Consider the following 53,313-nt stretch of genomic DNA (forward strand, 5'->3'; position numbering starts at 1 on the left):
ACAAAAAAGAAAGGTTGCTTAGGCATAATGAAATTATAAGATTGATCAATAATTCTAGGTAAATTATGTCTATTCGTAAGAATGGTAATAAATGGTTATTTGAAAAATACCTTGAAGGTGGTAGACGTATTCGTAAGACGTTTGCCACCAAAGGCGAAGCGTTAGCTTACGAAAATTATTTAGAAGAGCAAACTAACCAAAAGCCTTGGTTGGGTGAAAAGATAGATCGCAGACGTTTATCAGATTTGATTAATACTTGGTATTCATTACACGGGCAAACGCTTAAAGACGGTGAAAAACGCCTAAAAGCCATGTTATTTGCTGATGATTGTATAGGTCATCCACTTGCTACCGATTTCACGGCCAAACAGTTTACTAATTATCGTCAAAAGCGTATTGATGGTGAAATATTTAGAACAGATCGAATTAAAAATGTTGCCCCTCGAACCATGAACCTTGAGTTAACTTATTTTAAAGCAATGTTTAATGAGTTGATTAGGTTAGGGGAGTGGCAACATAACAATCCACTTGAACGAATACGTCCATTTAAAACCGATGAGCAAGAAATGGCTTATCTAACAAAAGAACAAATTAATGACTTACTCCTATCATGTGAGCAAAGTACGGCTAAAGACTTAGTTATTATCGTTAAAATCTGTTTAGCAACAGGAGCAAGGTGGAGCGAAGCCGAAAGCCTAAAAGGCACACAAGTTAAAGATGGGAAAATCACCTATATCAACACAAAAGGTAAACGCAATCGAACCATTCCAATTAGCGACAAACTCTTTAACGAAATTCCCAAAAAGAATGGTAACCTATTTACACCATGTTATTCAGCGTTCCGCTCAGCAATCGATCGTGCAGCAATAGAACTACCCGAACGACAATTAACCCACGTATTACGCCATACCTTCGCCAGCCATTTTATGATGAATGGTGGTAACATTTTAGTTTTACAAAAAATACTCGGCCACACAGATATCAAAATGACCATGCGATATGCACACTTTGCGCCTGATCACTTTGAAGATGCGGTAAGGTTGAATCCGTTGAACAATTAAAAGGAAAATTTTATTTTGTAATATCGGCTGGATGAAGAAGTATGAAGGACAAACACAAGATAAGACTAAGACATATTTACAATGGCATAGAGATAACGTATTTAAACGATAATTTAGTGGCGATAAAATGGCTGTTGACTATATCCTTATATAGCTAAATGTGTTTATATAGGTATTGTTAACCGTTTGATTTAATTATAAGTTATTGATTTTAAATGCTACTTTAAAGAATTGTATTTCGCCTATAACAAATAAGTGGTTGTATCATAGACCTGTCATCTATCATTGTTATCATCATCACAATGATAGATGGTTTTGGTCTTTAATTTAACTTAGATATATTGGATTGATTAAGTAAAGTCTTTTTTAGTGCTAATTTAATCTTGCTCTTTAATCCAAGCATTAATTAATTTATAAGATAAAGCTAGCACAACAGGCCCTATAAATAATCCCATAATGCCAAATGCTAATATTCCGCCAATGACACCACAGAGAATGAGTAAAAATGGTAAATCAGCCCCTTTTTTAATTAAAGCGGCACGCATAAAACTATCAATAGTCGTTAAAGCAATGGTAACAATAATTAAAAATGCACCTGACCACATATTCTCACAATAAAATTGCCAAATAATTGAGGGAACCATAATCAGTAGCGGCCCAATCTGAACGACACAGCAGAGAAACATTAATAATGTGAGTAAACTGGTATAGGGGACATTAGTTAAAGCTAAACTCATACCGCCAATTAAAGCCTGAGTTAATGCAGTAATAACGACACCTAAAGCAACAGCACGGATGGCTTGTCCCGCAAGTTTTATGGAATAGATCCCATGTTGTGGAGATACTCTTGCCGCAAAAACAAATAAATATTTTGTGACCTGTTCGCCGTAATAAAAGAGTAATCCACTGAAAATAATCATTACACCGAAATGGAAAATAAGAATACTAAAGTTGGCTAATTGGGTAATACCCCATGAAATGATAGTACCTATGTAAGGTTGTATTTCATTAATGATATCCAAACTCTCATCATTCACGATGGATATCCATTTTTGGTGCACTTGTTGACCAATAGCTGGGATAGAATTTAACCAGTTTAGCTCAGGTAAATGGTGTGGTGAAAGATTCTTAGTCCACTCAATTAAATAAGCACTGTTTTTAGTAATACTATAAATAATAATAGTAAATGGAATGACTAATACTAAGGCAAGTAATAACGTCATAATGATCACAGCAGGAAAACGGCCTAGAGAAAATTTTTGTTGTATTTTAAGCATTAGTGACCAAGTGGCAATAACGACCATGACTGCCCAGAAAATACCAAATAGAAAAGGCTCAATAATATTGAGTGTAACAATAATTAACATTCCGATAACTAGAATATTAAAAATTAATTTAAGGAGATCGTAGGTTTGTTTATCTTGTGACATAAATTTTAATAATATTAATTAGCGTCGATGAACGGAATTATAGCATATAAAAAAGTGATTATATTTATTGTAGTGATTTTATTATTTATTCATTGATGCTTTAAGACGCTATAATTACAATTTAGTAATAAAAAAGGTATAAATCATTAAAAATTAAACAAAAGCACACAATTTGTCATAGATTGATTTATATAAAATGGTTAGAATTAGTTTCTCTCAGAATGGAGATTTTATTCGAGGTTTATAATGAAAAAAATACTTGTTGTAGCATTATCTTGTTGTGTTTTAGCGGCATGTCATCATGCGCCTTCTACTACACCAGAGGTGAAAGAAGTGAATCAAATTGCACCATATCCAGAAGCAAAACCTGGTTTTACACGTTCAGTTATTTATTTACCAAAATTAGCTAATGAAGCTAACAGCAAAATTGAGCTCGTGATCGGTAAAGAATTAACAACGGATTGTAATGCTCGTAGTCTCAGTGGAAAAATAAAACAGCTGACCCTTGATGGTTGGGGATATGACTATTATGTAGTTGAAAGTAGTAATACGACTATTTCGACGCTAATGGCTTGTCCAGCAAGTACAGAAAAACCAAAATTTGTTGCTATCAATTCTGATTTAGGTTTAATTAACTATAATAGCCGTTTACCAATCGTGATATATGCACCAAGCGATATGCAAGTGAAATATCGAGTTTGGTCAACAACAAATGGTGAATTGAAAGCTGTAAATCAGTAAAAAGCGATTCACAATTAAAAGCTATGTAGAATGAATCTCATAGCTTTTATTATAACTCATCTCTTCAAAAATCTTCTTAATCTTAATATATCGATGATTAGATCATTTATAAATAGTGGTCGTATTACCCAAATAAGTACTGTAAATATATTAAACTCACAGTAAGTATGATGGGATTATTGTCTCTTAAAGAATTCTTTTTAATTAAGAGACAGTCAACTTCTATCAATTAATCTATCGCAATAATCGTATTGGTATTCGCACCCAGCATATTGTTTAGGTAGTTTAAATCAGTAATATTTAGCGTACCAATAGCAAATTTCAGTTTTAATAAACTGATCAAATAATTATATTTCGCATTAGATAATTGTTGTTTAGCATTATAAAGTGTCGTCGTTGCAGATAACACATCAACGATGGTACGTGTTCCAACTTTATAGCCTGATTCAGTCGCATCTAATGAAGTCTTTGCAGAGACAACGGTTTGTTGATAAGCTTTAATTGAACTAATTGCTGCCGAAATATCATTATAAGAAGAACGGACTAAATTAACTGTGCTACGATTTGCACTTTCTAATTTTTGGCTGTAATCCACGTAATTATATTGTGCCTGTTTTACTTGTGAATGTGTCGCACCACCAGCAAAGATAGGTAATTCCAAGTTTAACGAAATTGAATTGGAGCCATTAATTCTATCATTATTAGGCATACTAGCAGGATTAACATTGTCACCGTAATATTTATTGCGGTTTAAACCCGATGAAGCTTTAACGGATAATGTCGGCATATGACCTGACTCCGCTAAACGTATTTGCTCTTTGGCCATATCTTGCGCTAATTTTGCCGTTAATAAAGTTAAATTGGTCGACTCAGCTTGCTGTAATAATTTATCGATATGTGCTGGCTGTGTTGTTTTAAATGTACTGGTATCAATGGTGGCTAAATTGGCATAAAAACGCCCCGTCACCTGCCGTAAGTTTTCTAAGTTATTGTTTAACATATTATGCGCAGAAATTAACTGAGCAATAGTTTGATCGTAATTAGCTTTTACATTTTGCACATCGGTAATAGCGACTAATCCAACCCGATGTTTTTGTTGGGTTTGATCCAATTGGCGATAAAAAGCTTTTTTCTGAGCTTGTAAAAAACCTAAAGCATCTATTGATTTTAAAACTTCGAAATAAGCCGTAGCACTATTTAAAATAAGTTGCTGTTCTTGTGCTTGATAAGCAATATCTTGTATAGAGGCTTGCTTTTTGGTGATATCAAGCTGTTTCCAGGAAGCAAAATTAAATAACGTTTGTGATAAAACAACATTTAAATTGCCTGTTTTGGCATTTTGATCTTTACTTAATCTTTCACCATAATTAATACCGTATGAACCAGCTAGACCAAGTTGTGGTAAGAGACTTGCCCGTGAACCAGAAATTGCGGCATAAGCTTTGTCTCGTTGTGCTGCGGCACTAAATAGGTCAGGATTGTTTGATTTTGCTTGTTCATAAACCTCAATTAAATTTTCTGCGGCGGCATATTGGCAGAAACATAATCCGATAAGAAGGGGTAATAATTTTTTCATGAATCTTTCCTTTGATATTATCAAACTGTTACAATTCAATTAGCGAATTTTCCGATTTTATCAGATTATTGGCATATATACAGCTTGCTTTAAAACTATCAGCACTTTTTATTCAATTTTAATACTTTATTTAGGAAAAAATATGAAAATAAAAAATGAATTGCCAATCACATTCGCAAAGAAAGATGTTATCGATTTAACTAAAAAAACGGTCTACAAAGGTTTCTTCTCATTGCTTGAGTACCGTTTCCGATATCGTAAATTTGATGGTTCAATTAGCCAAGAAGTTTCACGTGAAATTCTTGAACGGGGGCAAGCGGTGGTATTGCTTGCTTATGACATTAAACGTGATGCGGTCGTGATGATTGAGCAACTACGTATTGCCGCTATAGAAACTGAACAATCACCATGGTTATTAGAATTAGTCGCCGGCATGGTTGATCACCAAGGTGAAAGTTTAGAACAGGTCGCGCGCCGTGAAGCGATGGAAGAGGCAGGCGTTACCATTGGACGTATTAAGCCTATTATGAGTTATTTAGCCAGCCCAGGCGGATTAACAGAAAAATTGCATGTTTTTGTCGGTGAAGTGGATGCAAGTAGTGCTAAAGGGATCCATGGTCTTGCTGAAGAGAATGAAGATATCAAAGTACATGTCATTAGCCGTGAACAAGCTTATTATTGGGTTGAAAATGGAATAATCAATAATGCAGCCTCGATCATTGCTATACAATGGTTACAATTGCATTATCAACAATTGCAACACGAATGGGATAATGGTTAACTATTCGCAGTTTGGAGTAATCTTATCTTTACTGTTTTAACAGCGACAAAATAGAATCATGAAAATTTAACTCGTTTGTCGCTAAATATACATCGTGACAACTTTCTTGTGAAATGTCATTGCATTATTAGTCTTTCCAAATAATATGGCACAGTTTCTGTGACTTATCGCGACTTAGCAAAACTCGTGCGAATACATTATTGATATGATCGCTATTATCCGCTAAACCAATAAGAACTTCGGCGTATAATTCTTGATTCGTTAGATCTATATCAGGTTGATGTTGTTGCCAAATTTCAAGATCGGGGGTATATAATTCAGCCGCGCCAATATCTTCAAACTGTAGATTAAATAATATAATATCAGCGCTATCAAGATTATCTGAAGCTAACTCTAAAAAAATATCATAAGCAGTATCAATGATTTCATCATCAGTTAATGTTGCCATCGTAGTTAAATCAAGGGTAGTCATAATGGATCCAGTATTTATAATAAAGGTGAAAAAAAGTAAAATAGCCGTTCGGCAATATGTTGCCAAAAAGGGCGTTGCAACCAGAAATCTTTATTGATTTCTACCGATTGCGTTAAATATTCATTTAATAGTTTTTTTATTTGTTGGCCAAAATGGTTATTATCAATCACGGTAGTAATTTCAAAATTAAGCCATAAACTTCTCATATCAAGATTCACAGTACCAATCAAAGTCAGTTGCTCATCAATCAGTACACTTTTAGTGTGTAATAGATTATGTTGAAATTCAAAAATCTTGACCCCAGCTTCTAAAAGTTCCGTAAAAAAAGCTCGGCTAGCCCATTTTACCATCAGTGAATCATTATGTTGCGGCACAATGATCACGACCTCCACGCCGCGTAAGGCGGCAGTGCATAGCGCTTGTAATATCATATCACTGGGTACAAAGTAGGGGGTAGTAATAATAATTTGTTGTTGAGCTGCGTATATGGCGGTCAATAATACTTGATGTATCATATCATCGGTATAGCCAGGACCCGATGCAATAACTTGCAAAATATGATCTTTTTCTTGAGGTAAGGTAGAAAAGTCGGGAATGTTAGGTAATGCTATGCGTTTTCCCGTTTCTAGTTGCCAGTCGCTGGCAAAAATAATATCCATGAGGGTAGTGATTGGTCCATTCATTCGAATCATTACATCTATCCATATGCCAACATCTTTATCTTGCTTAAAATAGCGAGGATCAACGATATTCATACTGCCAGTATAAGAAATATGATTATCAATCATGATCATTTTTCTATGTTGTCTTAAATCTAAACGTCGAAAAATAAATCGTAAAAGATGGACTTTTAGTACTTCAATAATTTCAATATTAGCGGCCTTCATCGCTAAACAGTGAGGACTATGGAAAAAACGCCGGCTACCCGCAGAATCAAGCATGATGCGACATTGCACACCGCGATTCGCTGCGCGAATGAGTGCTAAAGCTAATTGATCAGCTTTACCCCCTTCATTCCAAATATAAAATACCATTTCGATATTAGATGTCGCGGCGTCTACATCCGCGATAAGGCGATCAAATACTTGCTCGGCAGAAGTTAATAATTCAATTTGATTGCCGCAAAAACCATCGAGCGTCGTTTGACTCTTGCATAAATTAAAAATGGGCTTAGCAACTTGGCTTACATGGTGGGTAAAAATTTTTGAATAATTTCGAAGCTGTTGTATAAACTGTTTGATATCTAAGCGTAAAGATTGAGCACGATGAGTTCGCATTTTTCCTAGATGAACTTCGCCGATCAGAAGATATAAAATGGTTCCAAGAATAGGGACAATATAGATGATAAGTAACCACGACACGACATAAGTCGCTGGTCGACGTCGAGTAACAATACGTAAAGTCGTGCTAACGACCATCAACCAATAAAGAAAAAAGATTAACGAACTAAGTAATGTATACAATGAACCGAGCGATATATTCATTATAAGTAACAATCATCTGTTTTACATTGAGCAATTTCATCAGCATTAAGATTTTGATATTGTGCAGGTAATGGCTTTGGGGTGAAATGCTTATCAACGGCAACATATGTAAACACGGCTTGGGTTATGCAGTACTTTTCGCCGATATTAGAGTAATCGGTCACTTTTTTGACCCAGACTTCAATTTCAATAGTTAATGATGTTCTACCTGTTTTTAAACAACGCGCATAACAACAAACAACATCACCAACCATGGCTGGTTTTAAGAATGTAATACTACTGACATTAACGGTGACAACGCGCCCTTTGGCGATCTCTTTGGCTAAGATAGCGCCACCTAAATCCATTTGCGACATAATCCAGCCACCAAAAATATGACCATAAGCATTCGTATCTGCTGGCATGGCTAAGGTTCTTAATACCAGTTCACCGCTTGGTTGCTGTTTTTCTATCTTTTTCATATGAGATCCTTATGACTCTAATTTTTCTACCTTATTGATATTTTTATACATATAAATACCTGATATAACACTAATCGCTAAGGTTAAACTAGGTAAAATAAATACTTTAAATGTTACCCAAAATTGTTCTGACATAAAATAAGTAATATAAAGATTAGCCATCGCACAGGCTAAAAAGAAGATAGCCCAAACAATATTGAGTCTATGCCATACTAAATTATCGAGTTCAACACTTTTAGCTAATATATTTTGTAAAAGTGGCTTTTTAAATACCAGTTGACTAGTGAATAATACGACAGAAAAAAGGAGATAAATAATGGTGACTTTCCACTTAATAAAAGCGGCGTTATGGAAATAGAGCGTCATGGCACCAAAAATGATAATCATCAAATAAGTAAATAAAGCCATTTTTTCTATTTTTTTATATATCATCCAATTAATGATAAATGCAACAGTTGATGTCATCATTAATGCGCTGATACCTACATAAATATCATACATCTTAAATAAAATAAAAAAGATAATTAAAGGAATAAATTCAAGGAGTTGTTTCATAAATATCCAATCCTAATTGAGCTAACTAAACCTAATCTTAGTGTTTCGTATCATATTGCCTTATTAATACCAAAGACGGCCACTATTTTTTCGTATGTAAGTTCAAATTATTTTTACAATCCCCGCCAGAACAATGGCCATAAAGATATAAACTATGATTGGTTAGATTTATGCCGTGTTTTTCAGCAATTTCTCTTTGCCGCTGCTCAATGATTTCATCTCGGAATTCAAACACCTCTCCACAGTCTAAACAAATTAAATGATCATGATGTTTTTGATGAGAAAGTTCAAAAACGGCTTTGCCACCTTCAAAGTTATGTCGAGTAACAATACCAGCATCATCGAATTGATTAAGTACACGATAAACTGTCGCTAATCCGATCTCCTCCCCCATCTCTAATAACTTTTTGTAGAGATCTTCAGCAGTGATGTGTTGATATTTAGGATCTTGCAATAACTCTAAGATTCTTAATCTAGGTAAAGTGATTTTTAATCCCGCTTTTTTTAGGGCTAAGTTATTGTCAGTCATAAATATTCTCTATTTTCAAATGGTAAATTTAGCCCATTATAAGATTATTATGATAAAAAATAAATCGATTATTATGATGGAAAAAATCAATATTAGAATAAGCTTGAATGCGATAAAAAGGGAAATTTGCTATAAATTAAGCTGAATTAAATTATATGTTACGATAATACATAAAGTAAAATCGTAACATTATAAAAGATGGGCTAAAGATTAAAGCCCCATCTCACCAGAAACTTGTTCAACCCAAAGTTTAACTCGCTCATTAGTTAGTTCAGGTTGACGATCTTCATCAATGGCTAAACCCACAAAATGGTTATCATCTACTAAGCTTTTTGACGCTTCAAATTGGTAACCTTCGGTAGACCAGTGCCCAACTATATTTGCATCTTTTGCTAATAATAGATCACGTAAAGTACCCATTGCATCACAAAAGTATTCGCTATAATCTTCTTGATCTCCACAACCAAAAATAGCCACCATTTTATTAGAAAAATCAATATTTTCTAATGAAGGATAAAAATCTTCCCAATCGCACTGAGATTCGCCATAGTACCAAGTTGGAATACCAAAAAATAGATATTGATACTGTTGTATATCTTGTTCTGTACTTTTTGCAATATCGTGGACTTGAGCTACGTCATTACCTAAATGCTGATGAATGAGTTTTGCTACATTTTCCGTATTCCCAGTGTCGCTGCCAAAAAAAATGCCGATTTTAGCCATCATTATGCGTCCTATTTTAATTACTTATTAAAAATAAAGTTAAGTATAACATTGCTTTTTATTATGCTTCAATAATTCTCATTTATCTGCTACACAATTAGTAAATATTCAATTAAACTGAGATGGTCTTTCACACAAAAGATGTGTACTTTACCGACTTAAAAAACAATGAAAAATGGACCTTTAAATTATGAATTTGCACGAATATCAATCTAAACAATTATTTAAACAGTATGGATTACCTGTTCCTGCAGGGTATGTTTGCCATTCTATTGATGAAGTTAATGAAACAATTAAACGTATCGCGTCTTGCTCTAGCTCCTCGAATTGGGTAGCAAAGTGTCAGGTTCATGCCGGTGGTCGTGGCAAAGCAGGTGGCGTCATTTGTACTAATAATAACCAACAGATCGTGGATTTTGCAGAGAAATGGTTAGGGCAATATCTAGTTACTTATCAAACAAACAGGTCTGGTCAACGTGTTAATCAAATTTTGATTGAACAAGCTTATGAAATAAAAAAAGAGTTGTATATTGGTGCTGTCGTCGATAGAGCCTCACAACGCGTGGTGATTATGGCTTCAACCGAAGGGGGAATGGATATTGAAACAGTTGCCAATAAAACACCTGAACGAATTTATAAGGTGGCGCTTGATCCATTAACCGGTCCAAGTGCATATCAAGGTCGTGAACTTGCATTTAAATTAGGTTTATCAGGAAAACAGATCAATACTTTTACCCAGCTATTTCTTGGATTTGCAAAGTTATTTTTAGATAAAGATATCGCCTTAGCGGAAATCAATCCACTAGTGATCACTACCGATAATAAGTTAGTCTGTTTAGATGCGAAAATAGTACTCGATGATAATGCACTTTTTAGACACCCTGATTTAGTGGCTTTACGTGATCCAACACAGGAAGATAAACTTGAATCATTAGCCGCTGACCAAGGTCTTAGTTATGTATCACTTGATGGTAATATCGGTTGTATGGTAAATGGCGCTGGATTGGCTATGGCAACCATGGACATGATTAAATTATATGGTGCTGAACCCGCTAACTTTTTGGATGTTGGTGGTGGAACCACTAAACAGCGAGTAACGGAAGCATTTAAATTGATCATTTCCCATAATAAAGTTAAAGCGATATTAGTTAATATCTTTGGTGGTATTGTAAGATGTGATTTAATTGCTGAAGGTATTATCGCTGCGGTTAAAGAAATCGGTCTAACTATTCCTGTTGTAGTTCGTTTGGAAGGAAATAACGCCGAGCTTGCGCGACAAATATTGTCTGACAGTCAATTGCAAATTATCACTGCGACAAGTTTAGATGATGCCGCACAAAAAATAGCTAAAGCGGCTAATTAGTATAATAAGTAAGGAAAGATAATCATGGCCATTTTGATAGATAAAAATACTAAAGTCATTTGTCAAGGTTTTACTGGCAGCCAAGGTACCTTCCATTCAGAACAAGCGCTTGCTTATGGAACTAAATTGGTAGGTGGTGTGACACCAGGTAAGGGCGGGACAACCCATCTAGGGCTACCTGTTTTTAATACCGTTAAAGAAGCCATTGACGCAACGGGTGCTACCGCAACGGTCATTTACGTTCCCGCTGCTTTTGGTAAAGATGCTATTTTAGAAGCGATTGATGCGGGAATTCAATTAATTATATGTATAACTGAAGGAATTCCAACGCTTGATATGTTAATCGTTAAGGAAAAATTATCATTAACCGATACAATTATGATTGGACCTAATTGTCCCGGTATTATCGTACCTGAACAATGTAAAATAGGTATTATGCCTGGTAATATTCATCTAGCGGGGAAAGTCGGTATCGTTTCTCGATCTGGGACGTTAACCTATGAAGCCGTGAAACAAACAACGGATGCTGGTTTAGGGCAATCAACATGCATTGGTATTGGCGGTGATGCGATTACAGGATCCGATTTTATCACTATGTTACAACTGTTTGAACATGATCCCGATACCGAAGCGATTGTCATGATTGGCGAAATTGGCGGAAATGCCGAAGAGCAAGCGGCAAATTATATCAAACAATTTGTGACGAAACCTGTTATTGGTTACATTGCCGGAGTTACCGCTCCGACCGGCAAAAGAATGGGCCATGCAGGTGCTATTATTGCTGGTGGTAAAGGAACGGCAGATGAAAAACGTAAAGTGTTAGAGGCCGCGGGTGTTATTGTTGTTTCCAGTTTAAGCAATATTGGTGATATGGTTAGAAAACAACTTGGCTATTAATCATTTGAATTTTTGACAAACTTTACAAAATTGTAATTCTGTACAATACTATTGTTAATTTTTTTAGTAATTAAACTATATTTTTTAAATAATAAAACGAATTAATTTACCTTGCAAAATAACTGATTCTAGCCTTTTGAAGGGAAATTAATAGCGTGAATTTGATTCCTAGAATAGGAATGGGGAGTTAAAATGTTGGATGTCATTGAATTGTCGAGGTTACAATTTGCTCTAACAGCTATGTATCATTTTATCTTTGTCCCATTAACGCTGGGTTTAGCGTTTTTGTTAGCAATTATGGAAACGGTATACGTTGTTAGTGGTAAACAAATTTATAAAGATATGGTTAAATTCTGGAGCAAGTTATTTGCGGTTAATTTTGCTCTAGGTATTGCTACCGGTCTTACAATGGAGTTTCAGTTTGGTACAAATTGGTCATATTATTCCCATTATGTGGGGGACATTTTTGGTGCGCCACTTGCTATCGAAGCATTAATGGCGTTCTTCCTTGAATCCACTTTCGTGGGGATGTTCTTTTTTGGATGGGATAGGCTCAGCAAAGGCAAACACTTAATGGTAACTTGGTTAGTTGCTTTCGGTTCTAACTTATCGGCTTTATGGATCTTAGTTGCCAATGGTTGGATGCAATTTCCGATCGGATCTGAGTTTAATTATATAACCATGCGTATGGAAATGACCAACTTTTTCGATCTGATTTTAAATTCAGTCGCCCAATATAAGTTTGTGCATACCGTAACCGCAGGTTATGTGACTGGTTCAATATTTGTACTTGGTATTAGTTCTTATTATTTATTAAAAGGACGAGATATCGAATTTGCTAAACGATCTTTTGCTGTTGCATCGGTCTTTGGCTTATGCTCTTGTATTACCTTAATTTTTATGGGAGATGAGGCCGGTCACGAAATGACAACCGTGCAACCTGTAAAATTAGCGGCGATTGAAGCTGAATGGGAAACCCATCCTGCGCCAGCGCCATTTGTGGCAGTCAGTATTCCAGATCAAAAAGAGATGCGTAATAAATATGCTGTGGAAATTCCTTATCTTATGGGAATTATTACCACGCGTTCATTAGATACACAGGTGATGGGTATCAAGGATATTATGAAATTAAATGAGCGCCGTATACGTAGTGGTATGATTGCTTATGAAAATCTGGAAAAAATCAAAAAAGGCGATACAGATCCAAACGTTGTCCAACTATTTGAAAAACATAAAAGTGATCTAGGTTATGGTTTATTACTTGATCGTTTTGTTCGTCAAGATAATTTATCTATTGAACAAGCGCAAGAGTCCCATATCCAATCCGCAGTAAACGACTCTATTCCTGAAGTCTTTCCTCTATATTGGTCTTTCCGTATTATGGTCGGTTTAGGATTCTTAATGTTGATCGGTATAACGGCCGCAGTATGGGCGACATTCAAAGAGAAAATAATAAAATTACGTTGGTTACAAGGTCTATTATTAATCAGTATTCCATTCCCTTGGATTGCTTGCGAATGTGGATGGTTTGTCGCTGAATATGGTCGTCAACCATGGGCAATTCAGGATATTTTGCCAACTGGCGTTGCTAATTCTTCATTAACGACTGGCGATATATTGTTCTCCATGATTTTGATCTGTGGATTATATACACTATTTTTAATCGCTGAACTGTTCTTGATGTTTAAATTTGCCCGTCTGGGGCCGAGCAGCCTAAGAACGGGTCGTTATCATTTTGAACAAAATCGAGCAACAAATTAATAAGGCAAAAAGGAGTATATACAATGTTTGATTATGAAGTTTTACGCTTTATATGGTGGGTATTGATTAGTGTCTTATTAATTGGTTTTACAATTACTGATGGTTTTGATATGGGGGTAGGTATTCTATCTCCATTTATTGGTAAAACTGACAATGAACACCGCATAATGATTAATACTGTTGCACCGCATTGGGATGGAAACCAAGTATGGTTAATTACGGCAGGTGGGGCATTATTTGCAGCATGGCCTAGAGTCTATTCTGCTGCTTTTTCAGGATTCTACATCGCCATGATTTTGGTACTTTGTGCTTTGTTTTTTAGACCATTAGCATTTGATTATCGTTCAAAATTAGAAGGAAAATGGCGTACAATGTGGGATTGGGGACTATTTGTTGGTAGTTTTGTGCCTGCTTTAGTCTTTGGTGTCGCGTTTGGTAATTTACTGCAAGGTGTTCCTCTACATGTTGACCATTTATCAAGAGTTAGCTATCAAGGTAATTTCTTTGGGTTACTTAATCCATTTGCTCTGTTAACAGGTATTGTCAGCCTAACTCTAATTATTAGTCAAGGTGGGGCATGGCTGCAAATGAAAACCAGAGATGAATTATATTTCCGAGCACGTAAAGCAACACAAATCTCCGCATTCATCATGATGATCGCCTTTATTATCGCAGGAGTATGGGTGATTTTTGGTCTGGATGGTTATGCAATTAAAGGAACCATTGATCATTTTGGACCCTCTATTTCATTCAATAAAACGGTTGAAGTAGGTACGTCTTGGTTAACAAATTTCCATCAAATGCCAATTTTATGGGGCATTCCGTTACTAGGTACTGTTTTCCCACTATTTACCATCTTATTCTCAGCAAAAGATAAAAGTGGTTTAGTTTTTTTAAGTTCTTCACTAACTATCGTTTGTGTACTATTAACATTTGCAGTAACAACCTTTCCGTTTATTATGCCTTCAAGTATTATGCCTGATGCAAGCCTCACTATTTGGGATGCAACAGCAAGCTATAATACGTTAACGGTGATGACTTGGGTGGCGATGATTTTCGTTCCAATTGTACTCTCTTACACGATTTGGTGTTATGTGAAAATGTTTGGTCGCTTAGACAAAAGCTATATTGAAGATAACAAACATTCAGTATACTAATTAATTGAAGAGGAAGAGTTGTTATGTGGTATTTACTTTGGTTTGTTGGTGTATTATTAGCTTGTAGTCTAGCGGTTTTAACTGGACTTTGGATTGATAAAAAAAGCGATGATAAGCCATCACAATAATATTTTAAACTAACATAATATAAATACGCACTTAGTTTAGTGCGTATTTTTTTAATTAAATAAAGATTAATTTAATAGGTCATTTAACCTTTTTACTAGCGTAGATAACGTAAATAGCGTATTTTGGAATGGTCATTAGCTTGTTTTATATCCATTTATTTGGTTTGGAACAATTTATCATCGAATTCTTGATATTTTTCTTAACGAATCTAACTTTGTTAAGTTAAAATAAAATTATTGAAAAATAGTTGGATAATAGTGTGAAAGAGTTTAATTGGCAGGTAAGAGTATACTATGAAGATACCGATGCTGGAGGCGTCGTATATCACGCTCGTTATTTAGCTTTTTATGAACGGGCAAGAACAGAAATGTTAAGGCAAATAGGAATATCACAAGATCAATTATTAAAGCAAAATATTGCTTTTGTGGTTAAACATATGGATATTAATTATATTTCTGCTGCAAGATTGGACGACTTGCTTACCGTTAAGTGTGAAATCGTATCAGTAAAAAAAGCTTCTATAATGTTTAAGCAGACTTTAATTAATCAAGATAATAAAATGGTTGGGCAGGCAAATGTATTAATTGCTTGCGTCAATATGTTGAAAATGAAGCCGATAGCGCTTCCAGAAATGATAACTATGGAGTTTATGTAAGTGGAAATAAATATTATTGATCTGTTTTTAAAAGCTGGGGTATTAGTTCAAGCTGTTATGGTGATATTATTGATTTTTTCCATCATTTCTTGGGCAATTATTATTCAAAAAACATGTTTGCTAAAACAAACGGAAAAGCAAATTACTGCGTTTGATGAAAAATTCTGGGGGGCTGAAGAGCTAGGCCAATTATATGAAGAGTGTGCTCAAAATAAAGATACGATTTCAGGTACTGAACAAATCTTCTATTCTGGATTTAACGAATTTACACGGCTATATAAAATTAACACAGATATGCCTGATGCTGCACTTGAAGGTGCTACTAGAGCAATGCGTTTAGCTTCTAATCGCGAGTTAGATGCGATTGAAACGCATATCCCTTTTTTAGGTACAGTAGGATCGATAAGCCCTTATATCGGATTATTTGGAACCGTATGGGGAATTATGCATGCTTTTATTGCATTAGGATCGGCAAAACAAGCAACTTTACAAATGGTTGCTCCAGGTATTGCTGAAGCGCTAATTACTACCGCCATCGGTCTGTTTGCTGCTATTCCTGCGGTGATGGCTTATAGCCGTTTAAATGTTAAGTTAGGTCGAATTGATCAGAATTATCAAAACTTCATTGATGAATTTACCGCAATTCTTCAACGTCAAGCTATGACTGTAAGGAAATGATTTTATGAGCCGTCGCAATCAACGTTACTCAACTAAAGCAGAGATTAATATTGTTCCCTTATTGGATGTATTATTGGTGTTAGTATTGATCTTTATGGCAACGGCACCGATTATTAGCCAAAGTGTTGAAGTTGATCTGCCTGAAACTGCCCAATCTAAATCTGTATCCGTTTCTGAGCATAAACCGATCATTGTTGAAGTCTCCAATATTGGGGTATATACGTTGGTGATAGAACAACATCGTCAAACTGATTTACCACAAGAATTAATGGTTGAAGAAATAAAAGAACAATTAATGAAAAATGAAAATGCGATATTTCTCGTTGGTGGGGCAAAAACGGTGCCTTATGAAGAAATTATTAAAGCATTAAATCTATTACAAAGTGCGGGTGTAAAATCTGTAGGATTAATGACACAACCAATATAGCCTCCTATTGTGCTTAGAAGCAGTAAGGGGCTTCATCTATTTTATAGATGTTTTTGGGATTTCATCGTAATTAGATTATAGCATTTCATCCATAACGGGATGATATATCGGTTTCAATTTAAATCAACGTGACTAGAGTATATGTCAATTAAAAATAATTTAAACTTAAGATTATCGGTCATTCTTTCACTCATTTTGCATATCATTCTTTTGGTTGTTATCTGTGCGAGCGCAGTTACTAATATGATATTAAATTCAGGTGATAATGGTAATACTGTCGATGCAATAATGGTTGATCCAAAAGTGATTTCTGAGCAATATCTTAGACAGCAATCACAACAAAAAGCAATTCAAGAGCTTGAAACTCAACGAGAACAGCAAGCACAACAACGTGATCGTGAATTACGCCAAAAACAAGCTGAAGAACAACAACGCCTAAAAGAGCTTGAACGAGAAAGGTTAGCATCTTTAAAAACAAAACAGAAAGAAACCGAAGCGGCAAAACAGGCAGAACAAGCTAAATTACGAGCCGAACAAGAAGCAGCGAAAACAAAAGCGCGTTTAGAAGAAGAAAAAAATCAAGCGCTATTAGCCAAACAAAAAGCGATTGAAGAAGCTGAAAAAGCAAAGCTTGAGGCGAAACAACTCCAAGAAAAAGCCGAGAAAGCGGCAAAATTAGAAGCAGAGAAGCAAAAACAACGTGAAGAAGCGGCAAAATTAGAAGCAGAGAAGCAAAAACAGCGTGAAGAAGCAGCTAAAATAGAAGCAGAAAAACAGAAACAGCGCGAAGAAGCTGAACGTTTGAAAGCAGAACAAGAAAAGCAAAAACAGTTAGCTGAGAAGAAAAAACAAGAAGAGCAATTAAAAGAGCAACAGAGCCTTGATGATATTCTTGGTGATCTGACGTCATCCAAACCAAAAATACAAAAAGGTGCCTCAAGTGAGGAAATTGATAAATTTAAGACCTTGGTACATAATGCCATAGCCAGTAAATTTATTAATTCTAAAACTTATCGTGGTAAAAACTGTATAATAAAAATTATGATTGCACGTGATGGCTTAATACTTGATGTCTCAACAGGTAAAGGTGATCCTGTATTGTGTCGCGAAGCCATGGCAGTAACCAAAAAAGCCACGATGCCAAAACCGTCTAGTGATGCACTTTATCAGCAAGTTAAAAACGTTACTATCGACTTCAGACCAAAATAATTATTAGTGTTGATAATAAAAAATTATAATTAATAAAATAAAAATAGATTAACTACTTGAGTATAAACGATTTTTATTAGTGATAAGTAAAATTTCAGTAAAAACAAATTTATCTTATTTTAGGTAGCATTCGGACTAATAAAATAAGTTATAATAGTTGGTAATTTAATCAAAGATAACCTGTTTCTATTTTGAGTCTAGAAATATGCAACAGATGATAAAGGTGTATTACAATGTTTAAATTTATATATCGGCTATTTATTGGCTATATATTATTTTCAATGAGTTTATGTCATGCTGATGTACAGATAGTAATTACAGATGGTATAGATTCTGCCAAACCAATTGCTGTGGTACCATTCACATGGAATGGTACTGGTAAGATGCCACAAAAAATTGAAAATATTATAGCTTCTGATTTACGTAACAGTGGTAAATTCAATCCTATTAGTGTAGATAGAATGCCCGAGCGCCCAGAAAATGCATCGGCTATCAATGCTAAAAGTTGGACTGCATTGGGTATTGATGCGGTCGTTATCGGTAAAGTTCAACCAGGCAATGATGGTCAATATTTAATTAGCTATCAATTAGTTGATACCATAAATACCCCAGGGGCTATTTTGGCTGAAAATCAATATTCGGTCACTGAACGTTGGTTACGTTATGCTGGTCATACGGCAAGTGATGAGATATTTGAATCGTTAACTGGTATTAAGGGCGCTTTTCGCACTCGTATAGCCTATGTAGTAAAAACAAACAGTGGCAATTTTTCACATGAATTGAGAGTATCTGATTATGATGGTTATGATCAGATAATTATTCACCGCTCGACAGAACCATTAATGTCACCCACATGGTCACCAGATGGCAAAAAAATTGTTTATGTCACCTTTGAAGGTGGACGATCATCTTTAGTCATGAAAACATTAGAAACAGGCGAGAGAGAAACGTTGACGGCGTTTCCACAGCATAACGGCGCCCCCGCATTTTCACCTGATGGTTCAAAACTAGCTTTTGTGCTTTCCAAAGATGGAAGTTTAAATCTCTATGTTATGGATCTTAAAACAAGAAAAATTAATAAAGTTACCTCTGGGCGTAGTAATGATACTGAGCCTTCTTGGATGCCAGATAATGAAACATTAGTCTTTACATCTGATCAGGCAGGTCGTCCACAATTGTACACAGTAAATATTAATAGTGGCATTACCCAACGTTTAACTTGGGATGGTAAACAAAATCAAAACCCGAGTGTTTCACCAGATGGTAAATTTGTTACTATGATCACTACATTGCCTAATGGGCAATTTATCAATCGATATAATTTTGATACAGGTAGCTACCAAATTCTGACAGATACATTTTTAGATGAAACCCCTAGTATTTCACCAAATAGTACTATGATTATTTATAGCTCGACGGAGGGCTTAGGTTCTATTTTAAATTTAGTTTCTGCTGATGGCCGATTTAAAGCAAAATTACCTGCAACGGATGGACAAGTTAAATTTCCTGCTTGGTCTCCCTATTTGTAAGTAATTTTTCATATTAAATTTTAAAATCATTAACAAAAGGAGTAAATTATGCAACTTTCTAAGTTAGCAAAAGGATTAATGTTATCATTACCTATAATAGCAATAACAGCATGTTCATCAACAAAAAATGATCATTATAACGATACAGCGACAACAACAACCTCTACGTCAGTAACAACAGCTCAGACAAGTGCACAGTTGCAACAGTTACAACAGCAAAATACCGTTTATTTTGATTTTGATAAATACAATATTAAAGCCGATTATGCGACTCAGTTAGATGGTCATGCGGCCTTTTTACGTGCAAATCCATCATTTACTATAGTAATTGAAGGTCATGCTGATGAAAGAGGGACGCCTGAATATAATATTGCTTTAGGTGAGCGTCGCGCAAATGCAGTTAAAGCTTATTTACAAGGACGTGGTGTAGCATCATCACAAATTTCAATCGTATCTTATGGCAAAGAAAAACCACTTGTTCTAGGTCATAATGAAGCGGCTTATTCTAAAAACCGCCGTGCAGTGATTGTTTATTAATTTTTTATCGTTGATCAGCTACTATTATTAAAAGATAGTAGCTGATATCTACGCTATTTTACCACTAAAATTCTTGATCTTATTGTAAGCACGGTTTTTCTTACAAGCAGAGATATTCGTTATGTATAAAAAGTTAAGTATTATTTGCATTCTTCTTTCTAGCTCATTTCTAGCCAATGCCGCATCATCATCTGAGTTAGAGCAAATCGTCACCGCTCAAGGTCAATTACTCACTCAATATCAACAACAACTTATCGATTTACAAAATGAGGTTGATGTTCTAAGAGGACAGTTGCAAGAGACCAGCTATAAGTTAGAGCAGACGATTGAACGTCAAAAAAGTATCCTAAAACAGTCACAAACTGAGCTAACCAGTCAAAAATCAACTAGTTCGAAAACAACGTCATCACTAACTAATAATAAATCATCACAAAATGTAGCCACCCAAAATAATTCCGATACTTTAGTCGATTGGAGTCCTTCTGGTACGGATAAAGTTGATTATAATTATATTATAGGATTTGTATTAAAAGGTAAGGAACCTAAAAATGCGATCATTGCCTTTCAACAATTTATAAAACAGTATCCTAAGTCAAATTATCAGGCAAATGCTAATTATTGGTTAGGTCAGCTTAATTATAACCAGAATAAAAAGGATGATGCCTCTTACTATTTTGCTTATGTGGTTAAAAACTATCCTAATGACTCAAGAGCAGCCGAATCTATGTATAAAATCGGACTCATCTTATTAGAAACGGGTAAAAAAGATAAAGCGAAAACAGTATTTAATCAAGTCATATCAAAATATCCTACTAATGCGAATATTGTTGAACAAGCTAAACAAAAATTAGCCGGATTGTAGTATTTTTGATTTAATTGCTTAAACATCAATCGCTTGACTTTAATTTTTAAAAAAAAGGGTTGCACTAAAAAAAAATTCCAGTATTATAGCAACCCATAGTCACTTGTGATTAACTCTTCGTCGGGTCGTTAGCTCAGTCGGTAGAGCAGCGGACTTTTAATCCGTTGGTCGAAGGTTCGAATCCTTCACGACCCACCATCCTTGTTATCAATTTCTTTTTTTAATTTCTTTTTATTACATACTTTTATAGTTATAATAAACTAAATTTAACATATACTTATAAGATTTTTTATCTTTTCTATATACATAATAAACGCTATAAATATTGCTTTTATTTTGTATTTTTGAGCGTTCTTACTACATGCTGTGTTACATAGATAATATAAATGAAAGATTAGTTCAATTAGCCCATTTACGTCGACAAAGGGCTTTAGTTGGTATGCCTAATAATTATCAACAGGTATTTAAATTGTTACCCCTGCTATTTCATTACAATTATCCAAGTTTACCTGGTTATATAGAAGATAATGAAATATACGGTATTGATGATTTTGAACCCGATCAGGCGCTAGTCAAATTTGCTGAGCAATATTACCAAATCGCTTTATGTCAGCCGAATTCCTCTCCTAGGATTGCCGCACTCTATTCGATGGGAAGTACATGCTCATTGGGACAAACTATCAATTCTGATCTCGATATTTGGGTTTGTATACAGAATCCATTATCTAAAGCTGAAAAAGCAACATTACAATCTAAATGTTCACTCATTGAAAATTGGGCTAGGCAACTTGGCGTTGCACTCTCGTTATTTATTGTTGACGTTAATCGTTTTCGAAATAATTATCATGATTGTTTAATGGGTGATAATTGTGGTTCGACACAGCATATGCTATTGCTTGAAGAGTTTTATCGCACTTCAAATGTTATAGCGGGTAAATTACTTTTATGGTTTCGTATTCCATTAGATTTAACAATTAATGGTATTCAATATGCATCTTATGAGCAATGTATTGATGCTTTAGTTAATGAGAAGGTGATTGATCGTAATGATTGGCTTGATTTTGGTCCATTACAGTCCCTGTCTGCAGAAGAATATTTTGGTGCTAGCTTATGGCAATTATATAAAAGTATTGATTCACCTTATAAAGCGGTCTTAAAATCAATTTTACTGGAAGCCTATTTTTGGGAATATCCAAATAGTTATTTTATTGCCTCTGAAATCAAACAGCTGATTCATCAAAATAAAACAGACTATTTTGATTTCGATCCTTATTACATGTTATTAGAAAAAGTCACCCACTATTTGATAGCGATTGGTGATGAAGAGCGCTTAGAACTTGCAAGGCAATGTTTTTATATAAAAATTGAGGCAAAACTTTCGGTTAAGACCGCCAATCCGACTTGGCGACATGATATTTTACATAAATTAGTGAAATCGTGGGGATGGAATAGTGAAAAACTTATTCATCTTGATCATTGTCATTCTTGGAAGATTACTGACGTTTGTCAGGCAAATGATCAATTACTAAATACCATGATGACAAGTTATCGCAATTTATTAAACGTTGGGCGACGAAATAACCTTGAAGCGCAAATTAGCCCACGTGATTTAGCCATTTTGACTCGTAAGTTATACGCTACTTATGAAGTCTTACCGGGTAAGGTATCGATTATCAATCCAAATATATCGATTGAACGGGGAGAGCAAGCATTAACTTTTATTCATGTAAGCCAAGATAGAGTAAATCGAGCTGGATGGTATATTTATAACAAAGAGTTAACAACTAAATATAATTCAGGTGGTAAATATCTTGAGTTTAGTCCAAACTTATTAAAATTAGTAGCTTGGAGTTATTTTAATAAGTTAATCACCAATAAGACAAAATTATATTTTTGGGATCAAGGTAAACAAAATAATCATAAATTATTGCAATTGGTTACTGATCTAAAATCTTATTTTCCAATACAGGGAATTTCACCTACTGAAGAGGCATTTTATAGTCCATGTGAAATTAGGCATTTGGCCATTATCATTAATTTGGAAAATGATCCAACTAAACTGTTGGAAGATAGTGATATTGCAGCGGCAAGTGATTCTATTGATGTATTAAATTATGGTGACGCAGAGATGAGTTTAGTTGGTTCAATTGACTTCCTTTATCGTAATTCTTGGAATGAAATTCGCCTTTTACATTTTGATGGTGAATCCTCAATTTTGGATGCGTTAAAAAATATCTTAAATCGTATGCATAAAGATGCAGATGTTCCTCACTCTATTGAAATATTTTGTTATAGCGAACGTTTAAAATCGATAATTATCGAACAAATTAAAACGTTATTTCATAAATGTATTGGATTACGGCTTAGCTCAACCCAAACTAATTTAGTGAAATTTAAACCAGTACGTTTTGCGGGTAAATCTTGGACACTATTTTTTGAACGCTTAGGCGTTTCGATCCATTGTTTTAATAACACAATAGACTTTTATGGTGCAATAACTAATAACAAATTGCATGGGCGAGCACTAAGTATTTATGACGAAGCAAATGAGTTACCTAAGGAGATTGATAGCATTGCTTGTGAAGGCATTATTCAGTTCTTCTTTGAAGATACCGATAAAGGCTTTGACTTATATATACTTAATGAACATAATCAAATAGAAATATATAAAAATTGTAATGGAAGTAAATATAATATGATTCGCTATGTTAATGAATATTACACATTAGCTGATGATCGTTTTACTTTTGCTTCAAGTTCATCAATTAATTTCAATTTACCACAGTTTTATCAAATAACAGTAACGTCTCAGGGTGAACGTCAAATTATGCCATTTGCCTAGTTTACGATTTACATGATATATAAATAAATATTCCCATTAATATGTAATTTTGATTAAAATGTAAGGAACTTTTTGAGTTTATCAAACTCTAATTACATAGTGACTAACTTACAAAAAACGCCATTTTTGATATTGGAATATTGAAGTTAGTTTATTAAGAGGTATAGCCTAAGCATGAGCGAACAAATAACCGACCAAATATTGGTTGAGCAAGTTTTACAAGGAGATAAGAATGCATTTAATCTTCTGGTGTTACGTTATCAGAATCGAATTGCGCATTTAGTTTCTCGCTATGTATTACAAGCTGAAGTTCCTGATGTGGTGCAAGAAACATTTATAAAAGCCTATCGTTCTTTAAATAGTTTTAAAGGTGAAAGTGTATTTTATACTTGGCTATATCGTATTGCAGTAAATACAGCAAAAAATCATTTGACAGCTCAAGGACGTAGACCACCATCTTTCGATATTGATGCAAATGATGCAGAGAATTATGAAGGTAGTGAAATATTACATGATATAGATAGCCCTGAGCATTTGATGCTATCTGATGAAATAAAGAATATTGTTTTTAATACTATTGAAAGTTTACCTGAAGAGTTAAAGCTGGCAATAACATTGCGTGAGATGGAAGGATTAAGCTATGAAGAGATTGCCAAAATAATGGATACGCCCGTTGGAACGGTACGTTCTAGAATTTTTAGAGCGCGTGAAGCCATCGATGAAAAAATCAAGGAATTAATATAAATAAATTTTTCATGATAGCGTTTGCTTAAGACATTGAATGTTAAAAGGTCATAGGATAAAGGTATTTGATATGCAAAAAGAAAAGCTTTCCGCATTGATGGACGGTGAATTAGTTGAAGATAAAGCATTTATTTCTTCTTTATCCACAGATAAAGAATTACAATCCCAATGGTATCGTTATCATTTGGCAAAAGATGCGCTAAATAATAGGCTAAATGATCAGATGCTATCGATAAATATTTGTGACAACGTGTCACGGATGATTATGAATGAAAATATTGATCCGGTTTATGTAGATCAAGACGAACTTAATGGTACAAATCCAGCTAAAATTGGTCATTTATTTTGGCCAAAATTTAAAGATATATTTTCACGTATAGGTCAAGTAGGCCTAGCTGCTTGTGTAACATTATCCATTATTGCGGGTGTTCAATTTTATAATAATCAGAGTGATACCGATTCGGAAACGCTTAGATTGAATACGACACCTATTGGGATAAAATTATCTCCAGTCGGTGGTATGGATAAGACGAACGAGATGATAAATAGTAACGTCGATAGTAATAAACTTAGCGCCGAAGAGTATGAAAAAATTCACCTTTTGCTACAAGATTATGAATTACAAAAACGTTTAAATGCGACACACTAATTCAATTTTATCAAAAATGACCTATATGATTACTGCCTCATTGAGAAATAGAGTGGTAGGCATACTATCTATATTTTTACTTTTTTTTAGCTATGCTATTCCCGTTTTTGCTGAAGCGGAACATGGCTCAAATTTAGATAGTATTAAACGATTAAATAGTATGTCTAAGGCGGTTAAACAAAAGAATTACGAGATTATTTTTGTCAACACTAGTACTGACAGTAGTGCTAATCCTTCCTTCCAATATATTCATGTTAATCAAAATGGAAAAATTTATGCGCAACTGCTTTCGCTTGAAGGCATAGTCAGAGAAATAATTTTAAAAGATAATCAGGTCAGTTATAAACAGCAAGATCGTGCCTCTTTTACTATGAACAGTTCTCGAATCGTTGAAGTTTTTCCGGATATCGTCTTTAACGATTTCAAATTATTAAGTCAATATTATGATTATTATCCTGTTGGTAAAGCAAGAATCGCTAATAGAAGTGCCCAATTAATTCGCATTTTAGCCAAAGATAGGGATCGTAATAGTTATGTACTATGGCTAGATGACGATACTTCTATCCCTTTACGTATAGATCTTTATAATGATAAAAATATCTTATTACAACAATTTAAAGTTATTAAACTCACTCCATTGACGCATACACAATCTTTTTTAAACGACTTACAACAACAAGATAACTATCCAGTATTAGTAAGTCAGGACAAGATAACCGATGCGAGTGATTTTGAGTTAAGTTATATCCCCGCTGGTTTTGTTCAGCAATCCCAATCGCATATAGACTATAGGCACGCTGAAATAAGCAGTCAATTATATTCAGATGGTGTGTTCTCTTTTTCGGTAAATGTATCTAAAGCACATAAAAAAGTAAAAACATATAGTTTACAAAAAGGTAGCCAAATTATTTTTACTACTGGTATAAATAATAACGAAGTGACAATCATTGGTGATTTACCTTTAGAAACGATAAAACGGATAGTAAAGAATATTCATATCAAGAAGCAGCGTTAAATTGTTTCTAAAACTATCCTTAATAGTGTTTAATGTGTAGAATGCACAGCATAAAATATTATTCTAATCTTGATCTATTTAGATATAAATAATAAATAGGTTATAGCAACGTCATAATTAGGTATTCGTAAATAGACTAACATGAACAAAAATATCCGAAATTTTTCAATTATTGCACACATCGATCATGGTAAATCAACATTATCAGATCGTATTATTCAAATTTGCGGCGGGCTTTCTGATCGAGAGATGGAAGCACAAGTTTTAGATTCGATGGATTTAGAACGTGAACGCGGTATCACGATTAAAGCTCAAAGTGTTACGCTCAATTATCTGGCTAAAAATGGTGAAACTTATCAACTCAACTTTATTGATACGCCAGGACACGTCGACTTTTCTTATGAAGTTTCACGCTCTTTAGCGGCTTGTGAAGGTGCGTTATTAGTGGTTGATGCAGGGCAAGGTGTTGAAGCACAAACGCTAGCAAATTGCTATACCGCAATAGAAATGGATTTAGAAGTGGTTCCTGTACTGAATAAAATTGATTTACCAGCGGCAGAGCCTGAGCGAGTATCGCAAGAAATTGAAGATATTGTTGGTATTGATGCTAGTGATGCGGTACGTTGTTCTGCGAAAACCGGTCAAGGAGTTGTAGATGTATTAGAACGACTAGTACAAGATATTCCACCGCCAGAAGGCGATCCTAATGCGCCATTGCAAGCACTTATTATTGACTCATGGTTTGATAACTATCTTGGTGTGGTATCCCTTATCCGGATCAAAAATGGGGTTTTGCGTAAAGGGGATAAAATCAAAGTAATGAGTTCTGGTATGGTATACGGTGCTGATCGGCTAGGTATTTTCACGCCAAAACAAATAGATAAAGACATTTTACAATGTGGCGAAGTGGGCTGGTTAGTATGTGCTATTAAAGATATTCATGGCGCACCTGTTGGGGATACATTAACACTCGCACGCCAACCAGCAGAAACAGTATTGCCTGGATTTAAAAAAGTAAAACCACAAGTCTATGCTGGACTATTCCCAACCAGTTCTGATGATTATGAGGCGTTTCGTGATGCATTAGCTAAATTAAGTTTAAATGATGCTTCACTATTTTATGAGCCAGAAACATCATCGGCATTAGGCTTTGGGTTCCGTTGCGGTTTCCTCGGTTTACTGCATATGGAAATTATACAAGAACGCTTAGAAAGAGAATACAATCTTGATTTAATTACTACAGCACCTACCGTTATTTATGAAATATTAACAACGGATAATGAAACGATATATGTTGATAGTCCTGCAAAATTACCGCCACTTAATAATATTTTAGAATTGCGAGAACCCATTGCTGAATGTAATATTTTAGTACCACAAAATTACTTAGGAAATGTGATTACCCTATGTGTTGAAAAACGCGGCGTACAGACCAATATGGTATATCATGGAAATCAAGTCGCTTTAACATATGAAATCCCAATGGCGGAAGTGGTTCTTGATTTCTTTGATAAATTAAAATCAACATCGCGCGGTTATGCTTCACTCGATTATGGATTTAAACGTTTCCAAACTTCCGATATGGTAAGATTAGATGTCTTAATTAACAGTGATCGCGTTGATGCGCTTGCGATCATTACTCATCGTACTAATGCTCAATATCGTGGACGAGAATTAGTGGAAAAAATGAAAGATCTCATTCCTCGTCAACAGTTTGATATCGCAATTCAAGCGGCGATTGGTAATCATATTATTGCTCGTTCAACGGTAAAACAATTGCGTAAAAATGTACTAGCAAAATGTTATGGTGGCGACGTTAGCCGTAAGAAAAAGCTATTACAGAAACAAAAAGAGGGTAAGAAACGCATGAAGCAGATAGGTAATGTAGAATTGCCTCAGGAAGCGTTCTTAGCTATTCTCCATGTTGGTAAAGAATGATTACAAATTTTGGTTTATTTATTAAAAAATAGAGGATAAACAATGGCCGGAATGTTTGCCATTTTATTAACGAGTGCCGTTTTTTTGACGGGAATTCTGTGGGTGCTTGATAAACTCGTATGGGCGCCAGCCAGATTGCGTAAAGTTGAAGCACTACGTCAACAGACAGACGGGAAAATTGATGGTAATGTGCTTGCTGAGGTGGCCAAACCTAAAGCTTGGATTGAAGCGCTAACGTCATTATTCCCTGTATTGTTTGTGGTATTTTTTGTACGATCATTTATTTATGAACCGTTTCAAATTCCGTCTGGTTCCATGATGCCGACGTTATTAGTTGGTGATTTTATTGTGGTTGAAAAATACGCTTATGGGCTTAAAAATCCCATTACGAATTCAACGATAATTCCTATTAGTAAACCGGCTCGTGGTGATGTGGTGGTATTTAAATATCCGAAGAATACAAGACTTGATTTTATAAAACGAGTGGTAGGCTTACCTGGTGATAAAATCATTTATAGTTCACAAGCAAAGACATTAACTATTTATCCAGCCTGTAAGGATGAGCCATCTAAATGTAAAACAGAGCAACTCACCGCGATAGATTTACATTATTCACCTATAAGAACCAGCGAATGGAAACAAGTTTTCACGAGAGATAAAAGTGGCTTTTATACACAGCAACAGTATCAGGAAAAAAAAGCTGAATTTGGTCCTGATGCGGAAGTTTTTGATATAAATACGCGTGAAGAAATATTAGGTAATGAAAAACATAACATATTAACATTACCAATGACACTTTATACTGGTGAAGATTTTTATAAACAAAAAGATCAACCTGCGGGACAATGGGTTGTACCTGAAGGCTATTATTTTGTTATGGGAGATAATCGTGATAATAGTGAAGATAGCCGTTTTTGGGGATTTGTTCCAGAAAAAAACATAGTAGGTCGAGCGGTAGCAATTTGGTTAAGTTTTGAAAAACAACCGAATGAGTGGCCAACTGGGATCCGTTTTAGCCATATAGGTCGTATTGATTAAGAGTATTATAAAGAGGAATTATGGTAACAGCAGTAACAATGCCACGTTTACAAAAGCAGTTGGGGTATACATTTTCTGATGCGGCATTGTTAAAACAAGCCCTAACACACCGTAGTGCAGATAAAATGCATAATGAACGGTTAGAATTTTTAGGCGATTCTATTTTAAGCTTTGTTATAGCAAAAGAGTTATATAAACGTTTTCCTAACGTTGCAGAAGGTGATTTAAGCCAAATGCGTTCAACATTAGTTTGTGGTCAAACTTTAGCAGAAATAGGTAAAGCGTTTCAACTAAGTGATAATTTAATCTTAGGTCAAGGTGAACTTAAAAGCGGTGGTTATCGGCGAGATACGACCATTTCAGATGCAGTTGAAGCGGTGATTGGTGCCATTTATTTAGATAGTCAATGTTTTGCTACCATTGAACAATTAATTTTATCATGGTATCACTCTCGTTTGACACTTATTCAGCCTGGCAATAAACAAAAAGATCCAAAAACTCGTCTGCAAGAATATTTACAAGGTAAACATCTGGCACGACCTACTTACATTATTCTCGAAGTTAAAGGGAATGATCATGAACAAATTTTTATTGTGCAATGTAAATTAGATCATGTGGATGCGGAATTTATTGGTGAAGGTGCTAGTCGACGTAAGGCAGAACAAGCAGCAGCAGAACAAGCAATTACAATGCTAGGAATAAAATAATCATGGATAAAAATCAGGAACAGTACTGTGGCTTTGTTGCCATTGTTGGTAGACCTAATGTTGGTAAATCTACCCTGCTCAACCAATTACTCGGTCAAAAGGTTTCAATTACATCGAGAAAACCGCAAACAACTCGCCATCGTATTATGGGGATAGATACGGTAGATAACTACCAAATTATTTATGTCGATACACCTGGATTACATATAGAGGAAAAGCGCGCCATTAACCGTTTAATGAATCGGGCAGCGAGTAGTTCAATTGGTGATGTTGAATTAATTATCTTTGTAATTGAAGGAACACATTGGAATGATGACGATGAAATGGTATTAAATAAACTTAAATCAGTTAATATTCCAGTACTATTGGCAATCAATAAAATTGATAATGTAACCGATAAATCCATTTTATTACCGCATATTGCGCAGTTGAGTCAAAAAATGAATTTTATTGATGTTGTACCAATTTGTGCCGAAACGGGAGAAGGGGTAAATACGATTGCGAATATTGTAAAAAAATATATTCCAAAAGGGCAGCACCATTTTCCTGAAGAATATATTACTGATCGATCACAACGCTTTATGGCATCAGAAATTATTCGTGAAAAATTAATGCGTTTCTTAGGAGAGGAATTACCTTACTCAGTTACCGTTGAAATTGAACAATTTGTTAGGAATGAGCGCGGCGGTCTTAATATTAATGGCTTAATCTTGGTCGAACGTGAAGGTCAGAAAAAGATGGTTATTGGTAATCAAGGTCAAAAAATCAAGCAAATTGGTATTGAAGCGCGTAGAGATATGCAAGATTTATTTGAAAGTAAGGTACACCTAGAATTATGGGTGAAAGTAAAAGCTGGTTGGGCTGATGATGAGCGAGCGTTACGCAGTTTAGGTTATATCGATGATCTTTAACCATAACGAAAAGTAGATGCCGATATGGGAAGTAATTGGCAACGTGCATTTGTTTTACATAGCCGTCCGTATAGTGAAACAAGTCTACTCATTGATTTTTTTGTTGAAACTAAAGGGCGAGTCACCATTATTGCTAAAGGTGCTCGCCGTAAACGTTCGGCTCAAAAAGGAATACTGCAACCTTTTACTCCCCTTATCATCCAGTATAGTGGCAATAGTCACATAAAAACATTAAAACATGTAGAGGCAATTTCACTCACTTTACCATTAAGCCGTTATTATCTGTATAGCGCTTTTTATGTGAATGAATTGATTCAACGAGTTGTGATGGCTGAATCTGATACCATTCAGTTATTTAGGGCATATCTAGACTGTTTACAACACCTAGCTTGTCAACATCATTCCCCTGAATATGCACTACGACATTTTGAACTTTGTCTATTGGAATATTTAGGTTATCAAATTGATTTTGAACATTGCTACGCGACAGGTGATGCTATTATCAGTTCAATGACTTATCAATTTCACCCTGAAAAAGGCTTTATCGCTAGTGTATTAAATAACAGTAATACTTTCAAAGGGCAAGAGATTCAAGCGTTAGCCAAACGTCATTTTGCAAATATACCGATATTAAACATGGCGAAACGATTTACACGTATGGCACTTAAGCCTTATGTTGGCTCTCAACCGTTTAAGAGTCGAGAGCTATTTAGGACTAAATAGAACGCATACTATTCGTCATCAATATCATCAAGATAGTTATCAATCGCTTTTGAACGTTGTTGTTCTCTTGACGTATCGATATTACCATCAGTTGCAAGAAAGTCTTTACGTTGAAAATAAGCCGCGCGCATAAAAGTATAAGGGTCATCGCTATTTTTTAACATATTATCGACATCAAGCAGTTGTGATCTTGCTTCTAAACCATCAAATAACCAACGGGCAATATTAAGTTCAGTGGTCAGTAAACTGAGAGGAGGATAAATATGATCGATAAGATCGCCGCCATCTTCTCGTAGTGTCGCTGGCCCGTAAAAAGGTAATACGACATAAGGACCATAACCAACATCATAATGTCCAAGAACATTACCAAAACTGCGATTAGTTGTCTTTTGCAATTGTGGATCAGACAGACTAGCCACGTCAAAAATACCACCTATGCCAAATAGGGTATTTAAAAAGAAACGTGTAAAATGAATGGCCGCTTTTTTTCCTTCACCTTGTAATAAATAATTGACCATTGACGCTGGCTCACTAATATTTGTTGATACATTCACTAAAGTTTGACGAATTGGTTTCGGTACATAGTCACGCCAAAAAACAGCAGTAGGTCTTACAATATAGGGATCTAATACATGATAGTTGAAATTAAACATAGCACGATTAAAGCCTTCAGCTGGATCCGTATAGGTATTGGTTTCAGGATTATAGCTTGCGCATCCAGTTAATACGGTTAAGGATAGCAACAAACAAAAAATCAACTTTTTCATAGATGAATTAAATTATAATTGTATATGATTTGTTCAAAAAGGTGGTTAATTGTATCAGATATTTTGAAAAAAATATTAAAACGATTTACAATTTGTTTATTAAAGTTTGGTCTCCATAGTTAAATGGATATAACGAGCCCCTCCTAAGGGCTAGTTACAGGTTCGATTCCTGTTGGGGACGCCATTATAATCACGATCAAAAACAATGTTCAATGATTAAACTGTCGCAATCGCTGGCATTTATAAAATTTTGTCATGCGTTAATACGATTTTAAATGATTAATAATAGCAAACTTGTAACGGTATATTTACAATATAGTTTAGAACCGACGCCTAAAATACCGTAGCACCATACTATCTATAAATGCTATTGACTAATCTAAATCTAAAATTAAATCTTACACAAGCACCCCGATTTTCAATCGTTTGTATTTATATATTAACCATCCAGTTACTATTACAAAATTCAAATATCGAGACATATTCCATCTTTATTTTAATGGCATTGATCATAATCAAACACTTTTTTGATTTATTCTTATCGTTCTTCAAAAATTTTTGTATTAATTTTAATAGTTACTCTTTAATATTATTTATTTTTTGCTCCTTTTTGGGAATTATTCATTTTGTTTACCTTCTATTATTGATTAAAGTACACATTATTAATGTCATGAAGTCATGAATGAATTATAGTAAATATTTATTTAGATAAAATATCGAATACACGCTTTGCAATGTTATTATCAATTGATAAGGTTATTCATCGCTTGAAAATTAACTAAATTAATTCACCATTTAATTAACAGTGATAATTTAAGCAACTAACCATTTATTATTTTTTATTATAAACTTTCATTCATAATAGTTGCTTTTAAATTAATTATTTAGCATACTTAGAATAGGTTTATCGCGATATTAATAGTTAGCTATTTATTGAAATAACCACAAAATAGGATCGTATAGAACGAATCAATTATAATTGAGTTTAAAGGAGATAAAATGTCTATTTTCAAAAATATTATGTCAAAAATTTTCCCATCTGCATTTGCATCTGAAACCGATCATAAAGAACAAGCGGATAAAATAAATGATAAAAACGTTACTTCAGATACAACGCATGAAGAAAATTCAGCTTCTCAACCACAAGAGACGACCCAAGCGACAACAGCCCCGGCTACTAATAAAGTTGATGTCGTCGCTATCTTAGAAGAAATGCAGAAGAAATATCCTGAAAAATTGAACTGGCATACTTCTATTGTTGATTTAATGAAATTATTAGGCTTAGATAGCAGCCTTAATGCGCGTAAACAACTTGCTCAAGAATTGAGTTATACTGGCGATATGAATGATAGTGCAGCGATGAATATTTGGTTACACAAAGAAATTATGCGTAAAATTGCTGAAAATGGTGGTGTCCTGCCAGAAAGCATTAAACATTAATTCTTGTCCCATTTTTAACGGATAATTAAAACAACTTGCTTCAATATTAAAGCAAGTTGTTTTTTTATATTCACTATAAAACGACACCAAGTTTTACAGTACTTAAACATTAATATCTATTTATACCAATATGTTTGTAGATATTAATATCCTACGGTTATTACCATAATAAAGATTGAGAATAGTTTTTCTATTAGTGTAAGTAAAAATGAAAATTGATGATTTAGAATTAACTCATGCTGAACAGCAGAAAGCAGTAGAAGAGATACAAAAACTCATGGCAAAAGGGATAAGTTGTCCTGAAGCGATTATTCAAGTTTCTGAGATGATTAGACAACAACATCAGGAAAATATTCTTGCCGATTAACTTTTTCATTACATATTTTAAGGTTATTTTTAATAAATGTGATTTATATCGTAAAATTTTGTAATAATTCCTTGCTTTAATCGGCATTATATGAGCTAATAGAAGTCGGACATAAATCCAGTTTTACTTTTTATAGCATTAGAGTATAAGTAGTATCTTGTTTATTTAGAATCTTTGATTTTAGCTTTAACAAATTCTCTTCTTGGATGTTTGTATAAGATGTACAGCTGATATTATGGCCAAGAGAGCCTTTGGGCTAACATTAATTTTTGTAGGATATTTTGTAATGACTAAAAAAACTGGCCATGTTAAATGGTTCAATGAGAGCAAGGGTTTTGGATTTATCACTCCAGTAGATGGAAGCAAAGATGTATTCGTACATTTTTCTGCGATTTCAGGAGATGGATTTAAAACTTTAGCAGAAGGTCAGCAAGTTGAGTTCGCTATCCAAGATAGTCCTCGCGGTCCAGCTGCTGCGGAAGTTGTTGTCATTTAAGTGTCAACCGAATTGTTTAGAAACCCGCTTAGTGCGGGTTTTTTTATACCCGATCGTTAACTAAATTTATTATGTAAACTATTTTATTTTTATTTGATTAACATATAATAAGATCTTTTTATTTAATGGAATAGTATGCATGCCTTATTTAGTTATTGTGACATTAATTTGGTCTTTTTCTTTTAGTTTTATTGGTCATTATCTTAGTCATCAAATAGACAATTGGTTTGCCGTTTTTTTTCGTATTTTACTCGCTTTTATTGTTTTTCTGCCATTTTTGCACAAAAAAAACATGACAATGAAGCCAATATTATTATTAATGGGAGTGGGAACCCTACAATTAGGCATAATGTACATATTTTATTACCAATCTTTCCTTTACATCTCTATTCCAGAAATCCTACTTTTTACAACAATAACGCCAATTTATGTGACGCTATTTTATGATTTATTAAAAAAACAACCGTTAAAATTAACCTATTTATTGACAGCAGTATTATCAGTAATTGGAACGGTCGTTATCCGTTATAATAAAATTGAATCACAATTTATTATTGGATTTTTACTTATTCAAGGTGCGAACATTTGCTTTGCGTTAGGGCAAGTTGGTTATAAACGGTTTATGGAAATCTATCCAATGCCTCAAATCAATGCTTTTGCTTGGGTCTATGCGGGAGCAGCAGTAACCGCTGCTATTTGTTATTTATTATTTGGTAATGTTAATAAGTTACCTACAACCAATCTGCAATGGATAGTGCTTGTTTGGTTAGGTATTATTGCGTCAGGATTATGTTATTTCTTATGGAATTATGGTGCAACCAAAGTTGACTCGGGAACGTTAGCCATTATGAATAACGTTGTGATACCTTTAGGAATATTGGTTAATGTTATTTTTTGGAAACAAAATGTTGATTGGCTACGCTTTATTTCAGGTTCAGCCATTATTATCTTAGCATTATGGGTGCATCATCGTTGGATTGTTAGTCAAGATAAGCTATAATTACGCGCTATTTTTTACAGTCATAAAAAAGGTCATATTTTATTAAAATATGACCAATAAAAGGTTAAAATGAAAAAATAATGCAGTGGCATTAATTAAGACACAATTAAATCGAATAAGTTCCATAACGATGTAAAAGATAGCAAAAAAATTAAAATTATTTTTTAACTCTCTGAATGCAATATAAGGTTTTCTTGATGTACTGCGATTATTTTTCATCCCAAAAGTGTTTATCATGTAATTGGTTGAATAAACCATATTCACAACAATTAATGGATAAGCAACAAACATTCAGCCAACTATTGCAACCTTTTCAGCCAATAGCTATTTTACCACCTATTGCAAGTCATGAAGTAGATTTTAGAAATAAAGCTAAAATGGCGGTATTAGGTACCGTTGAGAAGCCGATTTTAGGTATTTTGAACCATAACCAGCAACCAATTGATCTTAGTCATTGTCCTTTATATCCAACACAATTACAGCAAGCTTTAACCAAATTAAAGCATTTTATTTCATCAATTGGACTCGTCCCATATAATATTAAAAAGAGACGTGGAGAGTTAAAATTTATTATTTTAACTTTACATGATAATCAACTTATGTTGCGATTTGTACTACGATCGAAGGCAATGATAGATCGACTTCGCGTATCGTTAAATAAACTTTATGCCTCTCTTCCAAACTTAGCCATTATTTCGGTTAATATTCAACCACTCCATGCCGCCATTCTTGAAGGTGAAGAAGAAATCGTTTTATCTGATAATGACGTGTTAGCGGTTAACCTTAATCATGTGCCACTGTTTATTCGTCCACAAAGTTTCTTTCAAACTAATACCGAGATAGCTAGACAGCTCTATCAAACTGCCACTGATTGGGTTAATCAGTTAACTAAAAATAAGCAAAAAGCAATTAATCATATCTGGGATCTATTTTGTGGTGTAGGTGGATTTGGTTTACATTGTACTAATCATTCAATTAGGCTTACAGGTATTGAAATTAATGAACAGGCTATCGCTTGTGCCAAACAATCTGCTGACTTAATGCAATTACCTAAACCGGATTTCAGGGCGTATGATTCAACGCAATTTGCTTTAGCTCAAGCAGACATTCCTGACTTAGTATTAGTTAATCCCCCAAGGAGAGGGCTTGGCAAATGTTTAGCTAACTATTTACATACATTAAAACCCCATTATATTTTATATTCAAGTTGTAACTTATCTACACAATTAAGTGATTTAGCTCTATTACCAAATTACCAGATAGTTAAAGCACAATTATTTGACATGTTTCCGCATACCGCCCATATGGAAACGATGTTGTTATTACAGCATATAGAAAATTAGGTAAAGTATTAAGCTATTCTTAGGGTCGTATAACAGGTAATTGTTTAAACAAGCGAAGTGACATTTTTATTTAAGCATTGTTTTTGAAAAATACGTGCAATGTCATTACCGATTTAATTAAGCTTATCTGTAGCAAGCTAACATTATTTTATGAATAAATTAAATATTGATGATTTATAGAATATGTTATTATTTAGTTATAAAAATGTTGGTTTTTTTTGGAGGGTATCTTGATCCCTAATATGTCAGAAGCACTTTCATGGTTAGAAAAGCACCATACTATCTTACACGGTATAGTACGAGGAATTGAGCGAGAAACGTTACGTATTGATACTCATGGCAATTTGGTTAACACGCCATTTCCTTCTTCTATCGGTTCCTCTTTAACGCATCCATGGATAACAACTGATTTTGCTGAATCAATGTTAGAGTTTATCACGCCAGCAAATGCCAGCATTGATTATACACTGACCTTCTTAAGTGATTTACATCGCTACGCCAGTGGACAAATTGGTGATGAACTTATGTGGCCGTTGAGTATGCCCTGCTTCGTTAATCATGAACAAGATATCCAGTTAGCACAATATGGAACGTCTAATGAAGGACGTCTAAAAACCGTCTATCGACAAGGTTTAAAAAACCGTTATGGCGCCATGATGCAAACTATTTCGGGGGTGCACTATAATTTTTCTTTACCCCTCGCTTTTTGGCAAGCTAGAGATGGCATAAGAAATGCCGAAGAAGGTAAGGATGTCATTTCTGAAGGTTATTTTAGACTGATACGCAATTATTATCGTTTTGGTTGGGTGATTCCTTACTTATTCGGTGCCTCCCCTTCGATGTGTTCTTGTTTTATAAAAAATCCAGAAAAGTTACAATCGTTTTTAGAATTGACGGAAAATACCGGTTATTTGCCTTATGCTACGTCGCTTAGATTGAGCGATTTAGGTTATACCAATGATGCGCAACGTAGCTTAGGTATTACTTTTAATCGATTAGATACTTATGTTGAAGGGATTAAGCGTGCAACCAAAACCAAATCTGAGACATTTAGCCAACTAGGTATTAAGCAAAAGGGTATTTATCAGCAACTTAATGATAATATTCTACAAATAGAAAATGAATTTTATGCGCCGATTCGTCCTAAACGCGTCGCTCATGCGAATGAAACACCGACAGATGCGTTATTAAGAGGAGGAATTGAGTATATTGAGGTAAGAGCCTTAGATGTTAATCCATTTTCTCCGATTGGCATTACCGAAGAACAAGTGCGTTTTATCGATCTCTTCTTAATTTGGTGTACACTAGCACAAGCACCAGAAATGAGCGCACCTGAACTAGAATGTTTAAAACGTAACTGGAATCGTGTTGTTATGGAAGGACGTAAACCTAATCAGGTGATCGGTTTTGGATGTGATAGCCATTTTGAACCGCTATCAAAAGTAGGTCATGCTCTGTTTAAAGATTTATTAAGAGTTGCTGATGTCCTTGACCGTAATAACCATAATCATGCATATCGTGAGGTCTGTTTACGCTTAGATACGCTTTTTGATCATCCAGAGTTAACGCTATCAGGAAAAATGTTAAAAGCGATTAAAGAATTAGGGACAGAAGGTTTTGGTTTATCGTTAGCTAAACAGTATAAGCAGCAGTTATTAGCTGAACCGTTACAGTTACTTACGACAACGGACTTTAATAAACAGCGAATACGCTCTTTAAATAAGCTTGAAATGATCGAGTCGCAAAATAATATGGACTTTGATGAATTTCTCAAACAATTAAATGCTTAACCACTAAAAATCATAAGATCTAGATGATAAATAGCGGCAAACTAAAATAAAGAGATGATTAAATGGCAACTACAAATTATGTATTACGTTATTCGTCTGATTATAATGGTGTAGAATTAATCTTGCCAACTCATCGTGTGGTTGTTGATCAACCCCTTACAGTTAGTAATACCATTAATATTTTAGTATGGAATATCTTTAAGCAAAAGCGTAAAGACTGGTTATCTATACTAAAAAATTGTGCTATGTCTAATCAACTGATTTTGTTGCAAGAAGCACACACAACACCAGCATTAATTAATTATATTAATCGTTATTACAAAGTTGCAGATCAAGTACCGGCATTTCCTTACAATAATAGCTTTTCTGGTGTAATGACATTAGCGAAAGCTTATCCGCTTTCTGTCTGGTGCTATAAAGAGAAGGAACCATTAATTAGGATCCCCAAATCAGCATTAGTCACCGTGTATGCTCTCGCTAATACGACCAAAACATTGATGGTAGCCAACATTCATGCTGTTAATTTTAGCTTTGGGATTAAAACCTATCAGCAGCAGCTAAAACAGCTTTTGCAACAAATGGATCGCCATGAAGGACCAATTATTTTGGGTGGTGATTTCAATACGTGGAGTCGTCAGCGCTTAGAATTACTTTATCAATTAACACGCAATATCAATTTATTACCAGTAAATTTTAATCTTGATCTACGTAAAACTTTTTTGGGAAGACCGCTAGATTTTATTTTCTATCGCGATTTAACATTGACCAATGCAAGTATTATGCAAACGGTAGCATCGGACCATAATCCACTATTTGTAACATTTCAGTACTGATTGCAATTGTTTAATGGATTCAAAATAAGAAAATTATCGTTTTCTATTTTTAGCCTGGGCAATTTTAAGATTTTTAGCCTAAAGTCTATTTAATATGAATAATCAGTTTTGACCCAATCTTTAAACTATTCGCATTTTTAATGTTATTCCAATCCATTAGCTCTTTGGTTGTAACTCGGTGCGCTTTAGCAATAGTACTCAGACTATCACCTGATTTAATCATATAATTTATTTTTTTATATTTTAAATGCGATCTAGTATAAAACTGTAGATCTTTATCGGTTATCGTTGAATACTTGCGATTCGTTTTTAATAAGCTTGGTACGATATGAGTCCTTTTATTATTTAAGTCTGACGTTAAATCAACGATTTTAACTTGGGTATAATTATTCTTTAGCAGCTTTTGGTGAAGGACATTTAATTTCTTTCTAGGCACTAAAAGATGATAAGGACCATTTAATTTTTTATCTAAATAAGCCGCATTATAGGTAATTAAATCCTTATAAGGGATATGGCTATATTTAGAAATAGTGTCTAAACTCGCTGCTTTACCAAGATTAATTTTTATTAATGTATTATCAAAATTAGTGGTTGGTAATAAAATATCATACCGTTCATTATGACGGATAATGTCAATCATAGCCAAAAATTTAGGGACATATTGCATTGTTTCTTTGGATAACTGTAATGCCCAGTAATTTGTTGGTAAATGATGTTCAATATTCGACTGTATTGCCTTACTAATTCGCCCCTCACCAGCATTGTAGGCGGCTAAAGTTAATAGCCAATCACCATCAAAGTTTTTATTTAAATATTGTAAATGATTTAAGGCAATATCGGTGGAAGCAATAAGATCAAGACGACCATCATACCAAGAGTTGAACACCAGTCCATAATTTCTGGCGGTAATAGGGGCTATTTGCCATAAACCTGCTGCTTTAGAATAGGAGATTGCCAAAGGATTACAAGCACTTTCAATAAGCGGAATAAGCAACAATTCTATTGGCATTTTACGTAGTTGAAGTTGAGTAATAAAGTAATGGATATAAGGTTCTGAACGTTCCAATAAATTTTCAAAGCTACGCTTATTTTTTACTAATTTATTTCGTTCATTTATAATACGTGCATTATCAGGTATATCAACTAGTTGTGTTTTTTGTATATATTGCCATGGATTTATTTTTAGGCTATCTAAATAGGTAACTTTGTGAATATGAAAAGCTTTGTTATGTGCTTTCGGCGCTCGAGATAAATTTTGACAACCAATCAGGCTGGGAATAATCATGAGGATTACAAATTTTTTCATAAAGTTCTTAAAATTGAGATTAAATAAGGTAGGAAAATATTCCTACTATTAAATTAATTTATTGGAAATTATCTTTAAGTTTTCTTAAGGTAGTAAACAGTGATAATGTATCATAAATATTCAATTTACTCTGTAAGATTTCATCAGTACAACGTAAAAATATGTTTATTTTTTTCTCTAGGCTTAGTTGACTAGGTAATGTCATCTGCTTATTCAATCTAATTTGTTTTGCTTCTTCTAATTTTTTAGCAATTAAGTTATCTTCTGGCAACACATGGTGTGCAAATCTTAAATTATTTACGGTGTATTCATGAGCACAACAGATCTGTGTGCTATCATCCAAACTGGCTAAAAGTGTTAATGACTCTAACATTTGTTTTGATGTACCTTCGAAAATTCTTCCACAACCAGCTGAAAATAACGTATCACCACAAAATAGATAAGGTTTACTGTAATAGCTTACATGACCCAAAGTATGACCAGGTGTAGCGATAACCTGAAAGGTTAAATTATTGTCAATAGCGATAGATTGATTATGATGAACAGGTGTAATGGGAATACCATTCAATTTATGACAAACTTCTAAAGGACCATATATACGCAACGATGGATAGTGTTTAAACAAATGACTAACCCCACCAATATGATCTTGATGGTGGTGTGTTAATAAGATAACTTGTGGACGAATATGATGTTGTTGTAAACAGTCTATTACCGGCTCTGAATCGCCAGGATCAATAATAATAGTCTGTTTTGAATAATCAGATAACATCCATATATAATTATCAACAAAAGCGTTTAATGCGGTTAAGTGATATCGCTTATTCATTTTCTTTTTTAAAACCTTCATCATATTTTTTAGGATTATTTGCCGCTTCGCGAGCTAACTGATCGCACCGTTCATTTTCCAAATGCCCTGAATGTCCTTTTACCCATATCCATTCCACTTGCTGTTTTTGTAGCACGCGATCTAAACGTTGCCAAAGGTCGATATTTTTTACCGGTTTTTTATTCGCGGTCAGCCAACCATTTTTTTTCCAATTAAAGATCCATTGACTTATTCCATGCCGAACATATTGACTATCTGTGTAAAGTTTACAATCACAACGCTGGGTTAACCGCTCTAGACCAACGATAGCCGCCATTAATTCCATACGATTGTTAGTTGTTAACATATACCCATCAGATAAAGTTAATTCATTGGTTTTATAACGTAATATAACACCATACCCCCCGGGACCGGGATTACCTAGACATGAACCATCGGTAAATATTTCTATTTTCTTTAACAACATCACTTTTAAATCTCTGATAGAATAGATATGAATTGGTGACTATATAACATTAGTTTGAAAAACTCAAAAATGTTAAATTTTAAATGGTTTAGTAATGAAGAAAACAACTTTAAGTAATCCTGAACGACAAATTGTCCTTGATACTGAAACTACGGGGATGAACATGGATGGTGGTATCCATTATCTAGGTCATAAAATTATTGAAATTGGCGCTGTTGAAATAATTAATCGCCGACTTACCGGTAAACACTTTCATGTTTATATTAATCCAGAACGGATGGTCGATGAAGAAGCCTATAAGGTTCATGGTATTAGTAACCAATCGCTACAAGATAAGCCTCTCTTTGCCGAAGTGGCGGAAAAATTTATCCAATTTATAGATGGGGCTGAATTGGTGATTCATAATGCCGCGTTTGACGTAGGATTCATTGATTATGAGTTTAGTTTAATCGCTCATCCTTTTAAGGTTGCTGAACACTGTTTAGTTACCGATACACTTGCAATGGCAAGACGATTATTTCCAGGTAAAAGAAATAACTTAGATGCACTTTGTGATCGCTATCAGATAGATAACTCCCATCGAACCCTACATGGTGCTTTACTGGATGCGGAAATTTTAGCTGAAGTTTATTTAGCTATGACGGGAGGACAAACCTCTTTATCTTTTTCCTCCGATGATATAGCTCATGCTCAGCAACAAACGGCAATAGAGGTACAAAAATTAGATCGTCAGGAACATAAATTAACTATTATTCAAGCTAACCAGCAAGAATTAAAAGAACATGAATTATTTTTAGATATGATTATTAAGAAAAGTGGTAATGCGATGTGGCGTAAAAATGAGTAATAAATAATAGAAACGTCCAATTTATAAACAAATGAGAAGTAATTCTATAAAAAGTGATTGACGATCATCAGATAAATCTTTAATATTCAACTCAATTCGAGAGTGATACAAAACTTGAGAAAACATTAACGCGGAGCGGTAGTTCAGTTGGTTAGAATACCTGCCTGTCACGCAGGGGGTCGCGGGTTCGAGCCCCGTCCGTTCCGCCACTTAATCATCTTATTATAATACTTACCTTTTTGTTATCTCTTTATATAAAAATATATTATTAAGTAATAATTCATTTTATCTTTATCTTATTGCATGAATAACGTTATCTACTAACGTATCGAGTTTCCGTAAGTAGCTGGAGATAAGTTGTTTTTTATCTGTGAATTATCTTTTATTAGAATAACAAATTCTGTCCACCTTATGGAGTTTTCCTCGTTTTTACTATCGTAATCTTTATCAGCTATTAAAAATAACTATTAGCAAAACTCTATTTAGGATGTTTTTGGGAACAAATAAGTCGGATTGTGATATACCAATATAAATACCCACTGTAATTACAGTACAGTTATATTTTGAGTATGGTGGTAATAATTTTTTATTTATAGCATTGTTATCAATGATAGCAAATTTCAGATTTATCGTATTTCTTATGAATTGATAGGATTTATTACCGTTGTTGATAGCGAGGTTGGTGACAGTGATAAATATTTAAAGCAACCACATCGTCAACGCGACGGTTTTTATTATATAGTTATCGCCTATCACCATAAAGAAAACAAAGTGGGCCCATAAAATAGCTTAGACTAATAATTATTGATAACTTTTATCGTATATAACTTTGTGTTATTGTCGATACCTTACTTGAAATAAATGTATCGCTATAAAAACTTTAAATTTCATTTATTATTTTAACGTATTTATTATCCCTGTTTTCTATTCGAAAACGATATATTAATGTCATCTTCATATAAAAAAGTGTCAATATTGGTTTGTTATTTGTGAATAATATCGAAATATTTTCTAATCTGATTTCAGGTTAGTTAATCTGTCTACAATGCCCTAATTAACTCGAATTAAATCACCACTCATCGTTGATTATCGAAATAATGTAAATTAACTGTTATTGTGTATATAATTTATGTGATAAACTTAAACAATTGTTTTTAAGTTAAGAATAGTATGAATCATTTACAAATTGATCATTTCGCTATCGGACAACGGTTAAAAGCTTATCGTTTTGCGGCTTCACTCAAAGCTGAAGATGTGGCTAAACATTTAAAAATTTCTCGTGCAGCTGTTTATCGATTAGAAAAAGGTGAAATTATAAAAATTGAGACCTTAAATCGGTTAGCGAATTTGCTTAATACGTCGTTAAGTAGCTTACTGGGTATTGATACAGAATATTATTCATCAAGCAATGGGTTCTTCGAGCGGATGCGGCAACTTGAAGAACAATCTACCCACATATATGCGCATTTTGAACCTTTTTCTTTTTTATTAATGTCTCCTGATTATTTTGATCATTTACAGATGATGTTGTATGAAACCGCAGAACACAATATAAAAGAGTTGGAAAAAATCGATGCGGCGTTAGTCATCTTAAAGGAACGGAAAAACGATTTATCTCATTCTTTATCTAAAGTAAATAATTTAATTGGTTTACGATCCATTGAACGTTTTTTACATATTGGTTTGGTTGGTAAGTTAAATCTATCACCAAGCAAAAAAATGACGCGGACATTATTAGCGCATAAAGAAATAGAGTATTTGATTCGCCTTATCGAAGAAAAAAACACCTTATTTGAAATAGCTATTACACAAGAAATGGTACCTTCTTCAACATTTCAAATTTTTTATAATGACGATACTCCGCTATCTTTAGCGGTTAGCGCGTTTCGCTTAGGTGAATTACCAAATGTAACCACTGGTATTGCGTCAATAACATCATCAGTGGAGGCTATTAGTCATTATCAAGGATTATTTGATAAACTATGGACTAATGGTATAAAAGACGGGCAAGCAATAGATTTATTACGTTCTACGCTTGAACGTTGTTAATGATACTATCGAACCATCCTACTATAGTATTAACTTACAATATTAAGCCGATAATAGATAATAAAAGCGCAAAGAAACGCTACTTTTTTAAAATAAACTGTTATAGACAGTAGCAGCTATCCAAAAACTGTTTTTTTATTCACTAATATTTATTTAATTAAATAGAAAACAGTTTTACTGTTATATTTAACCATATGATTAATAAAAATATTTTATTCTTTTATCAAGTTGTTTAGATAAGCTAACACTATATGTTATAAATATAGTGTCACATAGCTATTGTTTATTTATTGAGTTGTTGCTTTATTCCTTTTAAAATGCCTATATGTCATTATAAATCTAAAGAAAATACCTTATGTCTAAACCTACTTGCTCTTTGCAATTAGCACCGGTCGATTATTTTTCTGGTGTCATTCATTTACCTGGTTCAAAAAGTGTCTCTAATCGCGCGCTATTATTAGCGGCTTTAGCCTCTGGTAAAACCCGCCTTACTAATTTATTAGATAGTGACGATGTACGCTATATGTTAGATGCATTAAAGAAACTAGGCGTTAATTATCAATTATCTGCTGATCGTACTGTTTGTGACGTCGAAGGCATTAATGGAAATTTTAGCGCAGATCAACCTTTGACGCTTTATCTTGGCAATGCGGGAACGGCTATGCGTCCTTTAACTGCGGTGCTGTGTCTAGCTGATCATCAAATCACGTTAACAGGCGAACCTCGTATGAAAGAGAGGCCTATTGGACATCTTGTTGATGCATTAAGGCAAGGTGGTGCGCGTATTAATTATTTAGAAAATGAAAATTATCCTCCTCTTTATATAGAAGGAGGATTTACTGGTGGTCGTATTGAAATTGATGGATCCGTCTCAAGTCAATTCTTAACAGCTTTGCTTATTGCCGCGCCTCTTGCTATTAACGATACTCAAATTACGATTAAAGGTGATTTAGTCTCAAAACCTTATATCGATATTACCATTAAGATGATGGCGGTGTTTGGTATTCAAGTTATTAATGATAATTATCGAACTTTCTTTATTACTGGACAACAACGTTACCAATCACCAACAAATTACTTAGTTGAAGGGGATGCCTCTTCCGCCTCTTATTTTTTAGCGGCGGCGGCAATTAAAGGCGGAACGGTAAGAGTCACAGGTGTCGGCAAAAATAGTCTGCAAGGTGATATTCAATTCGCCAATGTCCTTGCTCGCATGGGTGCTAAAATTACGTGGAGTGATGATTATATTGAATGTACTAGAGGTGAATTAAATGGTATTGATATGGATATGAATCATATTCCCGATGCCGCAATGACGATTGCCACCACCGCGCTCTTTGCCAACGGTAAGACAACCATTCGTAATATCTATAACTGGCGAGTTAAAGAAACCGATCGTTTACATGCTATGGCGACGGAACTAACTAAAGTTGGTGCAACAGTTGAAGAGGGGAACGACTATTTAACGATAATACCACCAGAAAAATTACGTCATGCTGAAATTGAAACATACAATGATCACCGTATGGCAATGTGTTTTTCGCTGGTTTCATTATCAGATGATACGCCAGTAACGATCTTAGATCCAAAATGTACCGCAAAAACATTTCCAGATTATTTTATACAATTTAATAAAATGAGTAAAATAAACAAATAAACAAATAAACAAATAAACAAATAAACAAATAAACAAATAAACAAATAAACAAATAAACAATAAATTATTATTAATAATCGAGTTTATATAATACTTTTTATTAATAATACGTCGAATTAATGAGGATATTAATGCAAACATCTATTCCTGTTATCGCTATTGATGGACCAAGTGGTGTAGGTAAAGGTACATTATGTCAATTATTAGCCAAGCATTTAAACTGGCATTTACTTGACTCTGGGGCGATTTATCGTGTTTTGGCTTTATCGGCATTCAACCATCATATTGATCTCAATGATCAGCATGCTTTATCCGATTTAGCCTTAAAGCTGCCACTGGTTTTTCAAACCTCAGATACCGGCGTGACAGTTTTACTGGATAATAAAGACGTCACTCAAGCTATTCGCACCCAAGATATCGGTACTGCAGCCTCTAAAGTCGCCGCTTTAAACTCAGTTAGAGCCGCTCTACTACAACGACAACGTGATTTTTGCCAATGGCCAGGATTGATTGCGGATGGGCGTGATATGGGATCCGTTGTGTTCCCAAATGCACCAGTAAAAATCTTTTTGGATGCAAGTGCACAAGCACGAGCTGAAAGAAGAATGAAGCAGTTGCGAAAAAAAGGGATTTGTGTTAAATTTGGTGAGATTTTGCAGGAGATAATTGAGCGTGATGATAGAGACCGAAATCGTCCCGTTGCGCCGTTAAAACCTGCTGATGATGCATTAGTGATAGACTCGACTTCGCTTTCTATTACTGAGGTCTTTGAGACGGCACTAACTTACATCAAGCAAAAACTCAATTAAAGACATCGCTTTATTATAAGGACGTAATGAAGTTTTTTAAGCAACCCCATTCGGCATGAAGCTAGATGGACGTTATTTTTAACCTAAAAAGTATATTGAATATGACTGAATCTTTTGCTCAACTCTTTGAAGAGTCTTTAAACCAACTTGAAACTCGCTCAGGCGGTATGATCCGTGGTACTGTTGTTGCCATCGACAAAGATGTAGTTTTAGTTGACGCTGGTCTAAAATCAGAATCAGCAATTCCTGTAGAACAATTTAAAAATCCGCAAGGCGAGTTAGAAGTTAAAGTTGGCGATGAAGTTGACGTCGTTCTTGACTCTATCGAAGATGGTTTCGGTGAAACAATTCTTTCTCGCGAAAAAGCAAAACGCCATGAAGCATGGATCGTATTAGAAAAAGCTGCTGAAGAGTCAGCCACCGTAATGGGTGTTATCAATGGTAAAGTTAAAGGTGGCTTTACAGTTGAGCTTAACGGTGTTCGTGCCTTCTTACCAGGTTCATTAGTTGATGTTCGTCCATTACGTGATACATCACATATCGAAGGTAAAGAAATCGAATTAAAAGTAATTAAATTAGATCAAAAACGCAACAACGTTGTGGTTTCTCGTCGTGCAGTTATTGAGTCAGAAAACAGTGCGGAAAGAGAACAACTTCTTGAAACATTACAAGAAGGCGCTGAAGTTAAAGGTGTTATTAAAAATCTTACAGATTATGGTGCATTTGTTGATCTTGGCGGTGTTGATGGTCTTCTTCACATTACCGATATGGCTTGGAAACGTGTTAAACATCCAAGTGAAGTGGTTGAAGTTGGTCAAGAAATTCTGGTTAAAGTACTTAAATTTGACCGTGATCGTTCACGCGTATCATTAGGTTTAAAACAATTAGGCGAAGATCCATGGATTTCAATCGCTAAACGTTACCCAGAAGGGACTAAAGCTAGCGGTAAAGTCACTAACTTAACTGATTACGGTTGTTTCGTTGAAATTGAGACAGGCGTTGAAGGTTTAGTTCACGTATCTGAAATGGATTGGACTAACAAAAACATTCATCCATCTAAAGTCGTTAGCTTAGGTGAAGAAGTGGATGTTGTTGTTCTTGAAATTGATGAAGAACGTCGCCGTATCTCTTTAGGTTTAAAACAATGTAAACCAAATCCATGGTTACAATTTGCTGAAACTCATAACAAAGGTGACCGTGTTGAAGGTAAGATCAAATCAATTACTGATTTTGGTATCTTCATTGGTCTTGAAGGCGGTATTGACGGTTTAGTTCACTTATCGGATATTTCTTGGAATCAACCAGGTGAAGAAACGGTTAAACAGTATAAAAAAGGTGATGATATTGCCGCTGTCGTTTTACAAGTTGATGCAGAACGTGAACGTATTTCTTTAGGAATTAAACAATTAGAAGAAGATCCATTTAATTCGTTTTCTTCTGTAAATAAAAAAGGTGCGATTGTTAAAGCAACCGTTACCGCCGTTGATGCAAAAGGTGCAACTGTTGAATTAGCTGATGGTATTGAAGGTTACATCAAAGCACAAGATATTTCACGTGATCGTGTTGAAGATGCAACACAAGCAGTGAAAGTAGGTGATGAAGTTGAAGCGAAAATTACCAATATTGATCGTAAAACACGCGCAGTGACTTTATCTATCCGTGCTAAAGATGAAGCTGATGAGAAAGAAGCATTGGCAGCAGTAAATAGCTCGCCAAAACAAGAAGAAGCCTCGTTTACTAATGCAATGGCTGAAGCTTTCAAAGCAGCATCTAAAACTGAGTAGTATCTATGACGCGGGTTAGTCATTAGCCCGCTTATTTCATCGTCTCGTATAATAATAAGGGCTTTTACGGCTTAGTAACGAAGGGGGATATTATGAATAAGTCTGATTTAACTGAAAAACTTGCTAATTGTCGTACTCATCTACCTGTACAGGTGGTTGATGAGGCTGTTCGTAATATTATTGAACAGATGACAATCGCAATGGAAAAAAATGATCGTGTTGAAATTCGTGGTTTTGGCAGTTTTGCATTAAATTATCGTGCTCCACGCAAAGCACGTAATCCTAGAACTGGCGGTCAAGTGTCGGTAAAACAGAAGTATATACCTCATTTTAAGCCCGGAAAGGAGTTGCGTGAACGAGTAGCTAGTGCAAATTAATAGACTACTATTTCGAACCCGCTATTAAATAGTGGGTTTTTTTATATCTTAGCTTTTATAACTGAGTTTTTCCTGATTTTTCTATATTAAAACAATATTCATATTGTCGACTGATTTATTTAACCAATATCTTAAGCACCAGATCGGTTTATCAATTCTATCTTGCCATTTTCGAGTTATATCGCATTTTTATTTACTGCTGATTGAGCGATGAAATCAAACAGTAACAATAGTCATTTTTAGGATCGCAGCGCGTGAAGTTAAAACAAACTATTGCTTTACTCTCTTTTATTAGCGGTAATCTATCATTACTTTACTTACCAAAATTAATTACTAGTTCTCTCTTACATTGGTTAATGTTATTGCAACTGATTGTATTGATATTGGTTTTTATTAAGCCTCATACATTATTGATAAGCCTTGGTTTTCTATTATTTGGCATACTATGGTCTTCATTAAGTGCCTCACAATTAGTGACACAGGCGGTTTATAGTGATCAGCTGTTCGCTGTTGAAGGCTATGTAGAAAGTGCAAATATTGATCCGATATTATCCGATCAAGCCACAGCCCACTTACCCGCTAGCGATACTTTAATACGGTTTAAAATTTTAAAAATTGCGCAACAAACTCTGAGAAAGCCAATTAAGATTCAATTAACTTGGAATCATGCAAATGGAATCCCTTATGCGGGTCAATTGTGGTTATTAAAACTTAATATTAAAGCTATTCATGGGCGACTTAATCAAGGCAGCTTTGATTTACAACGTTGGGCTGTGAGTCAACATATGTTATTGCATGCAACTGTTAAAGAAGCCCAACTAATCTATGATAGTAGGAGTCTGCGCCAGCGCATTATTTCTAGTGTCATAAATAAACTTAGCGTTTATTCTCAATCGCCTATAATGATAGCATTACTTTTTGGAGAACGTGGTAAGCTTGAAAAAGCACTGCAACAACAACTGCTCTATTCTGGTATTGGACATTTAATGGCGATTTCAGGTATGCATATTATGCTTATTGCTGCCATCAGCTTATCACTGTCTAAATTAATTCAATTACTCGTTCCTACCTATTGTATCACCTTGAAATTACCGTGGATTATGAGTTTTACTACTGCCTTAAGCTATGCTTGGTTATCTGGCATGAATCCCCCTGCTTTACGCGCAATACTTATTTTTGGATTATACCTGACTGCTAGATTAAAAGGTTACACTATAGGTCGTTGGCAATCTTGGTTATATGTGGTATCACTACTGATTTTTATTGATCCTCTCATTATCCTTTCTAATAGTTTTTGGCTTTCTTGCTTTGCTGTTGCTAGTTTAATTTTTCTTTATCAATGGGCACCGTTACCGAAAATTATCGTTCGGCGGAAACGATGGTATTTCATTCATTTGTGTCACTTACAAATCGGTTTATCAATACTACTATTACCACTGCAACTGACCATTTTTAATGGCTTTAGCTTAGGCGGTTTAGTCGCTAATTTAATCGCTATTCCCACAATAAGCTTCATTGTTCTACCTCTTTTATTTATGGGATTGCTATTATTTTTATTAAAAATTGAACTATTTGGTGATCCATTATGGTATTTAGCCAACAAAGCGATAGGATTATTATTATCATTGAATAACTACTTTACTTCCTATTGGGTAAATAGTGATGAGCGGTTTACTTATATAGTATTTATTGGTTGGATCACGATTATTATTTGGCGTCTACGAAGTTGGCGACATTATGGATTAACGTGTTTCTTATTACTATTATTAATGGTATGTCCTTTTTTTCATAAACCAGCATATCGCTGGCGAGTTGATATGTTAGATATTGGGCATGGATTATCTATCGTTATACAACAAGATCATCAAGCAATTATTTACGATACAGGTCAACGTTATGAAAACTCATCGGCTGCTGAAAAACAGATTATCCCTTTTTTACACTTTCATCATTTAACCCCCGAATTAATGATAATTAGTCATCAGCATAATGATCACAGCGGTGGTATGGCTGAAATCAAAAAACACTATCCTGCTATAAAATTAATAAGTTCAAACAAAAATTGGCCTAACCAAGAAGTGTGTATACAAGGTAATAAATGGCAGTGGTTAGGATTAACCTTAGAGATATTATGGCCATTAGAATTGGCTGATTATGCAGGGAATAGCCATTCATGTGTGGTTCGTATTTCTGATGGTAAATTTAGTTTACTATTAACGGGAGATTTAGAAAAAGAACAAGAGTTACAATTAACAAAAAATGTGGCCTCATCTTTACATAGCACAATTTTACAAATACCACATCATGCTAGCAATACGTCATCAAGCTATGCTTTTTTAGCCAACGTGCAACCAGAATTAGCCATTAATTCTGTAGCTCGCTATAATCCGTGGGGTTTACCATCAAAAAAAACTTTAGTACGATATCAACAGCTACAAATACCTTTATCTTCAACCGATCACGTAGGACAAATCACAATTTACTTTTATGATGATGATTGGCAAATGACAAGCTATAGACAGCAAATGAAACCACGTTGGTATCATGATTGGTTTGGTAGTTTGCCTAAACAAAGGTAAAATAGTTAAGTCTAATTTCAAATGGAAAAAAATGTGAATAATAGTATCGACAAAGATTTTTCAACTTGGCAAACCTTTAAACGACTTTGGCCAATGATTACTCCTTTTAAACTTGGGCTATTTGTTGCCGCAATTTGTTTAGTTATCAATGCAGCAGCAGATACGACGCTAATTTCATTACTTAAACCATTACTTGACGAAGGATTTGGTAAAAGTGATCAAAGTGTCCTTTTAATGATGCCGTTTGTGGTCATTGGTTTAATTTTTATGCGGGGTATTGCTAATTATACGTCTTCCTATAGCCTATCTTGGGTCTCTGGTAAAATCGTGATGAATATGCGACAAAAATTATTTTCGCATTTAATTAATTCGCCTGTTCCCTTTTATGATCAAAACTCAACAGGTCGACTACTATCGCGTATTACTTATGATTCAGAGCAAGTTGCCGAATCGTCTTCTGGTGCTTTAATTGTTGTGGTACGTGAATCGGCCTATCTAATAGGGCTATTTGCGATTATGTTTTATAATAGCTGGCAGTTATCGCTGGTTTTACTGATTATTGCTCCTATCGTGGGTATCATTATTCGTATGGTATCAAAACATTTTAGGCAACTAAGTAAAAAAATTCAAAATAGTATGGGGAATGTCACTTCGGCTGCGGAGCAAATGCTAAAAGGGCATAAAGAAGTATTAATTTTTGGCGCACAAGAGGTTGAAAAAGCACATTTCCAAAAAGTAAGTAATCATATTCGCCGACAAGGGATGAAAATGGTTTCTGTTTCTGCGCTTATCACCCCATCGATTCAGATTATTGCCTCCTTTGCGCTAGCTGGTATCCTTTTTATGGCAGGGCGTTCAGAGTTTTCTGATATTTCAGCCGGTGCGTTTACTGTCGTCTTCTCATCTATGGTTGCTTTAATGAAACCATTAAAAGAGTTAACCAATGTCAATGCACAATTTCAACGCGGTATGGCGGCGTGTCAAACTCTA

The 53,313-nt window shown here is 34.5% G+C and carries 52 protein-coding genes and 3 tRNA genes (1 of these 55 cut by a window edge); 43 read left to right on the top strand and 12 right to left on the bottom strand.

Annotated features, from left to right (window positions below; translation table 11 throughout):
- Positions 1–62, top strand: partial view of a DUF262 domain-containing protein gene (locus O970_RS00990; RefSeq protein WP_024495328.1) — the final stretch only. It extends 1,018 nt beyond the left edge of the window; 62 of the gene's 1,080 nt are visible here — the last part of the coding sequence; the start codon falls outside the window, past its left edge; its stop codon occupies positions 60–62.
- Between the two features lie 3 nt (positions 63–65).
- Positions 66–1,061 carry a phage integrase gene (locus tag O970_RS00995; protein ID WP_024495329.1) on the top strand — a complete coding sequence of 332 codons (996 nt, stop codon included), beginning with the start codon at positions 66–68 and terminating at the stop codon, positions 1,059–1,061.
- Between the two features lie 377 nt (positions 1,062–1,438).
- Here the strand turns inward: O970_RS00995 and ydiK are convergent, their stop codons facing one another.
- Positions 1,439–2,491 carry an AI-2E family transporter YdiK gene (gene ydiK, locus O970_RS01000; RefSeq protein ID WP_024495330.1) on the bottom strand — a complete coding sequence of 351 codons (1,053 nt, stop codon included), beginning with the start codon at positions 2,489–2,491 and terminating at the stop codon, positions 1,439–1,441.
- Between the two features lie 246 nt (positions 2,492–2,737).
- Here ydiK and eco point away from each other — a divergent pair, with 246 nt between their 5' ends.
- The gene (eco, locus tag O970_RS01005) at positions 2,738–3,232 is read left to right on the top strand and encodes a serine protease inhibitor ecotin (protein ID WP_024495331.1); all 495 of its coding nucleotides are present in this window, start codon (positions 2,738–2,740) and stop codon (positions 3,230–3,232) included.
- Between the two features lie 229 nt (positions 3,233–3,461).
- Here eco and tolC read toward each other — a convergent pair whose 3' ends face one another.
- On the bottom strand, positions 3,462–4,808 hold the full coding sequence (tolC, locus tag O970_RS01010; protein WP_024495332.1) for an outer membrane channel protein TolC: 1,347 nt from the start codon (positions 4,806–4,808) through the stop codon (positions 3,462–3,464).
- A 142-nt stretch (positions 4,809–4,950) separates the two neighbouring features.
- Between tolC and nudF the strand changes: the two genes are divergently transcribed.
- A complete protein-coding gene (gene nudF, locus O970_RS01015) occupies positions 4,951–5,589 on the top strand; it encodes an ADP-ribose diphosphatase (protein ID WP_024495333.1) in 639 nt (212 codons plus the stop codon).
- Between the two features lie 127 nt (positions 5,590–5,716).
- On the opposite strand, the gene O970_RS01020 is transcribed toward nudF, so the two are convergent.
- The 6 genes from O970_RS01020 to fldA all read right to left on the bottom strand — a co-directional run bounded on the left by O970_RS01020 (position 5,717) and on the right by fldA (position 9,813).
- On the bottom strand, positions 5,717–6,037 hold the full coding sequence (locus tag O970_RS01020) for an HI1450 family dsDNA-mimic protein (RefSeq protein WP_036562181.1): 321 nt from the start codon (positions 6,035–6,037) through the stop codon (positions 5,717–5,719).
- A gap of 38 nt (positions 6,038–6,075) precedes the next feature.
- On the bottom strand, positions 6,076–7,545 hold the full coding sequence (cls, locus tag O970_RS01025; RefSeq protein WP_036562142.1) for a cardiolipin synthase: 1,470 nt from the start codon (positions 7,543–7,545) through the stop codon (positions 6,076–6,078).
- The gene (gene yciA, locus O970_RS01030) at positions 7,545–8,006 is read right to left on the bottom strand and encodes an acyl-CoA thioester hydrolase YciA (protein WP_051318568.1); all 462 of its coding nucleotides are present in this window, start codon (positions 8,004–8,006) and stop codon (positions 7,545–7,547) included. The genes cls and yciA overlap by 1 nt, the downstream gene beginning before the upstream one ends.
- A 9-nt stretch (positions 8,007–8,015) precedes the next feature.
- Positions 8,016–8,561, bottom strand: a complete 546-nt coding sequence (locus tag O970_RS01035; RefSeq protein ID WP_024495337.1) for a septation protein A — start codon at positions 8,559–8,561, stop codon at positions 8,016–8,018.
- An 82-nt stretch (positions 8,562–8,643) separates the two neighbouring features.
- Complete coding sequence (gene fur, locus O970_RS01040; protein ID WP_024495338.1) at positions 8,644–9,090, bottom strand: ferric iron uptake transcriptional regulator; 447 nt, start codon at positions 9,088–9,090, stop codon at positions 8,644–8,646.
- A 210-nt stretch (positions 9,091–9,300) separates the two neighbouring features.
- Complete coding sequence (gene fldA / locus O970_RS01045; protein ID WP_036562186.1) at positions 9,301–9,813, bottom strand: flavodoxin FldA; 513 nt, start codon at positions 9,811–9,813, stop codon at positions 9,301–9,303.
- 190 nt (positions 9,814–10,003) lie between these two features.
- Here fldA and sucC point away from each other — a divergent pair, with 190 nt between their 5' ends.
- From sucC to recO, 22 genes are all read left to right on the top strand, one after another.
- Positions 10,004–11,176, top strand: coding sequence for an ADP-forming succinate--CoA ligase subunit beta (gene sucC, locus O970_RS01050; RefSeq protein WP_036562144.1), 1,173 nt, complete (start codon positions 10,004–10,006; stop codon positions 11,174–11,176).
- A 24-nt stretch (positions 11,177–11,200) separates the two neighbouring features.
- Complete coding sequence (gene sucD / locus O970_RS01055; RefSeq protein ID WP_024495339.1) at positions 11,201–12,073, top strand: succinate--CoA ligase subunit alpha; 873 nt, start codon at positions 11,201–11,203, stop codon at positions 12,071–12,073.
- A gap of 192 nt (positions 12,074–12,265) precedes the next feature.
- Positions 12,266–13,834, top strand: coding sequence for a cytochrome ubiquinol oxidase subunit I (locus O970_RS01060; protein ID WP_024495340.1), 1,569 nt, complete (start codon positions 12,266–12,268; stop codon positions 13,832–13,834).
- 23 nt (positions 13,835–13,857) lie between these two features.
- Complete coding sequence (gene cydB, locus O970_RS01065; RefSeq protein ID WP_024495341.1) at positions 13,858–14,991, top strand: cytochrome d ubiquinol oxidase subunit II; 1,134 nt, start codon at positions 13,858–13,860, stop codon at positions 14,989–14,991.
- A 23-nt stretch (positions 14,992–15,014) separates the two neighbouring features.
- On the top strand, positions 15,015–15,119 hold the full coding sequence (gene cydX / locus O970_RS01070; protein WP_081685223.1) for a cytochrome bd-I oxidase subunit CydX: 105 nt from the start codon (positions 15,015–15,017) through the stop codon (positions 15,117–15,119).
- 248 nt (positions 15,120–15,367) lie between these two features.
- Positions 15,368–15,775 (top strand): tol-pal system-associated acyl-CoA thioesterase, encoded by a 408-nt coding sequence (ybgC, locus tag O970_RS01075; RefSeq protein WP_036562147.1) that lies wholly within the window; start codon positions 15,368–15,370, stop codon positions 15,773–15,775.
- Positions 15,776–16,453 carry a protein TolQ gene (gene tolQ / locus O970_RS01080; RefSeq protein ID WP_202976332.1) on the top strand — a complete coding sequence of 226 codons (678 nt, stop codon included), beginning with the start codon at positions 15,776–15,778 and terminating at the stop codon, positions 16,451–16,453.
- A gap of 4 nt (positions 16,454–16,457) precedes the next feature.
- Complete coding sequence (gene tolR, locus O970_RS01085) at positions 16,458–16,880, top strand: colicin uptake protein TolR (RefSeq protein ID WP_024495344.1); 423 nt, start codon at positions 16,458–16,460, stop codon at positions 16,878–16,880.
- Between the two features lie 141 nt (positions 16,881–17,021).
- A complete protein-coding gene (gene tolA, locus O970_RS01090; protein ID WP_024495345.1) occupies positions 17,022–18,089 on the top strand; it encodes a cell envelope integrity protein TolA in 1,068 nt (355 codons plus the stop codon).
- 233 nt (positions 18,090–18,322) lie between these two features.
- Positions 18,323–19,618 (top strand): Tol-Pal system beta propeller repeat protein TolB, encoded by a 1,296-nt coding sequence (tolB, locus tag O970_RS01095; RefSeq protein ID WP_024495346.1) that lies wholly within the window; start codon positions 18,323–18,325, stop codon positions 19,616–19,618.
- A 48-nt stretch (positions 19,619–19,666) separates the two neighbouring features.
- Positions 19,667–20,155, top strand: coding sequence for a peptidoglycan-associated lipoprotein Pal (gene pal / locus O970_RS01100; RefSeq protein ID WP_024495347.1), 489 nt, complete (start codon positions 19,667–19,669; stop codon positions 20,153–20,155).
- Between the two features lie 121 nt (positions 20,156–20,276).
- On the top strand, positions 20,277–21,017 hold the full coding sequence (ybgF, locus tag O970_RS01105; RefSeq protein WP_024495348.1) for a tol-pal system protein YbgF: 741 nt from the start codon (positions 20,277–20,279) through the stop codon (positions 21,015–21,017).
- Positions 21,018–21,139: 122 nt separating this feature from the next.
- A tRNA-Lys gene (locus O970_RS01110) sits at positions 21,140–21,215 on the top strand.
- Between the two features lie 163 nt (positions 21,216–21,378).
- A complete protein-coding gene (locus O970_RS01115; RefSeq protein ID WP_081685224.1) occupies positions 21,379–23,859 on the top strand; it encodes a class I adenylate cyclase in 2,481 nt (826 codons plus the stop codon).
- Positions 23,860–24,033: 174 nt separating this feature from the next.
- Positions 24,034–24,603, top strand: a complete 570-nt coding sequence (gene rpoE / locus O970_RS01120) for an RNA polymerase sigma factor RpoE (RefSeq protein WP_024495349.1) — start codon at positions 24,034–24,036, stop codon at positions 24,601–24,603.
- 70 nt (positions 24,604–24,673) lie between these two features.
- Entirely contained in the window at positions 24,674–25,252 is a 579-nt protein-coding gene (locus tag O970_RS01125) for an RseA family anti-sigma factor (RefSeq protein ID WP_024495350.1), read from the top strand.
- A gap of 16 nt (positions 25,253–25,268) precedes the next feature.
- The gene (locus O970_RS01130) at positions 25,269–26,267 is read left to right on the top strand and encodes a MucB/RseB C-terminal domain-containing protein (RefSeq protein WP_238610566.1); all 999 of its coding nucleotides are present in this window, start codon (positions 25,269–25,271) and stop codon (positions 26,265–26,267) included.
- 141 nt (positions 26,268–26,408) lie between these two features.
- Positions 26,409–28,205 carry a translation elongation factor 4 gene (gene lepA / locus O970_RS01135; RefSeq protein WP_024495352.1) on the top strand — a complete coding sequence of 599 codons (1,797 nt, stop codon included), beginning with the start codon at positions 26,409–26,411 and terminating at the stop codon, positions 28,203–28,205.
- A gap of 42 nt (positions 28,206–28,247) precedes the next feature.
- A complete protein-coding gene (gene lepB / locus O970_RS01140; protein ID WP_024495353.1) occupies positions 28,248–29,243 on the top strand; it encodes a signal peptidase I in 996 nt (331 codons plus the stop codon).
- 20 nt (positions 29,244–29,263) lie between these two features.
- On the top strand, positions 29,264–29,950 hold the full coding sequence (gene rnc, locus O970_RS01145; protein ID WP_024495354.1) for a ribonuclease III: 687 nt from the start codon (positions 29,264–29,266) through the stop codon (positions 29,948–29,950).
- Between the two features lie 2 nt (positions 29,951–29,952).
- Positions 29,953–30,861, top strand: a complete 909-nt coding sequence (gene era / locus O970_RS01150) for a GTPase Era (protein ID WP_024495355.1) — start codon at positions 29,953–29,955, stop codon at positions 30,859–30,861.
- A gap of 24 nt (positions 30,862–30,885) precedes the next feature.
- The gene (recO, locus tag O970_RS01155) at positions 30,886–31,584 is read left to right on the top strand and encodes a DNA repair protein RecO (protein WP_024495356.1); all 699 of its coding nucleotides are present in this window, start codon (positions 30,886–30,888) and stop codon (positions 31,582–31,584) included.
- A gap of 8 nt (positions 31,585–31,592) precedes the next feature.
- Here the strand turns inward: recO and O970_RS01160 are convergent, their stop codons facing one another.
- Positions 31,593–32,351, bottom strand: a complete 759-nt coding sequence (locus tag O970_RS01160) for an MlaA family lipoprotein (RefSeq protein WP_024495357.1) — start codon at positions 32,349–32,351, stop codon at positions 31,593–31,595.
- A gap of 109 nt (positions 32,352–32,460) precedes the next feature.
- Between O970_RS01160 and O970_RS01165 the strand changes: the two genes are divergently transcribed.
- The 8 genes from O970_RS01165 to O970_RS01200 all read left to right on the top strand — a co-directional run bounded on the left by O970_RS01165 (position 32,461) and on the right by O970_RS01200 (position 39,620).
- Positions 32,461–32,535: transfer RNA gene (locus O970_RS01165), tRNA-Arg, on the top strand.
- An 815-nt stretch (positions 32,536–33,350) separates the two neighbouring features.
- On the top strand, positions 33,351–33,791 hold the full coding sequence (locus O970_RS01170) for a DUF3597 domain-containing protein (protein WP_024495358.1): 441 nt from the start codon (positions 33,351–33,353) through the stop codon (positions 33,789–33,791).
- A 214-nt stretch (positions 33,792–34,005) separates the two neighbouring features.
- Positions 34,006–34,158: a YoaH family protein gene (locus tag O970_RS01175; RefSeq protein WP_193553283.1), complete on the top strand. Its 153-nt coding sequence runs from the start codon at positions 34,006–34,008 to the stop codon at positions 34,156–34,158.
- A 286-nt stretch (positions 34,159–34,444) separates the two neighbouring features.
- On the top strand, positions 34,445–34,654 hold the full coding sequence (gene cspE / locus O970_RS01180; RefSeq protein ID WP_024495359.1) for a transcription antiterminator/RNA stability regulator CspE: 210 nt from the start codon (positions 34,445–34,447) through the stop codon (positions 34,652–34,654).
- A gap of 139 nt (positions 34,655–34,793) precedes the next feature.
- Positions 34,794–35,654 (top strand): DMT family transporter, encoded by an 861-nt coding sequence (locus tag O970_RS01185; protein WP_024495360.1) that lies wholly within the window; start codon positions 34,794–34,796, stop codon positions 35,652–35,654.
- A gap of 197 nt (positions 35,655–35,851) precedes the next feature.
- On the top strand, positions 35,852–36,997 hold the full coding sequence (rlmC, locus tag O970_RS01190) for a 23S rRNA (uracil(747)-C(5))-methyltransferase RlmC (protein WP_024495361.1): 1,146 nt from the start codon (positions 35,852–35,854) through the stop codon (positions 36,995–36,997).
- 230 nt (positions 36,998–37,227) lie between these two features.
- The gene (gshA, locus tag O970_RS01195) at positions 37,228–38,787 is read left to right on the top strand and encodes a glutamate--cysteine ligase (RefSeq protein WP_024495362.1); all 1,560 of its coding nucleotides are present in this window, start codon (positions 37,228–37,230) and stop codon (positions 38,785–38,787) included.
- Positions 38,788–38,849: 62 nt separating this feature from the next.
- Positions 38,850–39,620, top strand: a complete 771-nt coding sequence (locus tag O970_RS01200; protein WP_024495363.1) for an endonuclease/exonuclease/phosphatase family protein — start codon at positions 38,850–38,852, stop codon at positions 39,618–39,620.
- 85 nt (positions 39,621–39,705) lie between these two features.
- On the opposite strand, the gene O970_RS01205 is transcribed toward O970_RS01200, so the two are convergent.
- The 3 genes from O970_RS01205 to rnhA are packed head-to-tail and all read right to left on the bottom strand — an operon-like array spanning position 39,706 to position 42,218.
- A complete protein-coding gene (locus tag O970_RS01205; RefSeq protein WP_024495364.1) occupies positions 39,706–40,926 on the bottom strand; it encodes a transglycosylase SLT domain-containing protein in 1,221 nt (406 codons plus the stop codon).
- Positions 40,927–40,984: 58 nt separating this feature from the next.
- Positions 40,985–41,755, bottom strand: coding sequence for a hydroxyacylglutathione hydrolase (gloB, locus tag O970_RS01210; protein ID WP_024495365.1), 771 nt, complete (start codon positions 41,753–41,755; stop codon positions 40,985–40,987).
- On the bottom strand, positions 41,748–42,218 hold the full coding sequence (rnhA, locus tag O970_RS01215; RefSeq protein WP_024495366.1) for a ribonuclease HI: 471 nt from the start codon (positions 42,216–42,218) through the stop codon (positions 41,748–41,750). Before rnhA ends, gloB begins: the two co-directional genes overlap by 8 nt.
- 97 nt (positions 42,219–42,315) lie before the next feature.
- Here rnhA and dnaQ point away from each other — a divergent pair, with 97 nt between their 5' ends.
- From dnaQ to O970_RS01260, 9 genes are all read left to right on the top strand, one after another.
- Complete coding sequence (gene dnaQ / locus O970_RS01220) at positions 42,316–43,068, top strand: DNA polymerase III subunit epsilon (protein ID WP_024495367.1); 753 nt, start codon at positions 42,316–42,318, stop codon at positions 43,066–43,068.
- A 132-nt stretch (positions 43,069–43,200) separates the two neighbouring features.
- A tRNA-Asp gene (locus O970_RS01225) sits at positions 43,201–43,277 on the top strand.
- Positions 43,278–44,238: 961 nt separating this feature from the next.
- Positions 44,239–45,117, top strand: a complete 879-nt coding sequence (locus O970_RS01230; protein ID WP_024495368.1) for a helix-turn-helix domain-containing protein — start codon at positions 44,239–44,241, stop codon at positions 45,115–45,117.
- Between the two features lie 355 nt (positions 45,118–45,472).
- Positions 45,473–46,774, top strand: coding sequence for a 3-phosphoshikimate 1-carboxyvinyltransferase (gene aroA / locus O970_RS01235; RefSeq protein WP_024495369.1), 1,302 nt, complete (start codon positions 45,473–45,475; stop codon positions 46,772–46,774).
- Between the two features lie 131 nt (positions 46,775–46,905).
- Entirely contained in the window at positions 46,906–47,583 is a 678-nt protein-coding gene (gene cmk, locus O970_RS01240) for a (d)CMP kinase (RefSeq protein ID WP_024495370.1), read from the top strand.
- Positions 47,584–47,684: 101 nt separating this feature from the next.
- Complete coding sequence (gene rpsA, locus O970_RS01245) at positions 47,685–49,367, top strand: 30S ribosomal protein S1 (protein ID WP_024495371.1); 1,683 nt, start codon at positions 47,685–47,687, stop codon at positions 49,365–49,367.
- A 92-nt stretch (positions 49,368–49,459) separates the two neighbouring features.
- Positions 49,460–49,744 carry an integration host factor subunit beta gene (locus O970_RS01250; RefSeq protein ID WP_024495372.1) on the top strand — a complete coding sequence of 95 codons (285 nt, stop codon included), beginning with the start codon at positions 49,460–49,462 and terminating at the stop codon, positions 49,742–49,744.
- 254 nt (positions 49,745–49,998) lie between these two features.
- Positions 49,999–52,323, top strand: a complete 2,325-nt coding sequence (locus tag O970_RS01255) for a DNA internalization-related competence protein ComEC/Rec2 (protein WP_024495373.1) — start codon at positions 49,999–50,001, stop codon at positions 52,321–52,323.
- A gap of 93 nt (positions 52,324–52,416) precedes the next feature.
- On the top strand, positions 52,417–53,313 hold an 897-nt coding region (locus O970_RS01260; RefSeq protein ID WP_420885463.1), incomplete at its 3' end, for an ABC transporter transmembrane domain-containing protein.

Source organism: Candidatus Schmidhempelia bombi str. Bimp (assembly GCF_000471645.3).
Taxonomy (GTDB): domain Bacteria; phylum Pseudomonadota; class Gammaproteobacteria; order Enterobacterales; family Orbaceae; genus Utexia; species Utexia bombi.

What these genes read in the sequence shown, in the direction of transcription:
- O970_RS00995 (WP_024495329.1), top strand. Translation starts at nt 66, where the DNA reads ATGTCTATTCGTAAGAATGGTAATAAATGGTTATTTGAAAAATACCTT.
- ydiK (WP_024495330.1), bottom strand. Translation starts at nt 2,491, where the DNA reads ATGTCACAAGATAAACAAACCTACGATCTCCTTAAATTAATTTTTAAT.
- eco (WP_024495331.1), top strand. Translation starts at nt 2,738, where the DNA reads ATGAAAAAAATACTTGTTGTAGCATTATCTTGTTGTGTTTTAGCGGCA.
- tolC (WP_024495332.1), bottom strand. Translation starts at nt 4,808, where the DNA reads ATGAAAAAATTATTACCCCTTCTTATCGGATTATGTTTCTGCCAATAT.
- nudF (WP_024495333.1), top strand. Translation starts at nt 4,951, where the DNA reads ATGAAAATAAAAAATGAATTGCCAATCACATTCGCAAAGAAAGATGTT.
- O970_RS01020 (WP_036562181.1), bottom strand. Translation starts at nt 6,037, where the DNA reads ATGGCAACATTAACTGATGATGAAATCATTGATACTGCTTATGATATT.
- cls (WP_036562142.1), bottom strand. Translation starts at nt 7,545, where the DNA reads ATGAATATATCGCTCGGTTCATTGTATACATTACTTAGTTCGTTAATC.
- yciA (WP_051318568.1), bottom strand. Translation starts at nt 8,006, where the DNA reads ATGAAAAAGATAGAAAAACAGCAACCAAGCGGTGAACTGGTATTAAGA.
- O970_RS01035 (WP_024495337.1), bottom strand. Translation starts at nt 8,561, where the DNA reads ATGAAACAACTCCTTGAATTTATTCCTTTAATTATCTTTTTTATTTTA.
- fur (WP_024495338.1), bottom strand. Translation starts at nt 9,090, where the DNA reads ATGACTGACAATAACTTAGCCCTAAAAAAAGCGGGATTAAAAATCACT.
- fldA (WP_036562186.1), bottom strand. Translation starts at nt 9,813, where the DNA reads ATGGCTAAAATCGGCATTTTTTTTGGCAGCGACACTGGGAATACGGAA.
- sucC (WP_036562144.1), top strand. Translation starts at nt 10,004, where the DNA reads ATGAATTTGCACGAATATCAATCTAAACAATTATTTAAACAGTATGGA.
- sucD (WP_024495339.1), top strand. Translation starts at nt 11,201, where the DNA reads ATGGCCATTTTGATAGATAAAAATACTAAAGTCATTTGTCAAGGTTTT.
- O970_RS01060 (WP_024495340.1), top strand. Translation starts at nt 12,266, where the DNA reads ATGTTGGATGTCATTGAATTGTCGAGGTTACAATTTGCTCTAACAGCT.
- cydB (WP_024495341.1), top strand. Translation starts at nt 13,858, where the DNA reads ATGTTTGATTATGAAGTTTTACGCTTTATATGGTGGGTATTGATTAGT.
- cydX (WP_081685223.1), top strand. Translation starts at nt 15,015, where the DNA reads ATGTGGTATTTACTTTGGTTTGTTGGTGTATTATTAGCTTGTAGTCTA.
- tolR (WP_024495344.1), top strand. Translation starts at nt 16,458, where the DNA reads ATGAGCCGTCGCAATCAACGTTACTCAACTAAAGCAGAGATTAATATT.
- tolA (WP_024495345.1), top strand. Translation starts at nt 17,022, where the DNA reads ATGTCAATTAAAAATAATTTAAACTTAAGATTATCGGTCATTCTTTCA.
- tolB (WP_024495346.1), top strand. Translation starts at nt 18,323, where the DNA reads ATGTTTAAATTTATATATCGGCTATTTATTGGCTATATATTATTTTCA.
- pal (WP_024495347.1), top strand. Translation starts at nt 19,667, where the DNA reads ATGCAACTTTCTAAGTTAGCAAAAGGATTAATGTTATCATTACCTATA.
- ybgF (WP_024495348.1), top strand. Translation starts at nt 20,277, where the DNA reads ATGTATAAAAAGTTAAGTATTATTTGCATTCTTCTTTCTAGCTCATTT.
- O970_RS01115 (WP_081685224.1), top strand. Translation starts at nt 21,379, where the DNA reads ATGCTGTGTTACATAGATAATATAAATGAAAGATTAGTTCAATTAGCC.
- rpoE (WP_024495349.1), top strand. Translation starts at nt 24,034, where the DNA reads ATGAGCGAACAAATAACCGACCAAATATTGGTTGAGCAAGTTTTACAA.
- O970_RS01125 (WP_024495350.1), top strand. Translation starts at nt 24,674, where the DNA reads ATGCAAAAAGAAAAGCTTTCCGCATTGATGGACGGTGAATTAGTTGAA.
- O970_RS01130 (WP_238610566.1), top strand. Translation starts at nt 25,269, where the DNA reads ATGACCTATATGATTACTGCCTCATTGAGAAATAGAGTGGTAGGCATA.
- lepA (WP_024495352.1), top strand. Translation starts at nt 26,409, where the DNA reads ATGAACAAAAATATCCGAAATTTTTCAATTATTGCACACATCGATCAT.
- lepB (WP_024495353.1), top strand. Translation starts at nt 28,248, where the DNA reads ATGGCCGGAATGTTTGCCATTTTATTAACGAGTGCCGTTTTTTTGACG.
- rnc (WP_024495354.1), top strand. Translation starts at nt 29,264, where the DNA reads ATGGTAACAGCAGTAACAATGCCACGTTTACAAAAGCAGTTGGGGTAT.
- era (WP_024495355.1), top strand. Translation starts at nt 29,953, where the DNA reads ATGGATAAAAATCAGGAACAGTACTGTGGCTTTGTTGCCATTGTTGGT.
- recO (WP_024495356.1), top strand. Translation starts at nt 30,886, where the DNA reads ATGGGAAGTAATTGGCAACGTGCATTTGTTTTACATAGCCGTCCGTAT.
- O970_RS01160 (WP_024495357.1), bottom strand. Translation starts at nt 32,351, where the DNA reads ATGAAAAAGTTGATTTTTTGTTTGTTGCTATCCTTAACCGTATTAACT.
- O970_RS01170 (WP_024495358.1), top strand. Translation starts at nt 33,351, where the DNA reads ATGTCTATTTTCAAAAATATTATGTCAAAAATTTTCCCATCTGCATTT.
- cspE (WP_024495359.1), top strand. Translation starts at nt 34,445, where the DNA reads ATGACTAAAAAAACTGGCCATGTTAAATGGTTCAATGAGAGCAAGGGT.
- O970_RS01185 (WP_024495360.1), top strand. Translation starts at nt 34,794, where the DNA reads ATGCCTTATTTAGTTATTGTGACATTAATTTGGTCTTTTTCTTTTAGT.
- rlmC (WP_024495361.1), top strand. Translation starts at nt 35,852, where the DNA reads ATGTACTGCGATTATTTTTCATCCCAAAAGTGTTTATCATGTAATTGG.
- O970_RS01200 (WP_024495363.1), top strand. Translation starts at nt 38,850, where the DNA reads ATGGCAACTACAAATTATGTATTACGTTATTCGTCTGATTATAATGGT.
- O970_RS01205 (WP_024495364.1), bottom strand. Translation starts at nt 40,926, where the DNA reads ATGAAAAAATTTGTAATCCTCATGATTATTCCCAGCCTGATTGGTTGT.
- gloB (WP_024495365.1), bottom strand. Translation starts at nt 41,755, where the DNA reads ATGAATAAGCGATATCACTTAACCGCATTAAACGCTTTTGTTGATAAT.
- dnaQ (WP_024495367.1), top strand. Translation starts at nt 42,316, where the DNA reads ATGAAGAAAACAACTTTAAGTAATCCTGAACGACAAATTGTCCTTGAT.
- O970_RS01230 (WP_024495368.1), top strand. Translation starts at nt 44,239, where the DNA reads ATGAATCATTTACAAATTGATCATTTCGCTATCGGACAACGGTTAAAA.
- aroA (WP_024495369.1), top strand. Translation starts at nt 45,473, where the DNA reads ATGTCTAAACCTACTTGCTCTTTGCAATTAGCACCGGTCGATTATTTT.
- cmk (WP_024495370.1), top strand. Translation starts at nt 46,906, where the DNA reads ATGCAAACATCTATTCCTGTTATCGCTATTGATGGACCAAGTGGTGTA.
- rpsA (WP_024495371.1), top strand. Translation starts at nt 47,685, where the DNA reads ATGACTGAATCTTTTGCTCAACTCTTTGAAGAGTCTTTAAACCAACTT.
- O970_RS01250 (WP_024495372.1), top strand. Translation starts at nt 49,460, where the DNA reads ATGAATAAGTCTGATTTAACTGAAAAACTTGCTAATTGTCGTACTCAT.